Origin of the sequence: Streptomyces sp. NPDC004629 (assembly GCF_042873595.1) — a bacterium.
In the GTDB taxonomy this organism is placed as follows: domain Bacteria; phylum Actinomycetota; class Actinomycetes; order Streptomycetales; family Streptomycetaceae; genus Streptomyces.
Genome location: NZ_JBIALO010000034.1, coordinates 1 through 57,671, shown reverse-complemented (window position 1 = coordinate 57,671; position 57,671 = coordinate 1). Strand labels below are relative to the sequence as shown.

The window sequence follows — 57,671 nt, the reverse complement described above, 5'->3', positions numbered from 1 at the left end:
CATTCTATGAGTACGCGCATAGTGAGTATGCTCAGCATGTGCTGTCGTCCCGATCGTCCCGACGTCGTCCCGTCCTGTCCGTCCCCTCCCTCCGGCTCAGCCAGCGCCTGGTCGTCCCCGTCATGTGTGTCTGTGTGACGTTCCTCGCGATCGTCGACGGAGCCATCACCACCGTGGCGCTTCCCTCGATCGCCCGCCAGTTCGGGCTGACCACCGCCGCCCTGGACGGGGTGGTCGTGGTGTACCCGGTCTGTCTGGCCATGGCCATCCCCGCCTCGGCCTGGCTGGTCGAGCGGTTCGGCGGCAAGCGCGTCCTGCTCACCGCGCTCGTCGGCTTCCTCGGCTCCTCGGTGCTGTGCGGCGCCGCCGCCGGCCTCGGCCCGCTCGTCGTCTGCCGCGCGGTGCAGGGCCTGTCCGCCGGAGTGCTGTTCCCGGCCGCGGCGTCCCTGCTGTTCGTCACCTTCAACTCCTCGGAACAGGTGCGCATATCCCGGTACATGATCATCCCGCAGCAGATCGCGCCGGCCGCCGCGCCCGTCCTCGGCGGAGTGCTGGTGGACCAGTGGTCCTGGCGGTGGGTGTTCTACGTCAATCTGCCGCTGGGCCTGCCGGTCGTGCTGTTCGGCCTGCTGTTCCTCGACCGGCACCGGGGCCACCGGCCGGGCCGCTTCGACCTGCCCGGCCTGCTGCTGAGCGCGGCGGCCCTGGGCGCCCTGATGTTCGGCGTCTGCGAAGGACCCAACCGCGGCTGGTCCTCGGTGACGGTGATCACCGCGCTGGCGCTCGGCGCGGTGCTGCTCGCCGCGGCCGTCGCCTTCGAACTGCGCACCAGCGAACCGCTGTTGAGGCTCCGCCTCTTCGCCGACCGGCTCTTCCGGGACACCAACCTCATCAGCCTGGTGGGCCTGGTGCCCATCATGGGTGCCATGTACCTCGGCCCGCTCTTCCTCCAACAGGGGCAGGGCCGTACCGCGCTGGAGTCCGGCACCAGCACCTTTCCCGAGGCCTTCGGCGTCCTGCTGACCGTTCAGGTCGTCGGGGTCTGGTACGCGCGCGTCGGCCCGCGGATCATCATCGGCTGCGCCATGGCCGGGGTCAGCGCGGTCCTGCTGCTCTTCGCCACCTGCGACCAGGACACCGGTCTGTGGACCTTCCGCGGCTACATGTTCCTCCTCGGCATCGCCATGGGCGGCGTCTTCATGCCGACGACGGTGGCCTCGCTCGCCACCCTCGCCCGAGGTGACCTGGCCCAGGCGTCCACACTGAACACCGTCGTGCGCCAGAGCGCAGGCGCGCTCGCGCCGGCCGTGGTGACCACCGCCCTGGTCCTCGGCACCCCCGCGGCCGCCGCGGCCCAGCCGCCGATCTCCGCCTATCAGCACGCCTATCTGACCCTCGCCGTGATCGCCGCGCTGACCTCGGTGTTCGCCTTCACCCTCCCCGACGGCCCGGCCCGCGCCGCCGCCCGCGGCACCACCGCATCGAGCACCCCGGCCGGGGCGCCGCGCCGCCGGGAGAGCGCCCGTTAGCTCCGCCGGGCGCGTCGTTCCCCGCCGCTGAAAGTACAGGAAAACTGTACAGCCCAGCCTGTATAAATTACGGTCGGCGCATGAGCAACGACCGCAGTCCGCCCGCGGAGTCGGCCGCACGCGCCGCGCAGGACGTCCGAGTGGTCGTGGGACGCCTGCAGGTGGCCTTCGAGGGCTTCGCGGCGATGTTGCTACGGTGACGGCGGCTGTGATGAACGCCTTCATCGCGGCTTCCTTCCCGGATTTGGCCCGGCTTCCCAAAACACGGTGACGTAGTGGTTCGACGTGGTGGTCATGCTTGCTCCTCCTGAGTCCGAACAGCATCGTTGTGCGCCGTTCACGACTCGACACTGAGCCCCCGGGGCGCGTCGGCGGGAGCTAGGGGACTTCGTGGTACAGCGCGTACCACCCAGCGGAGCGGGGCGTGCGGGAGGATGGTGTGCATGGATCAACTCGGTGCCGCGCTGCGGGCGTGGCGGGACCGGCTGGACCCCGCGACGGTGGGCTTCGCACACGGCTCACCCCGTCGGGTCCCCGGTCTGCGACGCGCGGAGCTGGCGACGCTGGCCGGCATCTCGGTGGAGTACGTGGTCCGGCTGGAGCAGGGACGGGTGGCGACACCCTCGGCGCAGGTCTGCTCGGCCCTGGCTCGCGCCCTGCACCTGTCCGACGACGAGCACGCTCACCTTTTGCGCATGGCCGGTCACGCAGCGGACCGGAGCCGGGTTCCACGAATGATCCCAGGGAGCCTGTACCGGATCGTGGACCAGCTCGTCGGCAACCCGCTGGCGATCTACGACGCCACCTGGCAGTTGCTGCACTGGAATCCGCTGTTCGCGGCCACGTTCGGCGATCCCACGGTCCACGGTGTGGGAGACCGCAACGTCTTGGTCTGGCAGTTCCGGGGTGAACTGCCCCGGGTCCGGCAGACGGCGGCCGAGCGGGCGGCGTTCGAGGAGTCCCTCGTCGCCGACCTGCGCGCGACGACGAGCCGATACCCCGACGATCCCGACCTCGCGGCGTTGGTATCGAGGCTGAACCTCAGCCCGCGGTTCTGCGAGTTGTGGTGCCGCCGAGCGGTGGGCGGTCACCAGAGCGCGCACAAACTCGTCCAGCACCCGGATGTCGGAGACATCGCCATGAACTCCGACATCCTCAACACCCAGGACACGAACCTCCGCCTCGTGGTGTACACGCCGCAGCCAGGCACCGACGCCCGCAGCAAACTCGAATTCCTTGCGGCCATTGGGGTCCAGAGGATGTCTCCTCAGGGATGAAGGCCCGCGTTCCGCCTCGTCCGGTGGACCGGGCCGCTGGGTGGTACGCGCGGTACCAGGAAGTCCCGTAGCTCCCCCCAACCCTGCCGGGGACCCAGCATGGAGTGTGTGAACAGCGCACGACCGTGCTGTTCGGACCAGGAGGAGCCAGCATGACCACCACATTCATCACCGGGGCCAACAAGTCCCTCGGTTTTGAAACCGCCCGTCGCCTCGTCGAGGCGGGGCACACCGTCCTCCTCGGCGCCCGCCACCGTGAGCGCGGTCGGGCCGCGGCCGAGTCGCTAGGCGCCCGGTTCGTTCAGATCGACGTGACCGACGACGCCTCGGTCCAGGCCGCGGCCGCGGATGTCGCCTCACATGAGGGAACGATCGACGTCCTGGTCAACAACGCCGGCGTCCTCGGCAAGGTCGGCCCCGTCGAGGAGTACACCGCGGCCGACGTGAGCGCCGTGCTCGACGTGAACGTCGTCGGGATCGTGCGCGTCACGCACGCCTTCCTCCCGCTGCTGCGCAAGTCGCCGAACCCCGTGATCGTCAACGTGTCCAGCGGGATGGGCTCCTTCGGCATGACCCAGGACCCGGCGCGGATCGAGTCGCAGTATGCCCTGCCCCTCTACAGCGCCTCGAAGGCCGCGGTCACGATGCTCACCACGCAGTACGCCAAGGAACTGAAGGACGTGAAGGTCAACGCCGCAGACCCCGGGCAGACCGCGACCGACTTCACCGGCGGCCTCGGACACAGCGTCGCCGACGGCGCAGAGTCCATCGTGACCCTCGCGACGATCGGCCCGGACGGGCCGACGGGACAGTTCATCGACCGATCCGGGAACCTCCCGTGGTGAACCTGCCCTGAACTCAGGGTCGGTCGACCCGCCGCCTGCGCGTACCTCATGCTCGTAATCCCTATGCTCAGTGATCACGAAGGACGGCCGTGCCCGCGCTGCCGGCTTGCCTGCTCGAACCCCCGTGGGACCAGTTCGCCGCGCTCCTCCCCGTCCGGGAGGAGTTCGTCGTCGGCCACCCGCTGGGCTGTCACCGCCGCCGGATCCCCGACCGAACCGTCTTCGAGCACGTCCTGCTCGCGCTGGTCCATGGTTCCGGCCACGAGCGGATCCACGCCCGGATGCTCGTCGGAGAGGACGAGCGAAGACTCGCCAAGTCCGGCGGCCTAGCTGGCTAGGGCCTGTCCGGCGAGGGGATGCCTCCACGTCTCGGCGCGGCGGAACTTACGGTTTGTGGGTCACCCAGAGCAGTTCTGCCGGCCAGCGGTGTGCCCAGTCGGGTGGGTCGGTTTCGTTGTAGCCGTTGGGTGTTCCGAGTTCGGGCCGCGGCTCGATGAGGTCGTCGATGATGAGACCCGCGCCGCGCAGGACCTTGACCCAGTCGCCGTAGGTGAGCTGATAGCTGGTCGCGCCGTCGCCTTCGGCGATGGTGTTCAGCCCGAAGTAGTCCTGCTGCAGCGTCGTGGTGACGCGGCTGGCGGCTTCGTCGTAGCAGGCTTCGAACCATGGGCTGGCGACGTTGAACACCAGGCGCCCGCCTCGGCCCAAGACGCGTGCGGCCTGCGGGACGGCCAGGTGCGGGGGCGCCCAGCTGAGCCCACCGAAGTCGCAGAACACCAGGTCGAAGCTGTCGGCGGCGAAGGGGAGTTGTTCGGCGGCGCCTTGCACTAGCGGGTAGCGGGCCGCTCCCATCGCGCGGGCCGCTGCGGCGAGTTGGGCTTCGGACAGGTCGAGCCCGACCACGGTGGCGCCCTCGGCGGCGAGCGCCCTGGACCACTGGCCGGCGCCGCAGCCGAGTTCGAGGACGCGCTTGCCGGTGACGTCGCCCAGGGCGTGCAGGTGCGCGTCGGGGATGGAGTACATGCCCCACAGCCGGGGTGTGGCGCCGATTTGCGGGTCGTGCTCGTGCTGGTAGGCGCTGCTGATCTGGTTCCAGAGCCGCCGGTTGGCGGAGATGCTGTCCACGTGCCGACTCCAGCACTGCCTGCCGGCGGCGGTCAACACGATTAGGGCACTGGCCGGCCCTCGCCTCGGTCCGGCCCTGGCTCGGCCCATGATCCGCCGGACGAGCCCCAGAGGGCACATCGGTCATGTACGACCCGGTGACGAACAAGGTCGGGGAGTATCAAGACCTGGCCGGCCCGTACGTCATGATGCGTCCGGTGGGCGGGGGTGGTGAGTGGGAGGCGGACCCGGCCCTTCTCCGCCCCGCCACCCCTGCCGAGCGGCTCAGCGCGGGTGTGAAGTGTGCCAACGCCCGCAGTCGGGGCGAAACGCTGTGAGTGCGCCGGTCCGCCGCACGTTCGGTTTCGTCAACTGGCGGTCACGGCCTGACATGGACGACGAGTGCGCGTTGTCTGCGTGAGGTTGACGGGGCGGTGCTGGTGGAGTGGATTGACACCGGAAGCGGACCCGGAATCGAAGTGTGGCGTGCCCGGAACACGTTCGCGGATACATCCCGTAAGGCTGTCGCGTGTGCAGCCCGGTCCACGCGGTCGGGAGAGAGCCGAGCAAGGTCCCGCAAACGCGAGCTCGGCGGCGACGTCGTAGGCCGTGCGGTAGAAGGATGCGAGCGTCAGACATGGACGGCTGGAAGCGGCTCAAGACTCGGGTGCTCGTCCAGGTTCCGAGGACCCCCCTGGCCCGGCCGCCGGTCAGAAACGTGTTGCCGACATCTTGACCTTGCTCGAACCAGCGGCTTACGGTTCCCGCGTCCACCGTGATTGAAACGATTCAACCCCCTGATTCAATCCCGTGGTCGCCATCACCACCAGGAACCAACTCCCTTTGGGGCGCAGTCATGCATGAACACCTCTCGCAGCGTGGCGGGATCTCACGCCGCTCGGTCCTGACCGCGGGACTGGCCGCCGGCACCGCGGCGGCCCTCTGGACCGCGTCCCCCGGCGCGCTCGCGTCTCCCGCCACCGGGAGCGGCCCCGGCGGCGGCTGGTTCGCCGACCCCGCACGGTCGGTGCGCCCCAGATTCCGGTGGTGGTGGCCCGACGGCCTGGTGGACCCCGACGAGATCGCCCGCGAGATCGACCAGATCGCCGACGCCGGCTTCGGCGGGGTCGAGATCGCCGCGGTCCACCACAGCATCAAGGACAAGTCGGTGCTGGACACCGCTCGTCACGGGTGGGGCAGCAGACCGTGGCGGGACGGCGTCGAGGCCGCGCTGCGCCGCGCCGCGCGACGCGGTATCACCGTCGACCTCACCCTCGGCCCGAGCTGGCCCGTCGCCGTGCCCGGCGTCGGTCCCGACGACGCGGCGGCGGCCAAGGAACTCGCCCACGGCCGGGTCGACCTGACCGCGGGAGCCACCTTCCGGGGCCCGGTGCCGCCGCCGCTGCACGAGGCCGCCGCCGGTGTCACCCGGCAGCGGCTCCTCGCCGTGCAGGCCGCCCGGGTGGCGCCCGCGAACTCCACGCGCAAGGAGACCGGGCTCGACCTCGCCAGCGTCCGCGACCTCACCGCCACCGTCACGGACGGCACGCTGACCTGGACGGCACCCGAGGACGGCGACTGGGTGCTGGTCTCGTACTGGCAGCGGGGTTCGGGCCAGCAGCCCGAGTCCGGCCCGCACTCCGATCCGGCCGCGTTCGCCGTGGACCACCTTTCCGCGGACGGCACCGCCGCGGTCACCGAGTACTGGACGCGGCAGGTGCTGACGCCGACGCTGCGGCGGCTGCTGAAGGCGGCGGGCGGGACCTTCTTCGAGGACTCCGTGGAACTGGAGACCGATGGGCTGACCTGGACGCCGCTGCTGCCGGAGGCCTTCGAGAAGCACACCGGCCGCCCGCTGCTGCCGTATCTGCCGGCGCTCGTCCTCGACAAGAGCAACCAGGTCTTCGCCTTCGAGGCCGAAGTGACGCGGCAGATCAGGCACGACTTCTGGGAGACGGTCTCCGGCCTGTTCAACCGCCACCATCTGCGGGCCCTGCGGGACTGGTCGCACTCACTCGGCATGGAGTTGCGCTCCCAGCCGTACGGCCTGCAGACCGACGCCATCGCGTCGGCCGCCATCCTCGACGTCCCCGAGGGCGAGTCGCTCGGCTTCAAGAACCTGGACGACTACCGCTGCCTGGCGGGCGGCCGGGACATGGCGGGGCACACGGTGCTGTCCTGCGAGGCGGGCGCCTACAACGGGTCCGCGTACAGCACGACGTGGGACAGGTTCCTGCGCACCATGGGCGGCGCCTACGCGGCCGGCGTCAACCAGACCGTCGTACACGGCTTCTCCTACGCGACCGCGCCGCAGGTGAGCTGGCCCGGCTTCGCCGCGTTCAGCCCGTACAACGGGACGCCCGGCTACGGCGAGTCCTGGGGGCCGCGGCAGCCCACCTGGCGGCACATCGAGGACGTCTCCGGGTATCTCGCCCGGGTGCACGGGGTCCTGCAGTCCGGCACCGCCCGCGTGGACGTCGCCGTCTTCCGGCAGACCGGCTACACCGCCACCGGCATCGGAGCATCCTGGCTCACCTCGACCGGCGTCCCGCTCGGCTGGACCCACCAGTTCCTCAGCGGCCCGCTGCTGGATCTGCCCTCCGCCACCGTGTCCGGCGGCCGGCTGGCGCCCGACGGACCCGCGTACAAGGCACTGTTCGTCGAGGGCGACTTCTTCTACGGCTCCACCCCCACGCTCGCGGAGCCGCACGCCCGCAAGCTGCTCGAACTGGCCCGGGCCGGCCTCCCGATCGTCCTGCTCGGAGCCTTCGACCAGGCGCTCACCCCGGGTGTGCCGGCCCCCGGAGAGACGGACCGGCTCCGCGGGATCCTGGCCCGGCTGCTCGCCCTGCCCCATGTGCTCCAGGTCGCCGACAAGACGGCGGTCGGCGACGCCCTCGCCCGGCTCGGTGTGACACCCGACGTGCGCCACGCCACCTCGTCCACGCTGCTCAACGCGCACCGGGCCACCCGGGACGCGGACTACTACTACCTGTGCAACGGCAAGCACGCCGAGACGGTCAAGCCGCCCGTGGCGGCCATCGACCACGAGGTGACCCTGCGCGGCACGCGGCGCGGCGCCACCGTGCCGTATCTCCTCGACCCCTGGACCGGCGAGGGCGTGCGACTCGCCCGGTACACCCAGGACGGCGACGACTTCACCGTTCGGGTCACGCTCCAGCCGGGACAGGCGATGATCGTGGCGCTCGGGCGGCCCGGCCTGTTCGGCGACCGCAACGGGGCCCGCCCGCACGCCCTGGCCACGGACGCCGACGCGGTGCTGTTCACCCGGCGCGGGCTGACCGTGCGGGCCACGGCCGCGGGCACGTACACGACCCGGCTGTCCCGGGGGCGTACGGTCACCACGGTCATCCCCTCCGTGCCCGCGCCGATCACCCCGGACCGCTGGCAGTTGGACGTCGAGGACTGGCGTCCCGGAGCCGATGCGACCCGGACGGAACGGGTGCGCCGCACGCTGGCGCTCGACACCCTGCTGCCCTGGTCGCAGATCACCGAACTGGCGGACTCCGCCGGGGTGGGCCGGTACCGCACCACGGTCGTGCTGCCGGCCGACTGGGACGCGTCCCACGGCGCGCTGCTGGAACTCGGGCAGGTCAGCGACACGTTCCGGGTGACCGTCAACGGCACGCGTACGGCACCGGTGGACCGTCTGCACCCGGTCGCCGACGTCGGGGCCCTGCTGCGGCGCGGTGCGAACGTCATCGAGATCGAGGTGGCGACACCGCTCATCAACCGGCTGAGGGTGGTTCAGCCGTCCGTGTTCGGCGGCGTCGCCCGGCAGGCCCACGGTCTCGTGGGGCCCGTCCGTCTCGTGCCCCACGTACAGGCGATCGTGGGCTGACTCCCCCGGGCGCACCCGGACACACCCGGCGGCACACGTCGCCGCCGGGTGCGTTCGCACGTTCCGGCGGGGACACACACGCCCCGTCGCGCCCTCGCTTGGATTGAACGTTTCAACTCCCTTGCGGCCACCACCATGTGAGGGGCTGTCACCGCACCGGCGGCCTCGCGGTCGAGCCTGGAGTGTCCGCCTCACCTGTCTTCTTGGTCTCCTCAATCGCCGAATCGGGCAAGGGACTTCGCCCCCTTCCTGTGAGAAACCTTGACGCCGACGGTGGTCACACCTAGCGTCTCCGGCGAATGAAATAGAACGTTTCAAAACCGCCACCGGACCTGCCCGGGCCGCGTGCCCGTCCGGTGTCCTGTCTGTCCGTCCGAAGGGAATCCGGCACGTGCCCGCACCGCGCGACACCTCCAGCCCGTCCCGCCGCCAGATCCTGTTCGCCGCGTCGGCGGCGGCCGGCGCCACCGCCCTGTCGTCCACCGCCGGGTGGGCTCCTTCGGCCGCGGCCGCAGGCCGGCCGCCGGCCGGGGCGTCCGGCGCCGAACCGGTGCTCGCCCCCTTCGCGCTCGGCGCGGTCCGGCTGCTCGACAGCCCGTTCCTGGACAACATGCGCCGGACCTGCGCCTATCTGCTCTTCGTCGACATCGACCGGCTGCTGCACACCTTCCGGCTGAACGTGGGACTGCCGTCTGCGGCCCAGCCGTGCGGAGGGTGGGAGGCCCCGGACGTCCAACTGCGCGGTCACACCACCGGCCATCTGCTCAGCGCCCTGGCGCAGGCCCATGCCAGCACCGGTGACCGGGCCTACGCCGACAAGGCGGACGGCCTGGTGCGCGCGCTGGCCGAGTGCCAGGAGGCCGCCGAGTCCGCCGGATTCCACCGCGGCTACCTCTCCGCCTTCCCCGAGTCGGTCTTCGATCAGCTGGAGGCGGGCGGCAAGCCCTGGGCGCCGTACTACACCCTCCACAAGATCATGGCCGGGCTGCTCGACCAGTACCTGCTCAGCGGCAACCGGCAGGCGCTGACGGTCCTGCTGGAGATGGCGGCCTGGGTGGACGCGCGCACCGCACCCCTGTCCCACGAGCGGATGCAGACCGTGCTCAAGGTGGAGTTCGGCGGCATGAACGACATCCTCGACCGGCTGCACCTGCTCACCGGCGACCCGGCACATCTGCGCACCGCACGGCGCTTCGACCACGAGGAGCTGTACGCTCCGCTCGCGGCTGGCCGCGACGAACTCGCCGGGCGCCACGCCAACACCGAGATAGCCAAGGTGGTCGGCGCGGTGCCGGCCTTCGAGGCCACGGGGGACCGCCGCTACCTGGACATCGCCGACACCTTCTGGACGGTGGTCGTACGGGACCATTCGTACGCGATCGGCGGCAACTCCAACCAGGAACTCTTCGGCCCGCCCGGCGAGATCGTCAGCCGGCTGTCGGAGGTGACCTGCGAGAACTGCAACAGCTACAACATGCTCAAGCTGGGCCGGCAGCTTTTCTGGCACCGGCCCTCGCGCGCCGCCTACATGGACCACCACGAGTGGACGCTCTACAACCAGCTGCTCGGCGAGCAGGACCCCGACTCCGAACACGGCTTCGTGACCTACTACACCGGGCTGTGGGCCGGTTCGCGGCGGCAGCCCAAGGGCGGGCTCGGCGCGGCTCCCGGCAGCTACAGCGGTGACTACGACAACTTCTCCTGCGACCACGGAACCGGCCTGGAGACACACACCAAGTTCGCCGACAGCATCTACTTCCGCTCCCGTGACACCCGCGCCGCGGAGCTGTACGTCAACCTGTTCATCCCCTCCGAAGTACGCTGGCCCGAAACAGGGGTGACACTTCGTCAGGAGACCGCCCATCCGGACTCGGACCGCGTCCGGATCACCGTCACCAGGGGAGCGGCGCGCTTCGCGCTGAAGATCCGCATCCCCGCCTGGGTGGCGGACGGCGGCAGACCCGCCCAGCTCAAGGTGAACGACCGGCACGTCGGCGCAGCGCCGCGGCCGGGGACGTACGCGACCATCCGGCGTCACTGGCGCAGCGGAGACACCGTCGAACTCGTGCTGCCCCGCACCCCCGTCTGGCGCCCGGCCCCCGACAACCCGCAGGTGAAATCGGTGTCGTACGGGCCGCTCGTGCTGGCGGGCGAGTACGGCGACACCCCGCTCGCCGTGCCGCCCACCATCCGCCCGGACACGCTGCGCCGTGTGCGCGGCGAGTCCACCGCGTTCACCGCCGTCGCCGACGGCCGGCCGGTGTCCCTGCGGCCGTTCCACGAGGTGCACCACCAGCGGTACAACGTGTACTGGTCGGTGACACCGAGGCAGGGCCGCGAACGGGACGTGGCGCGCTACCCGTTGGACGAGGGGACGGGCGCCTCGGCCGCCGACCGTACCGGCATGTTCGCCGATGCCCTGCTCGTCGCAGGCGCCTCCTGGATCCGGGACGGCGCCGCCGACGCCGTGGCGCTGGACGGGGTGAACGGCCATGTCGCCCTGCCCAAGGGCCTGCTGACGGGCCTGACGGAGCTGACGGTCAGCGTGCGCGTACGCGTCGACGCGCTCGCCGCCTCCGCCCGCGTCTTCGACTTCGGATTCCACAAGGAGACCTATCTGTTCCTCGCCGCGACCACCGGCGCCGGACGTGCCCGCGCCGCGCTGAAGATCGCCGGCATGGCCGCGGAGGACGTCGTCGACGCGGCGGGCCCGTTCCCGGTCGGCCGCTGGACCCATGTGGCCCTCACGCTCGGCGGCGGCACCGGCGTCCTCTACCTCGACGGCGGCGAATCCGGCCGCAACCCGGCCATGGCCGCCGGCCCGCTGCTGCTCGGCGCGACCAGCCGCAACTTCCTCGGCCGTTCGCAGAACACCATCCACCCCTACCTCCGGGGTGCGGTGCGCGACCTCCGGTTGCACAACCGGGCCCTTACCGCCGCCGAGGTGGCGCAACTCGCCGCCGGCTGACCGGCCTTCAGTTCCGTAACCCGCCCCGCCACCGGCACGTTCGCCGTGCCCGGACGTACCCCGCAGGAGTTCACGCATGCCCGAACACGACCTGTCCAGACGCCGATTCGTCGCCGCCGCCTCGGCCGGTACCGCGCTCGCCGCGGGGCTGCCCGGCCTCGCCCATGGCGCCGACGCCGGGCAGCCCCGGGACGGCGGCGGCCCCTCCGGGTACCCGGCACGGCACTTCGCCGATCCCCCCAAGGACAGCCGCCCCACCGTCTACTGGTACTGGAACGGGCCCGTCACCCCCGACCTGGTCGACCGCCAACTCGCCGACCTGCGGTCCAAAGGCATGTACGAAGTCATCCTGTTCTCCTTCGACAACGCCGAGATGCAGCCCGCGTTCTTCACCGAGGAATGGTTCGACATCGTCGGACACGTGCTGCGCACGGCGGAGCGCACCGGCATGCGGGTGTGGCTGTTCAACGACGACCACTTCCCGTCCGGCCGGGCCGGCGAATACGTCGTCAAGGGCGGAACGGTCGGCTCCCGCACCTATGAGCCCCGCCCCGACCTGCGGTTGAAGGCACTGTGGCGGTCGACCACCGTCGTGACCGGACCGGCCCGCGTCGATCTGCGCCGCACGACGGGCGTGGGCGTGGAGGCCGGCCGGCTGGTCGCCGACGCCGCTCTCCTCGACGGCGCAGCCGTCCTCCGCGACAGCGAACGCTGGGGCGACTACACCCTCACCGCGGACGGCAAGGCCGACCACACGGCCGCCGGGGTCGTGGTGCGGGCCGCACAGGACGGCCTCGACGGCTACGCGGTCACCTTCGACCAGAGCGGTGTCGTCACCGTGCTGCGGCTCGCCCGCGGCGCCGAACCCGTCGAACTGCTGCGCAGCAGCCGGACCGACGGCTTCAACAAGACCAAGTTCCACACCCTCGCCGTCACCGTCCGCGGATCGCGCCTGTCCGTCACCCTGGATGGCAAGGACAAGGGCGGCGTCGAGGACGCCGGCCACCCCACCGGAGGCGCGGGTGTGCGGGCGGTCGGCGACCAGCGCGGCCTGTGGGACACCTTCGCCGTCACGGCGGACGACGGCAGCACGCTGTACCGGTCGGCCTTCGACGACCCGGCCGCCGCCGGGGACTTCCCCGAGCGTGCCTCGCTTGCCGCGCGGGCCGTCGCCGCCGCGGCCCGGCCCGCCGGGTCCGCGGACGCCGCCGAGGCCGTCGACCTGACGGCGCGGCTCGCCGACGGCCACACCTGGCAGGTGCCCGCGGGCCGTTGGCAGATCGACCTGTTCGGCGGGGTGCCCCTCGTCGACGACTCGCAGGGCTACAGCCGCAGCTACCTCGACCTGCTCGACGACGAACCCGTCGACCTCTTCCTGGACATCGTGCCGGGCGAGTACCACCGGCGCTTCGCCCGCTACTTCGGCACCGTCGTCCCCGGCTTCTGGGACGACGAGCCGTTCTTCGGCTCCGCCGAGGCCCACTTCAAACGGCTGCCGTGGTCACCCACCCTGGACAAGGCGCTGCGCGCCGTGGGCGCCGCACCCGGCACGGCCTACGCCAGCGCCTTCGACGACCTGGGACGTGCGGGACGGATCGCCCGAGGCCGCTACTGGCAGGCCGTCTCCAACCGCTTCGCCCAGTACTTTCGCAAGCAGGCACAGTGGTACGAGCGGCGCGGCGTCGCCCTCATCACCAACCCGCTGTACGACGAGACGGCCCCCGCCAAGCGCATCCCCTCCACCGGCGACCTGCACAAGGTCAACCAGTGGGCGCACGTGCCCGGCGGTGACATCATCACCGCCGAATACGTCGCGGGACAGCCCACCATGATTCCCCGCAACCCGGCCTCCGCCGCCCACCAGACGGGCCGCGAACGGGCGTTGCTGGAAATGTTCGGCAACATGGGCTGGCAGGTCACGCCCGGCTTCGTGCACGCGACCGTCGGAGCCCAGGCCGCCCGCGGCATCAACCTGACCGTGCTGCACGCCCTGTGGACCGACGAGAGCCGGGTGTACTTCCCGCCGCCGTTCGGCCCCCGCGCCCCCTGGTGGTGGAGCATGCGCCCGCTCGCCGAGTGGATCGGCCGGGTCATGGAGGCCGGGCGCGGCACGTCCGGCGCCCGTACCGCCCTGCTGCAACCCCAGCGCGCCGCCGAGCAGTGGACCGGCACGGCCCGGCAGGGCGAGGTCGACGGCTCGTTCACGGACGCCGCCTACGCGCTGGAGCGAGCCCAGGTCGACTTCGACCTGCTGCACGAGGGCGCCCTCGCCGACGATCCGGACCTGCGCCACCGGGCCGACGTCCGCGGCGGCCGGCTCGCCGTGGGCGCGGCCCGCTACGACCTGGTGGTCCTCCCGCAGGCCCCGACCCTGGACGCGGCCGGTGTGCGCACCCTCAGGGAGTTCGTGCGCTCCGGTGGCACCGTCGTCGCCGTGGGCCCGTTCCCCGAGGACGACGCGGACGGCAACGACCGCACCCTCACCCGCGCCCTGTCCGACCTGTTCGGGGACGCGCTGCCGGGCACCCGTGCCCTGGGTGCCGGGCGCGCCGTACGCGTGGCCGACGTCTCCGGTCTGCGCGCCGCCGCCCACCGGGCCCAGACGGCGGCGGCCGTGCTCGACCCCCCGCGCGACGCGATCCGGGTGCTGCGCGTGCACCGCGGCACGGACACCGCGTTCCTCCTCAACAACGAGAGCGGTGAGCCCGTCGAGACCGTGGCGACCCTCCCGGTCGCCGGAGTGCCCGAACTGTGGGACCCGGCGACGGGTGACACCGGGCCCGCACCGGTGTACCGGAGCACCGGGCGCGGTCTGCGCATACCGCTCGGCTTCGAGCCGTACCAGACCCGGATCGTCGTGGTCCGCCGCACCGGCCCCACCCCGCCGCACCTGACGCAGGCCACGCTGCCCGTGCTCGACGTCGAGACCGACGGCCACACCCTGCGGGTGACGGCGGAGGCCGCCGCGCCCGGCGTCCACCGACTCACCGGCACCGACGGCGGCCACACCTACCACGGCACGGTACGCGTCGACGACCCGCTCACACCGGTCACCCTGGACGACGACTGGACCCTCACCCTGGAACGCGACGGCGCCACTCCCGTCACCGGCCCCCTCGGCAGCTGGACCGACGTCGACCGGCTGTTCTCCGGCAGCGGCACCTACCGCACCACCGTCGACGTGACGCCCTCGCTGCTCGCCGGGCGGCGGGTGCTGCTCGACCTCGGAGACGTACGCGACGTGGCGGCCGTGACCGTCAACGGCACGGAACTCGGGCCGCTGCTGTGGGCGCCCTTCGTCGTCGACGTCACCGGCCTGCTCACCCCGGGACGCAACCGGCTCGACGTGCGGGTCTCCAACACGCTGTCCAACGAGCGCAACAAACCCCTGCCGTCCGGGCTGCTCGGCCCGGTCACGCTGCGCTTCAGGCGCCGCGTCACCGCCCGGCTCACCCGCGTCTGACCCGTCCGGCCCCCGACGCCACCCGTAGGAGCACCATGCACAGATCCCGCGTCCCCGGCGCCCGCCGGCGCCGCCTCCCCCTGCTGACCGCCGCGCTCACCGCCTTCGCGACCGTGCTGGCGGGCGCCGTGAGCGCCGACGCCACCACGACCACCGGCGCGCTCACCGCGAGCCGGCTGCGCACCCAGCACCTCGATCGGGCCCTCGGCATCGACGACACCACCCCCTCGCTCAGCTGGCGGACCACCGCCCGCACCGCGAACGTCCTCCAGTCCGCCTACCGGGTCCAGGCCGCCACCAGCCCGGAACGGCTGCGCGCGGGCCGTCCCGACCTGTGGGACTCCGGAAAGGTCCGCTCGGCCACCCCGGGGACCACCTACGCCGGCCGGGCACTCGGCTCCCGCACCCGCGTGTACTGGCGGGTCATGCTGTGGTCGCAGCACGGGTCCCGGGGATCCGCCTGGAGCGCCCCCGCCGTCTTCGAGACCGGACTGACCCGGCAGTCCGACTGGAACGCCGACTGGATCACCCACCCGGACTGGCAGCTGAGCAAGCGCACCGTCCAGCCGGTCGTGGTCAGCGTGCCGCGCACCACCGCCCGTTACCTGCGCCTGGACGTCACCCGGCTCGGCCTGCCGCTCGCGGAGGACTTCCCCGGCCGCGCCTGGCGCCTGCAACTCGGCGAGATCGACGTCCGCGACTCCGTCACCTCCGCCACGGGCCTCGCCAAGGGCGCCGCGGTCACCGCGTCGGAGAGCAACACCGTCCGCAAGACCTGGGAACCCGCCCTGGCCGTCGACGGGCTGCCCAACAGCGCACTGCAGACCGCGGCCGGATACTCCAGCGCCGCACACCCCGGCCCCGACATCGCCGACACCCCCGTCATCCTCACCCTTGACCTGAAGGCGGCGAAGACCTTCGACCAGGTGGCGCTCTACCCGCGCGCCGACGTCCTCACCGACGACGGCCGCGTCCCCGGCTTCCCCGCCGACTACGCGCTCGCCGGCGCGGACGATCCGTCCGGACCGTTCACCCCGCTCGCCCGGGTCACCGGCCAGCGCCCGCCCGAGCCCTACCTGCCGTCCGGACTGCCGCTGCTAGCCGACGACTTCGCCCTCCCGCGCGCGGTGCGCAGCGCCCGCCTCTACATCGCGGGACTCGGCGTGTACGACGCCACGATCAACGGCGAACCGGTCGGCGACGCCGTCCTGGAACCCGCCAACACCGACTACGCCGACCGCGTCCAGTACGCCACCTACGACGTCACCGACCGGTTGCGGACCGGCGCCAACACCATCGGTGTGGCCCTCGGCAACGGCATGTCCAACGTCGTCAGCACCGCCGACCGCTACCGCAAGCTGTACGGCAACCTCAGCGACCCCAAGCTGATCGCCCGGCTCGAAGTGACCCTGGCCGACGGCAGCGTGCGCACCGTCACCAGCGGCGACGACTGGCGCACCACGCTCGGACCCACCACCTCGTCCAACTGGTACGGAGGCGAGGACTACGACGCGCGCCGGGAGATCCCGCACTGGGACGAGCCGCGCGGCGACCGGCACGACTGGCGCCGCGCCGTGACCGTGCCGGGGCCCGGCGGCGCGGAGCGGCCGGCCCGGCTCAGCGCCCGGGAGACCGAGCCGATCCGGGTTGTGGAGACCCTCAAGGGCAAGGAGGTCGACGGCGCGGACGGCAGCCGCGTCTTCGACCTCGGGCGTAACATCGCCGGCTGGCCGGAGATCACCGTCACCGCACCCGCCGGTAGCGAGATCCGCGTCTACCCCGCCGAGAGCCTCAAGGCCGGCCACGCCTTCCAGTCCATCAGCAACGTCGGCGCCCCGCTGTGGGACGGCTACACCGCACGCGGCAGCCGCGCCGAGACCTGGCATCCGCGGTTCAGCTACCACGGCTTCCGCTACCTGGAACTCAAGGGCGTTCCCCAGGGCGCCACGGTCAGCGTACGGGGCAAGGTGCTGCGCACCGACAACGCGTCCGCCGGCACCTTCACCACCTCCGACCCGCTGGTCAACGACATCCACGGGCTGATCCGGCGGGCGATCGAGGGCAACATGATGAGCGTCCTCACCGACTGCCCCAGCCGGGAGAAACTCGGCTGGCTGGAACAGGATCAGCTGGTCTTCCCCGCGCTCGCCGGGAACTACGACATGCAGGCTCACCTCCGCAAGATCGTCCGGGACATGGCCGACGCGCAGACCGCGGACGGGCTGGTGCCCAGCACCGTGCCGGAGTACACGAACCTGCCCGGCGCCTACCGCAACGACGCCAACTGGGGCGGCGCCTTCGTGCTCGTGCCCTGGCAGCTGTACACCGCCTACGGCGACCGGGCCACACTGAGCACCTACTACCCGCGCATGCGGCAGTACGCGGCCTTCCTGGAGAACCAGGTCTCGGGCGGCATCCTGGACTACGGCCTCGGTGACTGGTTCACCCCCGACCGCACCTTCCCGCGCGCGGTGGCCGGTACCTACGGCTACTGGCGGGTCGTGGACGCCCTCGGCCGGATCGCCACCGTCCTCGGCGACCGGGCCGCGGCCGAGGAGTACCGGGCGAAGGCCGACGCGAGCGCCAAGGCGCTCGCCGCCAAGTACTACGACACCGCCACCGGCACCTTCGGGGGCGGCGGGCAGGGCGCCGAGGCCCTGGCACTCGACATGGGCGCCTACCCGGCGGGGGAGCGGGACCGCCTGCTCGGCCACTTCACGACATCCGTGCAGAACGCGGGACACCATCTGGTGCTCGGCGAGATCTCGCTGCCGGCCGCCTTCCGCGTGCTGTCCGCGGCGGGCCGGGACGACATCGTGCTGCGGATCGCCACGCAGACGACCAGCCCCAGCTACGGGTACCAGGTCCTCGCCGGGAACACGACGCTGGGCGAATCCTGGGACGGCGGCCCCGGCCAGTCGCAGAACCACTTCATGCTCGGCGCCATCGACGGATGGTTCATCGGCCGGGTCGCGGGCATCGCGCAGACGGCCGACTCGGTCGGCTACGCGAAGCTGCTCATCGACCCCGCGGTCGAGGGCGACATGACGTCCGCCTCCGGCTCCTACACCACCCCGTACGGCGTGGCACGCACCGACTGGCGGCGGGACTCCGGCCGCTTCCGGCTGACCGTGGACGTGCCCGCGGGCAGCACGGCGGAGATCCACGTCCCGGCGGACGCGGGCCACGCCGACGCTCCCGGCGGCGCACGCCTGCTGCGCACCGAGGGCTCGGAGGCGGTGTACGAGGTGGGGTCGGGCCGCTGGACCTTCCACTCGACGCTGACCCGGGCGTGACCCTTCGTCACGGCGGGCGCCCGCCCGGCCGCCACACGGGACACGAGTCGCCGAGCGCAGCGCGTGGACCTAGCGTGTGAGGCGTACGGACGCTCTCCCATGACCGGGAAGCCCGCCGGCCTCGCGGGCCGCGGCGGCGCCGGCCCCAGGAGGAGGAGAACCATGGCCAAGGGCGACGACATCAACATGGAGAAGACGGTCCAGGAGTGGACGGACCGCCTGGTCAGCGAACAGGGCACGGCGATGGACCGGGAGCACGCCCGCCAGTTCGTCAGCGGCGTCTACCACTCGGCCCAGGAGGACCTGCTCAACCGCAATGCCCAGGCGGAGTACGAACGGGAGGAGTGACTCCCGGGCCTTCGCCGGGGCGGTTCCGGGTGCCTTCGGGCGCCCGGGGCCGCCTCTGCCCGGCTCCCGGTCGATGGCGCGTGCGGTTTACGCCGGGGGCCGCTCAGTCCAGCGGGATCTCGGTCGTCCGGGAGGGCACGGCGTCGAGGGCGGCGAGCGTCGCGTCGTCCAGCCGCATCGTGCCCGCCGCGATGTTCTCCTCCAGGTGGCCGGTGTCCGCGGTGCCGGGGATGAGGAGGACGTTCTCGGCGTGCCGCAGCAGCCAGGCCAGGCCCACCTGGGACGCAGTGCGGCCCAGGGACCGCGCGGCGTCGCGCACGGCCGGCTCGTCGGTCACCTTCGGCATGCCGGGGAACCCGCCGCCGAGCGGGAAGAACGGAACCCAGGCGATGCCCTCGGCGGCGCACAGCCGGAGCATGTCCTCATCGACGCGGCTGATCAGGCTGTAGGCGTTCTGCACACAGACGATGCCAGCCGGGAGAGCCCGGCGCAGCACGTCGTACGTGACGCCGCTCAGGCCGATCGCGCCGATCTTGCCCTCGTCGCGCAGCCCGGTCAGCACCGCGAGCTGGTCGTCCGGGTCGACCGCCTGGTCGCCCTCGGCCCGCAGTCCCGGGCCGGTGTCCAGGCGCCGCAGGTTCACGACCGGGATCCGGTCGAGGCCGAGGGCGGTGAGGTTGGCCTCCACGCTCGCCCGCAGCTGCTCGGGCCGCTGCGCGGGCCGCAGCGGCAGGGGGCCGTCCGGGTCGGGGTCGGCGCCGACCTTGCTGACGACGACGACCTCGTCCTGCGGGCGGATCGCCTCGCGGATCAGGTCGTTGACGAATCCGTTGCCGTAGAACTGGGCGGTGTCGATGTGGTCGACGCCCAGCTCGACCGCGCGGCGCAGCAGCGCGACGCCGGCCTTGCGGTCACCGTGCAGGCGCTCCAGCTGCATGGCCCCGTACCCGATGCGGGAGACGGTGCGGCCGGCCAGCGGGCCGGGGCTGCCGGGACGTGGGGCGCCGCCGGTCGTGACGTCGGTGGAAGGGGTGTCGGCAGAGGTCATGGGAGAACCGTCCCCGTGCGATGATGGATGAAGCGGAGGAGCCTCCGCTTGTCCGACCGTAACACAACCGGAGGTTCCTCCGCTTTGACAGCTTCGACTCCGCGGGAACCGGCGCCCACGGGCGCCCGAGCCGATCTGCCGGCCGGTGCCGGCCGCCCCGTCCGCGCCGACGCGCGCCGCAACCGCGACAAGCTCATCGACGCCGCCCGGGCCGCCTTCGCGGCCAGCGACGACCCCGTCGCGCTGGAGGCGATCGCGCGTGCGGCCGGCGTCGGCATCGGCACGCTGTACCGCAACTTCCCCACCCGCGAGGCACTGGTCGAAGCCGTCTACGCCGCCGAACTCGACGACGTGGTCACGAGCGCACCCGCTCTGCTCGACGCGTTCCCGCCCGAAGTCGCCCTGCGTGCCTGGCTGGACCGCTATGCGGCGTTCGTCGCCACGAAGCGCGGCATGCTCGACACGCTCCGCGCGGGCTTTTCCTCGGGACGCATCGCGACCGCCGCCACGAGGGAGCGCTTCACCGGCGCCCTCGGCACCCTCCTGACGGCCGGTGCGCGCACGGGCGCGCTCCGCGCGGACGTGGCCCCCGAGGACGCCACCCTGATGCTCCTCGGCGTATTCCTGGCCACAGCGGACGACGCCACCCCCGACCAGACCACCCGCCTACTCGACCTATTGGCCGACGCCCTGAGCACCGCCCCAAAGGGGCACGAGCCCGCATAGAAGCGACCGACGAGGCCTCGCGCCCCAAAGGGGCGCGGGGAACTGCGCGATCAGCCACGACGGCGCAGCAGGTGACTGACGGCCTGTCACGGGCTTCGCGCGGAGCGCCGCCGCACCCAGCCACGGCGGCGCCGCAGGTGACCGACGGCGTATCGCGCCCCCAAAGGGGTGCGGGGAACTGCGCGATCAGCCACGACGGCGCAGCAGGTGACTGACGGCCTGTCACGGGCTTCGCGCGGAGCGCCGCCGCACCCAGCCACGGCGGCGCCGCAGGTGACCGACGGCGTATCGCGCCCCCAAAGGGGCGCGGGGAACTGCGCGATCAGCCACGACGGCGCAGCAGTTGACCGACGGCCTGTCACGGCCTTCGCGCGGAGCGCCCCGGCACCTGGATGCCATAGTGGGCGATCTTGCGGTACACGGTGGCGCGGCTCATGCCGAGACGTTCGGCCGCCTGGGCCACGGTGATCGTGGGATCGGTCAGGCAGCGCACGATCTCGTCCCGTTCCAGACGTTCCAGACGGCCGAGCCGGCGGCCCGGGTCGGTGAACACCTCGGCGGGCAGATGCTGGACGTCGATGGTGTCCGTGCGCGACGCGGCCTCGCGCACCACGCGCCCCAACTGCCGTGCGTTCTCCGGCCACTGATGGGCCGTCAGCGCCCGTCCCGCGGCGGCCGTGAACGCGATGGTCCGGCCGCGGTGGCGGCGCGCGAACAGATACGCAAGCGGCAGGATGTCATCCGGACGCACGCGCAGCGCCGGCACCTCCACCACGGCGCCCACCAGGGGCCGCAGCGCCCCGGGGATCAGGTCGTACGCCTCGGCGGTGAACACGAACGGCTGCGGCCGGGGCAGCGGCGCCGCGACGGCCGGGCGACGGGCGGCCCGTATGCGCGGTACTGAACAGCTCTCATGGCCCGGGACCGTAATGGAACACCCCGTCCGGATGGCTAGAGTGAGAGCGGTGAGCGGACAAGTGAACCGGAAACTGCGCTCCGACGCCCGGGACAACCGGGAACGCATCCTCACCGTGGCCCGTGAGGCCTTCGCGACCGAGGGCCTCGATGTGTCGATGCGGGAGATCGCCCGGCGGGCGCAGGTCGGCGCGGCGACCCTCTACCGGCGGTTCCCGACGAAGGAGGCGCTGGTCATCGCGGCCTTCGCCGAACAGATGGCCGGGTGTACGGCGATCGTCGACGAGGGGCTGGCCGTGGCCGACGCCTGGGCGGGTTTCTGCCTGGTGATCGAGAAGCTGCTGGCGATGCACGCCGTCGACCGCGGTTTCACCACGGCCTTCATGTCGGAGTTCCCCCGCGCGTTCACGTTCGGCGCCGAGCGCGACCGGGTGCTGCGCTCGCTCCTGGAGCTGATCCGGCGCGCGAAGGAGTCGGGTGAGCTGCGGCCGGACTTCGTCCTGGACGACTTCGTCCTGGCGGTGATGGCCAACGGAGGCATCAACGCCGGTTCCCCCGCCGCCACGGTGGCGGCCTCCCGTCGCTTCGCGGCGCTGATGATCCAGTCCTTCCGGGCCCGGCCCGAGGCGGTGGCGCCGCTCCCGCCGGCCGTCCGGCTGCCCCTCCGGGTCCGCGGACAGACACCGGCCGTGCCGTCCCGGCGGCCAGACGCCGAACCACGTCAACGCACTGTTCCCCGCTGACGGTTCGATCCGGGAGCGCCGTGCGGCCGACGGCTGGACGATCGGTGCGCCACGACATCCTGCGCAGCCAGGCCGACAGGAACGGCTGGGTGCCGGAGACCGCGGACAGGTCCCAGTACGCCGACCTCGACGCATGCGCGAACGCCCTTGCCGCAACAGCGGCGCCCGCCCCGCGGCAGTGCGGGGCGGGCGCCTCGGGCCGGGGCGGGTCGGTCAGCGGGTGGTCAGGGTGACGTCGAAGATGTGCATCACCCCCCGGTCCGTGCCCTGCGGGAGGACGACGGAGGCGACACGTTTGGCCGGGTCGAGCGCCGTCGGCACGGTGGCGAACACCTTCGCCTGGGCGCTGTCCGAGCCACCGGACACATTGTTGCGCCCGTTGGTGGTGATCAGCGGGGTGTTGCCGAACTGGTAGGCGGTGCCCGGGGTCCAGTCGGTGAACTGGACCGGCACCTGCCGGCTGCTGCCGTCGGTGTACTCGACGACCGCGGTGCCCTGCGACGGGCCGTTGGTGGCCAGGCCAAGGAAGCTGATGGCGGTCGCCGGGGCGTTGTGCAGGTCGATCCGCTGGCCGTGCGGGATCCAGTTGTCGGGCTCGCCCGGCGCGGCGTCCGGCCAGGTGAAGACGGCGCCGGTGTCGCCCAGGGGCAGGCGCGCACCCGGGGTGGCACCGGCCGCCGCGAGCTGCTCGCGCGAGAGCGAGTTGTCGCTCAGGTCCAGCGAGCCGAGGTTGCCCCGGCCCGCCGGAGTGGTCCCGATGTTGTTGCGGTCGTCACTGCCGTCGGTGTACGACGGCGGCACGTCGCCCGCGCCGGTACCCCAGCTGCCGGGGGTCCTTGTCATGGTGAACTTCAGGGTGCCGCCCTTGCGGGCGAAGTCCTCGCCCACCCAGGAGCGGCTGGTCCGGTGCCCGTTCACCTTGAGGCCGTCGACGTACGGGCGGCCGTGGGCGACGCCGTCCGCGGCGATGGTGATGGTGCGTCCCGTGCCGGCGCTCTTCACCTTGATGTGCTCGAACATCGGGGCGGAGATCACCAGGTTGGCGGTGCCGTAGATCGAGGGGTAGACACCCAGGTTCGCCCACACGTACCAGGCGCTCAGCGAGCCGAGGTCGTCGTTGCCCGGCAGTCCGGACGGCGAGGTGTCGTACATCTCGGTGGTCGCGCGGCGCAGCACGTCGGCCGTCCTGTCGGGCCGTCCCAGCCAGTTGTAGACGTACGGCATGGAGAAGCTGGGCTGGTTGCTGAGGTAGGCGCCGGTGACGTTGTACACGCCGGCGTCCAGGTTCTTGGTGTGCTCGTCCAGTTCGGCGGTGGTCTTCGCGACCCCACCGCGCTTCTCGATCAGCGTGCCGACGTTCTGCGGCACCAGCCAGCCGTACTGGTAGCCGGTGGCCTGGTCGAACTGGTCGCCCCGCTCACCGAGGTTGAAGCCCTGGTCGAAGCCGGTGCGGCCGCGGGGCCGGATCTGCCGGGTCTGGCTGTCGAAGACGTTCTGCCAGTTCTGCGCCCGCGCCATGAACGTCCGGTAGGCGTCCCGGTCACCGAGCCGCCCGGCGAGCTGGGCGATCCCGAAGTCGTCGATCGCGTACTCCAGCGTCGTGGAGGTCGCCGAGTTGCCCCTGCGGTTCTCGATGAACCCGGTGCTGAAGTACTGGTAGCCGGCTGCCCGCTTGGTGGCGGTGGCGGGCAGCGACTGGGTGGCGACCATAGAGGCCAGCGCGGCGGCCCGGTCGTAGTGAGTGCTGCCGAAGGCGTCCACCGAGGCGAGCAGCGACTGAAGGGAGTCGCCGCTCATCTTCTGCTGCGACTGGTTCAGGTGCGGCCAGTTGGGCCAGCTGCCGGTCTGCCGCACCATGTCCACGATGGACTGGTTGATGTCGTCGCCGACCTTGGGGAACAGCAGCGCGACCAGCTGGGCCTGACCGCGGTAGGTGTCCCAGCCCGAGAAGGTGACGTATTGGTGGTGCCCCCGGGCCACTCGGTGGATCTCACCGTCGTAGCCGGTCCACCGGCCGTCGACGTCCTCGAAGACGTTGGGGTGCAGCAGCGCGTGGTACAGCGCGGTGTAGAACTTCACCCGCTCCTCCCTGCCACCGCCGTCCACCGTCACGGTCTTCAGCGCGTTGCGCCAGGTCTTGGCCGCCTGACCGCGGACCTTGTCGAAGCCGGACGAGCCGACCTCGGTGTCCCGGTTCAGTGCGGCGCCGGCGACGCTGACATAGCTCAGCCCGCTCTTCGCGGTCACCTTGGCGCCCTTGTCGAAGACCAGGTAGGCGCCGACCCCGTGCTTGGTGTCGGTGCCCTGCGCGGTGGCCGACCCCGGGGTGACGGTGCCGCCCTGCCAGGTGCCGAAGGAGCGGATCGGCTTGTCGAAGGTGGTCGAGAAGTACGCGCGGTAGTGGCCGCCCACGTCGCATATGGAGGCGGCGTCGACCCACCCGCTGACCGTGTTGCCCTCGATGGTGACGTGGCTGTCGAAGATGCGGTTGTTGGAGCCCGCGACGTCGATCAGCAGGGTGGAACCGGCCCTGCCGGGGAAGTCGTAGCGGCTGACCGCGGCCCGGGTGCTGGCCGTCAGCTCGGTCTTGACATCGTTATCAGTGCGCACCGAGTAGTAGCCGGGTTCGGCCTTCTCGGCGGTGTGGCTGAACGGCAGGTAGTAGTCGGTGATGCGCGTCGCCGGGCTCGTGGGCAGCGCGCCGCCGGGCAGATCGCCGGTGTACGGAAGGACGGGGAAGTCGAACGCGCCGAACCGGCCCTCGCAGCCGGTGCCGGACAGCCGGGTCATGCCGAAGCCGCGGATCCGGTCGGCGGTGTACTCGTACCCGCCCTTCTGGTCGCCGTCGCTCGTCCGGTAGGTGGTGGGGCTGGACTGCACCATGCCGAACGGCACGGTGGCGCCGGGATAGGTGTCGCCGTAGGCGCTGTTGCCCTTGTTCTGGCTGGTGTCCAGTCGGGTGCCGATGAACTGGTCGACCGCGTCGAAGGGGTCGATGGTGCTGTTGGACGCCGCTGCCGTGCCGGGCAGCAGGCCCGACAGGACGGTGCCCAGCGCGAGGGCGCCGGCCAGGAGCCGGCGCCGACCGGCGCCGGGCCGCGGCGCACGCCGCGAAACGGATCTCCACATGGGTGTTCTGGTCCTCCACAGCCACTGACAGGGACCCGCGAGCCGGGGGCTCGCGGGTCAGGGGGCTACATGGGTATCAACCAGACCACATATAGACACCGGACAAGGCCAGTTCGTGAACACCGCGGGAACCGCCCCGTACACGGTCGGGGCGGACCCAGCCAGCGCCACCGGCGCTCACCACAAGGCACCGCCGCCCGGCGCGGCACCGGCGGCCGGACCGGGGCTCGGCGACCCGTCGCATGAGGGGTGTGCGCCCCTGCGCCGCACCGACGTTGTCGGCCGTCGCCCCGCGTCGCGCCGCGCCGTACACCCGGCCGGCCCGGCGCGCGGCGGCCGGCCCGGCGCGCGGCGGCCGGCCCGGCGCGCCCCCGGGCGGCGCGGTGCGCTGCTGGGTGGCCACCGCGTCGGGCAGACCGGTCCGCGTGGGCCCGCCGGTGGGCGCCCTCCACGCGCTCATCGGACACCGCGCGGGCGTCGATCCGGAACGGCGAGAGCCCGACCGTACGCACGGGCCCCTCACCGCCGGCCGGGGACCCCTCGGCGTCCTCCTCCGTTCGTCGGTGCGCAGCACCCGCCACCGTCGGACCGCCCCACCGGACCCGGCCTCTCAGGCCGAGGCCGACCACTCGGGTACGTAGTCCTCCGGCGGCGGTCCCTGAGGCTCGGGGTCGGGAGGGTCGGGGGGCGGGGGGAAGAGGAGGTCCTCCAGGGCTTGCATGGCGAAGATCAGGAGCAGCAGTGCTACGGGGATGAGCAGGGCGAGCAGGATCACGTGGCCTCCCAGAGGAGTAGTGATCAGGCCTGTGGTGTGTCCGTGGCACGAACGGTTTCAGCCTGCGTCCGGTTGGGTGACCGCGCACTCAGTGCGGACGAACCCTGAGCCGTTCGGGTGAAAGACGGCTGTCCGGGTGCGTCCTGAGGTGCCGTGGGCGACCCTGCCGCCCTTGGAACGGCCGGGCCGTCACCCGGATGCGCGGGCTAGCGCCGACACGCCGGGCCGACGACCGGAATGCACACCACGCCGCTCGACGATCGCAACCTCGCCGGTGGGCATAGGGGCCGGGTACGGCAGGCGCCGGATCCGACGGCCCGGCCTGTCGCCCGCATGGTGCTCGCCGATGTCGAGGCGGCCCTGCGCCGCATGGACCGGCAGCGCTACGGCGACTGCCGCCTGTGCCTGCGTCCGATCGCTCGGGAACGGCTGATGATCGTGCCGCAGGCCCGTTACTGCGTGCTGCCGGCTTCAGCCGCGATCCTCGGGGCCCCGCTGGTTGCCCAGCCGGGGGGCGGGGCCTGCGGGGCGGGGCACCCGGTCGCGGACCCAGGCCCGCAGCAGGGGCGAGTGCAGGGCCGGCACCCACAGGTCGGCCCGCTGGGCGTCCGCTTCGCTCGGCCGGGGCCCCACCCCGAGCACCCGCAGCCCGGCCCGCCACGCGGACTCGATCCCCGTCAAAGAGTCCTCGACCGCCAGCGCGTCGTGCGGCCGGGTGCCGCACAGCCGTGCCGCCGTCGCGTACACGTCGGGCCAGGGCTTGGGCCGCACGACCCCCGGCGTGCCGGCCGCCGGGTCGGCGCCGGGCATGTCCGGAGGCATGCCGGACGGTACGACGATGTGCCGGAAGTGGCGGCGCAGCCGCGCTCGGGAGAGGCATTCCTCCACGACCTCCAGGGGGCAGTTGCTGGCCACCGCGAGCGGCAGCCGGCCGGACAGCGACCGCACGAACTCGGCGGCACCCGGCATGGTCATGGGATCGCGGGCGACGAGTTCCAGGAAGTTCGCCAGCAGCGCCTGCGTCAGGTCGTCGGTCAGCTCGGGCTTGTGCGCCTCCTCGGCCATCAGACGGCCGCAGTCGGTGTAGTGCACGCCCTTGGCCCGCTCCGCGAACCCTGGCGACGGCCGCAGGCCGAAGGCGCGCAAGGCCCTCATCCGGGCGTCCTGCCAGTGGCGTTCGGTGTTCATCAGGGTGCCGTCGCAGTCGAAGACGACGGCTTCGGGGGACCAGTCGAGAAGGGAAGGTGCCTGGGTGGTCACGGTGGCTCCTGCGGGAGGGGCGGCCATGCTCGTGGCGGACCGCGGTTCGGGCGAGTGCTGCGGTTCCCCGTGCCGGACGCGCGCAGAGCGGGCGCCTCCATCGGTGTCGTCGTACGGATGAAACGGCCCGGACTCAGGTCATTCCGTCGCAAAGGGGAAACATCGCGGTCGCTACGCTATTTTCGGCTCGGAGCGTGACGCAATCACTACTTCGAGCGCTCGACAGTGGTCGGAGCGGAGGTGTAAGCGGGATCGCGTGCACGGCACTCGGCCGCCGTTCTCGCGGCCCGTCAACGCTGCATAAATGCTGCCGAGTTGAGGCATATGCAGGAGGCAATGCGGAATAGCTGCGACGGGGCGGGAAAAAGTCGTGTCACCGCCAGGAGCCGCGCCGAATCGGGCCCGAAATCACCCGCAAGCGTTCACCTTCGAAAGAATTGAGCATTTACCGCGCAGGGTGGGCGAGAATTGCCCCCGGCGTGCGCGGGCGCACTACATTCTCCGTCGTCAGGGGCAATGCTGAGGGAAAGTGGACAGCACGTTGCAGGAACGGGCCAGGGCAACCCGCAGATCACTTCTGGAGGCAGCGGCCTGCCTCTTCGCCGAACAGGGGTATGCCGGTACCAGCGTCAACGACATAAGTGCCAGGTCCGGGCGGACCAGCGGCTCCGTCTATTTCCATTACGCCAGCAAGGAGGGGATCGCCCTCGCCGTCGTCCAGGACCGGTTCGCCACCTGGCCGGGTCTCGCCGCGCGGTACACGGACCGCGCCGTACCGCCCCTGGAACGCCTCGTCACCCTCAGCTACGAGATCGCCCGTGCCCTCGCCGAGGACACCCTCACGCGCGCGGGCGCACGCCTGTGGGCCGAGCGCGACACCATCGACGCCCCACTGCCCGACCCCTTCGCCCTGTGGACCGCCGCCGCCACGCGCCTCCTCGCCCAGGCCCGGGCCGCCGGCCACCTCGCGCACGACGTACGCCCCGCCGCCACCGCGCGCACCCTGGTCCGGGCCTTCTTCGGCCTGTGCACCCTCACCGAGGCCCTGGAGGGCCCGCACACGGTCACCGACCGCCTCACCGAGTGGTGGCATCTGACCCTGCTCTCCCTCCAACGGGACTCGGATCCGGCGCAAGTGGTCGGAAGGGCGCGCGCGGCGGCGACGCGCCAGGCGGCGCGGAAGCCGGCGGGTTCCGTGCGTCTTGCGGGTTCCGTGGGATCGGCGGAGTTGCAGGCGTCACGGGAGTAGAAGGTCGCAAACCGCTGGTCCGGCGGTCGCCGCGGCCCGTCGGCGCGGCCGTGCCCGGTCACCGGGGCGCGGGCGTCGAGTGGCTCGCCCGTCACGGAGCGCGGAGCATGGGAGTGAAGCGGAGCATGGGAGTGAAAGTGAAAAGGAGGCGCTCCGGTGCCGCACACCGCAGAGCGCCGGATGCGCCCGGCCGCAGCGCGGCCCCGGCAGAAGGAGGCGTGCGAGCGCATGGCGGACAAGCCGGTCGGGGCCGATGTGCCGCTCAGCTCGGCGACCACCGTCGACATGCCGAGCCGCCGCAGACTCCAGGCGCTGGAACTGCTGCTGACCGAGCAGCGGTTCAGGATCGCGCGCTACGTGGAGGCGTATGCCGCTCCCGGTGCCAAGCCGCGGCTGTGCTCCCGCGGGATGCCGCGGCCCACCCCCGGCATCGACTCACCGGTGCGGGAGCTGCTGGACGCCCTTCCCGTGCCCACCACGCTCGTCCTTCCGGTGCCCGACGAGCGGGGCGGGCCGCCGGAGTTCTACTACGTGGGGCAGAACCAGGCCGGACGCGCGTACATGACCGGCCGGCTGCCGCCCGGGTTCCTTCCGTCGTGGACCGGGCCGGTGCCGCTGTTCGACCGCTTCCCCACCCTCAACGACACGGCCGTGCCGCGCCTGCTCACCGAGGCCCACCGCAGCGGACGGGTGCAGGGCCCCGAGCCCGCCGAGTGGCCGCTGCCCGGACCCGACTCCCTGGTGATCCGGGTGAGCAGCGAGGTGCGGGTGATCCCTTGCGCGGATCTGCTGCTGCTCACCTGGGATCGCGGGCACGAGTCCCTGACGGCGCAGGAGGCCCAGCGCCTGGTGCGGGTCGGATGGGCCGAGTGGAATCTCGGCGACGGCAGCGCGGACGCGTCGTCGGGGCTGCCCGGCGTCCTGGGCCTGCCCGCCGGGCAGCCGCTTCCCGGCCTCGTCGAACTGGGCCGCATGGTGACACCGGACGGCCTGGAGGCGCTGTACCGGTCCGTCCACGACATCCTGCTGTGCTCGCAGATCGCGGACTGCGATCTGCCCCTGTCCGCTCCGGGCGAGAGGATCGTCCGCTTCGTCGCGGAGCCGGTACGCCTGGCGGATGGCCCGGTGTGGGCCGTGCGCGCGGTGCTGCACGACGTGACCGACGACCGCACCAGCCGGGCCCTGGCCGCGCAGGCGAGCCGGGAGGCCCGCACCCAGCGGGAGCGGGCGGACGCGGTCGCCGAGGTGGCCGAGCGCCTGCGGGACGCCGTACTGCCGGGCTTCCCGGCGGAACTGGCCCGGCACGGGATCGAGGCGGCCGCCGTCTACCGTCCCGAGGCGCGCGCGGCGCGGGTGGGCGGCGACTGGTACAAGACCCGCATCCTGCCGAACGGGAAGGTGCTGATCGCGCTCGGTGACGCCCGCGGCCATGGCCTCGACGCCGTCACCCTGATGGCGAAACTGCGCTACGCGCTGGGCGGCCTCGCCTACACCGGCGAACTGGTGGAGCGGCTGACCGGCTGGCTGAACGCGGTCGCCTGTGACGACGGGGCGGAGTCCACGGCCACCGCGGTCATCGCCCTGTACCACCCCGACCTCGGACTGCTGCGCTGGACGTGCGCGGGGCATCCGCTGCCGGTCCTGGTACGTGGCCGGCGGGCCTGCCTGCTCGATCCTCCGCCGGGCGGTCCCGGCCTGCCGCTGGGCGTGCTGCCCGCCGAGGTCTACGCGGCGGCCGGGACCTTGCTGCGGCCCGGTGACGTGGTGCTGCTGTATTCGGACGGTCTGATCGAGCGCCGCGGCTCCGACCTCGACCGGGACTGCTCCCGGCTGCTCGGGGTGGCGGAGGAGTGCGCAGGCGACGGCATCCCGCCCGGCGACGAGGCGCTGGACGCCTTCGTCCGTGAACTGGTCGGGGTGCTGACCGGGCCGCACACGGCGGACGACGCCACGGTGCTCGCCTTCCGTCTCGTACCCGACCGCCGGCTGACGCCCGACCGCACCGACTGACGCCCGGCCGTCACCAGCCGCCGATACCAGCCGCCGATACCGGCGGCCGTCACCGGCCGTCACCGGCCGGCGCCCGCCGGTGCGATGTCGACGGCGCCCCGCGCCACTTGACGGGCCGTCATACCGGATCCGCCGCTCGCGGGTCGTCCGCCCGCCGAGTGGTGATCGGGTGTGGATGTCACCGAGGGTTCCCCGGCAGGTCCCTGACGCCTCACGCCACCGTCCCCCCGCGGTATTGGGATGGTGGCCGAGCGCGGTGACGGCATGCCGTCCGGCACCGCAGGAGCCGTACGTCAGGAGAGGCATGTCCGTCACAGCCGAGACGCCGAGACGCGGGGCGCGCCGCGGAAAGCAGGGAGTCGGACGGGGCATCGCGCTCGGGACCGCACTGGCCCTGATCGCCTTCGTCCCGCCGGCCGCCGCGAGCGCGCGGGCCGCCGCCCCGGCCACCAGCACGATCACCTGGACCACAGAGCACGTGGCGCCCGGTGTCCAGGTCCGCAGCGGGGTGCTGCGCAACCCCGACGCCGCCGGCGTGTGGACGGTCACCGTCCAGGCACCGGCCGTCAACCGCCTCACCGGGGCCGCCACCTGGGCTCCGCTCGGGGACCGCGACTGGGCCGACGCCACCGACGCACGGCTGCGGGCGGCCGGATTCGAACCGCGGCTGGAACGGGTGGTGTGGGACCCGTACTCCGACACCCCGCGCGGCACGATGGGCTGGCAGGTCAGGATCGGCCGGTATGCCACCCAGGCCGCGGCGGGCACCCTCAACTCCTCGGTGACGGCGGCCGGTTTCCGCACCTCCGTCGAGTGGACGGGATACGACGGACGGCAGAGCGCCGACGCGGAACGCATCCACGTCGCCGTCGTCGACCCGGACCGGCTGCGGGGCACGATCGAGGTCAGCGACGGCGGTGATGTCGCCGACCGCGAGAAGACCTCCGCGGTGGCCGCCCGGCTCGGCTCCCTGGTCGGCGTCAACGGCGGGTTCTTCATCACCTCGGACGCGGACGGCGTCCAGGGCACGATGGCCGGGCTGTCCGCCGTACACGGCAGACTGGAGTCGATGGCCGTCGGCTCGCGCGCGGCACTGATCCTCGGCGACGGCGGACGGCGCCCGCGCGTCGCGGACCTGTCCACCACCGTCACCGTGCGCGCCGGCGCCGCCACCCACGCGGTGCAGGGCATCAACCGGGTCCCGGGCAAGCTGCGCAACTGCGGCCGTCCCGGCGCCGTGCCCACCGAGCTGCCCCGGCACGACACCACCTGCACGCTCGCGGACGACCTGGTGAAGTTCACCCCCGCGTTCCGGGCCCCGCTGCCCACGGGCACCGGCGTACAGGTGGTGCTGGACGAGCGCGGAGTCGTCGTCCTGCGCGGTGACCGCGGCGGCGCCGTGCCCGCAAAGGGCTCCGTCCTGCAAGGCACCGGGGCGGCGGCCGCCTGGCTCGCCGAGCACGCCGACGTCGGCCGGCGTCTGACGCTGCGCGAGGTCGTCCGGGACGCCTCGGGACGCCAGGTCAGGCTCGGGCCCGACGACAGCGTCGTCAGCGCGGCGCCCACCCTGGTCGAGGACGGCCGTGTGCACATCGACGCCGCCACCGAGGGCACCCTGGACCCGCGCGACCTCTCCTTCGGGTTCGCCTGGTCGAACGTGCGCCAGCCCCGCACCCTGGCCGGCGTCGACCGCCGCGGCCGTCTCCTGCTGGTGACCGTGGACGGCCGTCAGCCCGGTGTCAGCGAGGGCTTCACGCTCGCCGAGGCCGCCGGCTTCATGCGCTCCCTCGGGGCCGTGCAGGCCCTCAACCTGGACGGCGGCGGCTCCACGGCGATGGCGGTCGACGGCGCCCTCGTCAACACCACGTCCGACGCGAGCGGTGAGCGCGCCGTCGGTGACACGATCCACGTCCTGCCGCGCACGGGCCGGGGCTGACCCCGGCCGACCCGGGGCGGCACTTCGCCGGCGGCCGCAACCGAGCCGCCGGCGGGGTGCCGCCCCGCCGTTCTGTCACCGGAGCCTGTCACAGGCGTGTGCTTGGATGCCCGGCATGATCCACTCACCAGACTCACCCAGCATATGGATCACCGCAGTTCCGCCGTTCGGCCCGGAGGAGACCGGAGTGCTCCTCTCCGTCGACGTGACGTCCGAGGATCCCGGGGAGCGCATGGTCTCCGTGCTCCTGAACCGGGGGCACGAGGGTGAGGAGGGCGTCTTCTATCTGCTGCCGTTCGATCTGTCGGCACGCTACGAACGCAGCGGTGACCGGCTGTCGGTCAGTATCCGGGCCTCCCGGCAGGTGCTCGCCGCCGATCTGGCCGACCGCACCGACGGTCTGCACGAGCACCTGGCCGCCCTCGCTGCGGACCCGGCGGACGACGACTGGGTCATCCTGCTGCGCCGCGCGCTCGTCACCGACTTCGTACCCCCCGAACGGGACGGCGTGAAACAGCCGGTGCTCCTCATCGACCACACCGGCCCGGCCACCCTCGCGGAACTGTTCGCCCAATTCCACGAGGGCGAGGCCGGCTTCGCGGTCCTGAACGCCGACTGACGCCGGCTGACGGCGACCGGCCGGTGGCTGTGTCAGGCCCTGGCCAGGGCGGACGCCTCGGCCGCTATCAGAGCGGCGCGGTCGCCGGACAGCCCGGCCCGGCCGGCGTGCCGCTCGGCCCACTTGGCGAGCTGCTTGTAGTCGGCGCGGCCGAGCATGCCGGTCAGCGTGGCCACGGCATGGTTCTTGGCGCCCGAGGTCAGGATCAGGTGGGCAAGACCGGTCCGGGACGCCTCGACGGTGAAGACCGACGTGGCCGTGGCGGTGCCGCCGGGACCGGTGGCCTCGGCGCGCAGGGTGTGCTCACCGGCGGCGAGCCCGGAGAGGTCGAGGGGCTTGCCGGCGCCGACGGGGCCGCCGTCCAGGGTGAGGGTGACCTTGTCGGCGCCGGTGGACTGCACCGCGACGACCGGTGCCTGCGCGCGGTCGAGCCGGGCGCCGCCGGCCGGCGAGGTGACGCTCAGGGCCGGCGCGTCCGGGGTCTCGTTCTTGCGCTGCAACCAGGCGGCGTTCCAACCGGCCAGCTCCGCCGGACGGTTGGTGATGATGCCGTCCACTCCGGCGGCCTCAAGCGCCTGCCAGCGGGCCGCGCTGTCCACCGTCCAGACGTTCACCGCGACCCCGGCCGCGTGCAGGTCCCGCACCACGCCGGGCTTCTTGGACAGGGCGCCGTCCGACGGGTTGTAGGCCGAGAGGTGCAGTTCCTTCGCGACGGCCACCGGGTCGGCGTCCAGGGAGTCCCGCAGCAGACCCAGCGGCAGTTCGGGCGCCAGCTCGTGGGTGTACCGCAACGCGCTGACGTCGAAGCTCTGCACGAACACCCGGCCGGTCATGCCGTGGTCGCGGATGGTCCCGACGATCGTGGCGACCTCGTCCCGGGTGTGGGCGCCCTTGATCTCCAGCAGCAGGTCGCCGCCGCGGCTCTTCAGGTCCGCCAACTGGGCCGCCAGCGTGGGGATACGCGTGCCCTTGTAGACGGGTGCGAACCACGAACCGGCGTCCAGCGCGTCCAGTTGAGCGGACGTCAGGCTCCGGATGAGGCCGATGCCGTCGGTGGTCCGGTCCACCGTGCCGTCGTGCAGCACGTACGGGACGCCGTCCTTGCTCGGCTGTACGTCGTTCTCGATGTACTCGGCTCCGCCGCGCCGGGCGATCTCGTCGGAGACCAGGGTGTTCTCCGGGGCGGCCGAGGAGGCGCCGCGGTGCGCGATCACGGTCAGCGGGGAGCCCGCGGGACGGAGGTGGCTCTCGGCGGGCAGTTCCGTCACCTTCAGGTCGTCGAAGGAGACGGTGGCGCCGTTGACGACCAGGGCCTCCACGCCGCGCGCCGAACGGGCCAGCCTGCTGGTCCGCATGGCCTCGGTGCCGTTGAAGTACCAGCGCGCCTTGGCGCCGTGCACCTCGACGGCGATCCGTACGTCGCGGCCGGTGCCGGCGGCCGAAGGCGCGGCGTTGGTGTCGGTGACGTTCCAGGCGCCCGCGGTGGTGCGCTGGGCGAACTCCAGGCCGTTGGTGGCGGTCGTGCCGCTGCGCATGGTGGCGATCTGCCAGGGCACGGCGCCGTCGGCGGGGACGTCGAGGCCCATCGCGGTCCAACGGGCGGAGTCGTTCACGGACTCGAACCGTGCGGTGACCTCGATGCGGAAGTCGTTGAGGTGTTCGCCGAACGTGATGCGGCTCTGCTGGTTGGCGTTGGCCGAAGTGCCGTACAACCGGCCGTCCTTGACCTGCCAGGTGCCCTCCACCGCGGTGAACCCCGCGGGCAGGGCGGTGCCGGAGAAGTCCTCGGCCACCACGGGCCGGTTCTCCGGTGCGGCGGCGCCGGACGCGGTCGGGTCGGCGCCCGCCGGGGTGACGACGACCCCGAGGACGAGTGCGGCGGAGCTGAGCGTCGCCGCCGAGAAGGTGCTGAGCGATCTGTTCGACATGAGCGGAACGTACGGTTCGTTGCTCAACTCCTGCTGACGTACAGAGGAACTCCGTTCAGCGGCCGGGTAGATGATCGTCGCGACTTCACGCCGTCGAGGTGCGGGGGCGGCGGTGTTGCGGGAGCATGACATTGGGGAGGCATTGCGTCCCGCGGCAGGGTGGCGCGTCCGTGCCTTCGGGCGGGGGAGCAGGAGCCGTACCGGCGACCCGAGCGGAACACAGGTGCGATGGTGAAGCGCGGTACCGACTTGACCCAGAAGTCCATGGAACCGGCGGTGCGATCCCCTACGGCGTCCCGGCTGTGCGCCGGCGACTGGGGACTGCTGCTGATCAGACTGACCTTCGGAGTGCTGCTGGCCGGCCACGGCGCGCAGAAGCTGTTCGGGCTCTTCGGCGGGCCGGGCCTGACGGCCACCGGCAAGACCTTCGACGCCGCCGGCTACCACCCGGGCAAGGTCTTCGCCGTGATCGGCGGACTCTCCGAACTCGTCGGCGGCCTCGGCCTGGCCGTCGGGCTGTGCACTCCGCTCGCCGCCGCCGCCGCAGTCGTCGGCGTGATGATCAACGCCATGGTGACCGTCAGCGGTGCCCATGGCTTGTGGGACCAGGACGGCGGCGTCGAGTACAACATCAGCATCGCCGTCGTCGCCATCGCCATCGCCGCCATCGGTCCGGGACGGCTGGCCCTCGACCGGTACTTCCCCTGGCGCGACGGAGGCTGGCCCGAAGCCGCCGTCGCCCTCGGGCTCGGGGGTGTCGGGGCCGCGGTCGCGCTGAGTGTCTGAGCCGTCCCCGCGCGTCGTCGCACGCGGTGCAGTCGACGCGCCGTCTCACACCCCGGCGTTGCGGTACACCTCCTCGGTGTTCGGGCGCGGTGCGGGCCGGTGTCGTGCGGCCGGGCCCTGGGCGAAGCCACGCAGAAGGTTCTCCGTGGTACGCGTGACGAAGTCGCGGGTGCGGGCGTCCATGCCGTGGTCGCGGCCACCGTCGGGGGTACCTGCCATCAGCCCCTCCACCCAGCGCATGGTGCCCGTGGCGAAGACGCCCGCGCCGCCGGCGGCCGTGTAGTAGGCGGAATCGCTGTGGCTGGGGCGGCCGTTGCACACGAGCGGGGAGTGGGCCGTGATCTCCAGGGGCGCCGGGACCGAAGGCCCGGGTGTGACCCGGTCGTACTCGACGCCGACGAGGTGCGCGAACGCGTCGCCGGGACGCACGCCGGTCCCGTCGTACAGCCAGTGGTCGGCGGCGTGCACGACGTACGGCGCGTCGGTGGGGTAGCCCTCGTACAGCACCCCGGTCAGGGACGACTCGGGGTCGGCCGCCGGGGCGAGGCGGAAGTCGGTCGTCGCCAGGGCGGGCTCGGTCGTGTAGTACGGGTCGCTGCGGACGGAGGACTTGTAGCAGACCACGATGCGGTCGGCCGCGGTGTCGCCCTGTTCGAGCCGTACGCGCCGGAAGCAGGTGTTGGCACCGAGGAAGGCGATGTTGGTGCCGGAGTCCCGGGCCCGGGTGAGATGGGCGCGCTGCTGCGGGGTCCAGTACTCGTCGTGGCCCAGCGTGATCACCGTCGTCGCGCCGTGCAGAACCGCCGGGTCGTGGTGCACATCGGTGCCGGTGGTGTAGGCGAGCGGGATGCCGAGCCGTTCGGCCAGCACCACCGCCGCCCGCTCGTACACGAGGAACTTCTCCGCGCCGTCGCCGTCGTAGGGACGGTCGAAGCTGACGGCCAGGGAACGGGTGGCGTACGCGCCCGAGGCGCCGTTGTAGAGGCTGTAGCCGCCCCACCGGTTGTAGGCCTGCCAGGTGGCCGGGGCGTGCATGAGGACGGTGCGGCCGGTGCCCTCGGTGGAGCGGACGACCAGCGGGATGTAGTGCTGGTGGCCGGTGTCCGCGTCGAGCCGCAGCAGGTACGCGCCTTCCGGCCAGTCGGCCGTGTCGCAGGTGAGGGTGCGGGGCCAGGCGGCGCGCACCGTGCGGGTGCCGGACAGGAAGCGGGGTCCGGGACGGGCGCGGCCCGGCACGCGCCCGGACGACCAGACGAGCCGGGCCTCGGCACCGCCGTACCAGCCGATCCGGAAGGCCGAGACACGGAAGGCCCCGGCGGTCGTCGACACGTGCAGTCCGCACTCCTCACCGGGCGTCACGCTGGACCGGTCCGCGTACCCGGCGATGGCGGTGTCGGGGCCCCGGGACCGGATGCGCCAATCGGGTGTGCCCGGACGGTCCCGCTCCGCTTCGGCCCGGTGCGCGGCGGGTGTGGGGCGCGGCGCGGGAGCGGAGGGCGTGCATGCGGCGGCCGTCATGGAGGACAGCCCGATCCCCGCGCACACACCGAGGAAGCGTCTGCGGTCGGGGCCGGCCGCGGGAGGTGTCCGCGCGTCCGCGCCGGTCGTGCCGTGCCCGCGGTCTTCGCCGTGCCTGAGGTGTCTGCCGTGCCTGCGGTCCTTGCCGTGTCCGTCGCGCCTGTCGTGTCTGTCGGAGTGCACAGCTCCTCCCGTGGGTCGGCTCGCGCTGCCACGCCTCGTGGCCAGGCTGACACGGGACGCCGGCGCGCGCGTCCCGTAACGGCACCGGCGACACGTTGCCGGCCTACGAGCGGGCACGGGGGAGCGGCCGGTGGTGCCGACGGGCGCGGGGGCCGGTGCCCGCCGACCGCCACCCCGGGCGCGACCCGGAGTGGCGGTCGGCAGCGGCCGATGGGTCAGCGGCGGCTGCCGGAGGGCACCGTGAACGTCGGGCGTCCCGCGGGCAGTTCCACCGTGTACTGGCGCAGATAGGTGTCCAGGAACGGGGACCGGTCGCCGCCGGTGGCGATGTCGTCGGCCGGGTCGTCCAGGGCCAGCCTCAGGTGCGCGCCCTTGACCGAGATCGTCTCGCCCGAGGGCGTGTCGCGCCACGAGCCGGTCTGGATGGAGCCGATCTCCACGGCCAGGACGTGCCCGGCCGCGAGGGTCCAGTCGGTCGCCTTGAGATCGACGCTCAGCCGGCCCGAGTCCAGCAGGGAGACCTGCTCGTCGAACATGACGGCCGTGCCGTCCGGGGCGACGTCGTACAGCTTGAGCATGATGTTGCCCGTGCCCTTGGCGGTCAGGGAGATCCGCGGGGTGCCGGTGACGCGTACGGCCTTGCGGACCGGCTCGGACCACACGAAGAAGCTCGATGTGACCGCGCCGGACTTCTGGAGCTTCGCCGTGGCGTCGGGCAGGGCCTGCAAGCCGGCCGGCTCGATCGCGGGCGCGTTCTCCATGTCCCAGGTGCCCGACGGCTGGGCGAGCGCCTTCGGCGCCGGACCGCCGGCCGCGGCCAGGGACGTACGGGCCGAGGCGCCGCCGTCGTCCACGTACGCGCCGCCGCCCAGCGGCAGGGTGGCGGACCGCTCCACGACCGGCCAGGTGTGCCGGCCGCGCCAGGCGCCGGTGGAGTCCTCGATGGCGTAGGCCGGGTAGCGGACCTTCGGCTTGATGCCCTTGAGGTACCGGTCGTAGAAGGACAGCGTCTCGTCGTACCATCCCTCGCGGCCCATCGCGAGGCGCCCGTCGGCGGTGCGGTCGCCGCCGCGCACATGGTCCCACTGGCCGAGCCAACCGCGCTCCGGGCCCACGTGGTTGTCGAGGTACTGCTGCATCTCCTCGGGCTTGGTGTTGTTCTCGATGAAGCCCTGGGTCACGAAGAGCGGGGTGTCGGAGCCCTTGGCCGTCTTCGCCAGATCGCGGGAGGTCCAGTGCTCGTCCCACTGGTCGGCGATCCGGTACCCGGCCGAGTTCTGCGTCAGGCACTCGGGGTGGGCGTCCTCCCATCGGGCGTTGGCCTGGTACCGGGGGTCGTCGTCCGCCAACGGAGCGGTCGTGGCGATGGAGTTGTAGGCGTTCGCGGTGCCGGTCACGTTCGGGCGGGGCACACCGTTGGAGTAGATGTACTGGTACATGTCCCACACGGGCTCCTGGGCGACGACGGCCTTGAGCGCCTTCTGGTCCAGGTTGTTGCCGATCAGACCGGTGACGGCGTCGTAGGACTTGCCGTACATGCCCACCGCTCCGGTGGACCACGGCTGGCGCGCGGCCCAGTCGACGGCGGCCTTGACGTCGGCCTGCTCGCCGGGACCGCCCCAGTCGAGGCAGCCGGTGGAGCCGCCGAAGCCACGCAGGTCCACCATGACGAAGGCGTAGCCGCGGGCGAACAGGTCGGTGCCCTCGATGAAGTCCTGGAACCGGGCGGAGGGTCCGGTGTGCGTCCAGCCCTCGGGACCGGTCTGCCCGAAGTGCCCGAAGTACGGGCCGACCGACACGATGACGGGCACCTTCGCGCCCTTGCGCAGCCCCTCGGGCAGCAGGACATCGGCGTGCAGTTCGGTGCCGGAGCGGTCCGAGGACGGGAAGTAGTGCTGCGTCCAGACCGAGCCCTTTGGGACGCGGTCGTTCTCCGCGTGGGTGACGGGGTCGGTCGCGGTGGCGACCGCCGTCCGGGTCCGCGCCGTGGCGTCGGGCGCCGCGGTGGCGGGGTGGGTGAGCGCGGCGGTCAGCGCGAGGGTGGTGACGAGTGTGGAGGCGGCCCAGGCGGCCGCGCGACGTCTCTTCACATGCTCCTCCGGAGTACTGGCTTCGGGATGGTGCAGGTGGTGCGGGTCGAGCGGCGCCCGCCGGCCCGCCGCACGAGGGGCGGCGACGGACGGCCGTACGCACGCGGCGAGTTGGTGCGTGGGCGCCGGCCGGGCCGGTGGCGATGGCCGGGAAGCCTATGATCATCACGGGAAGGCGTCAACGCCCTTGTGTGTCCGGTGTGTTACCGCTTCGACCGGTCGGCGGCCGGGGCGGCGCGGGCCAACGCGCCGAGCCGCGCGGTGAGTCGGCCGATCGTGCGGCACGGAGACTCCGATCGCGAGGGCCGCCGCCCGGACGCCGACCGCCGAAGCGGCGGGCAGCCCCTTCGGGGCGGACGCATCGGAGCCCGCTCCCTCATCCGCCGAGAGGGCGCCGGCCCCGCGCCCAGCCGCCCGGGCGGCACCGGAGACTGACGGGCCGTGGCCGTGGATCACCGCCGGGGCGGTGGCGGCCGATTGGGGTAAGGTGCATCACGTTCGGTTTGGTTTTCACCAAAGGAGCGGTCCCATGGCACGGCAGGAGCGTGCAGTTCGGACCCGCCGTGCTGTTATCGAGGCCGCCGCCTCGGTCTTCGCCGAGCGTGGCTACGCCGCGGCGACCATCGCGGAGATCCTGGAGCGGGCCGGGGTGACCAAGGGCGCCCTGTACTTCCACTTCGGCTCCAAGGAAGCACTGGCGCGCGGTGTGATCGAGGCGCGGATCACCCGCGACCACCGCGTGCCGCGCGAACTGAAGTTGCAGGAGTGGGTGGACACCGGCATGACGCTGGCGCACCAGGTTCCCCGGGACGTCATCCTGCGGGCGGGCATCCGGCTCTCCGGCGACCTGCAAGGACGCACTCTGTTCGGCAGTACCTGGCCGGCCTGGATCGAGCAGTCGACCGCGCTGCTGACGGAGGCCCGGGAGCGGGGCGAGGTGCTGCCGCACGTCGAGCCCGCGCAGACCGCCGAGTGCTTCTTCGGGGCCTGGCTGGGCACGCAGGCGTTCTCCGAGGCCGCCTCCCGCTGGAGCGACCTCGGCGAGCGGGTCTCCGTCCTGTACAACCACATGCTGCCGGCCGTCGCCACACCCGCGGCGCTGGTCAGGCTGGACACCGCGCCCGACCGCGGCGCCCGCGTCGTACGCGAGGCAGAGGCGGAACATGCGCGCCGGGCCGCCCTGGCGACCGCCGAGGTCTGAGCCCCGGCAGGGCGCTCCCGCCGTTCTCCATGCCGTTTGGCATACCGCACGTGCTGTTTCTTACTCGACGCAAAGCGCCCTGCCCGGCGCCCGGTTGTGGACCTGGGCGGCCATCAACCGGGGATGCCCGCGGCGCGCGTCACCGTGGCAGCGCCTCGGTCGTGCCCGGGGTCTCCGGTGTCTCCTGTGCGTGCGGTGTCCCGGCCATGTGGGGTGTTCCGGCCGCCGCCGGGGTGCGGCCCGTCGTCAGGGTGCGGATCTGACGGCTGCACACGGCCGCCGCCGTGACGGCGGCCACCAGGGCGGCCCCTGCCAGGAGCGTGGTGCCGGTGCCCAGGCGGTGGGCCAGCGGTCCTGCGGTCATCTCGCCCAGGGGCAGCGCCACGAAGGAGCCCAGCGCGTCGTACGCGTACACGCGGGCCAGCCGGTCGTGCGGGATGTTCTCCTGCAACGAGACGTCCCACGCCACCCCGAACTGTTCCAGGGCCAGCCCGCTGGCGAACATCGCGACGCCCAGCAGCAGGGCGTGCGGTGCCTCGGCCAGGATCACCAGCGGCACCGCCTCCACCGCCGTCAGCGCCACGCCAAGCAGCAGCGCGTGCCGGACCCGGGACCGGGCGGCGAAGATGCCGCCGACCAGCGCCCCCGCCATCTGGGCGGCCAGAACCGCGCCCCACAGCCCGCGGCCGAAGGTGTCGTCCGCGATGCCGGGGCCGAGCACCTGCACACCACCTGCGATCACCGCGTTGACCACCATGAACTGCAGGACGACGAGCCATACCCAGCGGCGGGCGGTGAACTCCCGCCAGCCCTCGCGCAGTTCGCGCAGGGGACGGGCCCGTTCGCCCGGCGCGGCCTTCCCGGTGGCCCCGGGCACCGTCACGCCCAGGAAGCACACGGCCGCGCCGCCGAACGCCACCGCGTTGCCGGCCAGGCCCCAGCCGGGACCGAGGACGGCCGCCACCACGCCGGCCAGCGAAGCGCCTGCGATGGCACCCAGGTTGATGCCCATCCGCATCACGGCGTTGGCCGGGCGGATCAGCTCGGACGGCACGGTCTGCGGGGTGAGCGCCGCGGACGCCGGCAACGACATGGCGGCGAGCGCGCCGTTGAGGACGCTGAGCAGCATCAGCAGCGGAACCGACGCCGTCTCCAGCAGCACGCTCACGGCGATGGCCGCCTGCACCGCGGACGCGGCCAGCGCAGAGCCCTGGAGCACCAGTGTGCGCCGCACCCGGTCGGCGACCACCCCGCCGACCAGCAGCAGCGCCACGTTGGCGAGCGAACGCGCGCCGACCACCAGGCCCAGGTCGGTCGCCGAGCCGGTCGTGTCGAGCACGGCGAAGGCGAGGGCGACCGGGGCCATCGCATTGGCGAAGTACACCAGCAGCCGCCCCGCCGCCAGACGGCGGAAGGGCCGGTGCGCCAACGGCGCCCACGGACCGCTTCCCGCCCGCCCGGTGTCCTGCCCGTCCTGTTCCCCCGTGCCCGCCATGCCCCCGCCCGCTCCCTTCCCCGGCACCCCCCACCGGGTGGAGCGTACCGGCGGCGAGCGGGCGGGGGCCGGGCCGGGGCCTGGCGGGTTGCTTCCGCCCGCCTGTCTCCGCCCGGCTTCCGTCGCCCGACTGTCTCCGCCCGGCCGTCTCCGCCCGGCCGTCTCCGCCCGGCGGCCTCCGCCCGGCCTCCGTCGCCCGCCTGTCTCCGTCCGGCTCCCGTCGCCCGGCCGTCTCCGTGCGGTTACCTCCGTGCGGCGAGGAACGGCAGCACCACGTCGGCGACCTCGTCGGGCACCTCCTCGGCCAGGTCGTGGCCCGCCGCGAAGACATGACCGGTGACGTCGTGGGCCATGAGCCGCATCTGGGCCTCATTGCGCTCGCCGATGAACTCCGCTCCGCCCAGCGCCAGGACCGGGACGTCCAGCTTCTTCCGCGCCGTCTGCCGGTTCTGTTCGGCGTCGACGAGCATGGCCCGGTACACGGCGAGCATCGAGCGGATGCCGCCGGGCATGGAATAGCAGCGCACGTACTCGTCGACCGCGTCCGGTGTGGCGGTGTCGGGGTGGCTGCGTTCCGTCTTCAGCATGTACGTGATGAGTTCGCGTTCATGCCCCGCGATCAGCATCTCCGGTACGTCCGGCTGGAAGTAGAAGCCCAGGTGCCACAGGTGCATGCCGCCCGTGACGTTCTCGGGGGTGAGGGCGGTGTGGTCCTCGAAGCCGAAGCCGGGCAACAGCGCCTCGGCGAACACCAGGGCGTCGACGCGGTCACGGTGCCGGGCGGCGAGCTGGTAGCCGATCACCGCTCCCCAGTCCTCGCCCATCACGCCGTAGGTCTCGTGGCCGAGAGCGGCCATCAGCGCGGCGATGTCGTCGCTCATGGTCACGGAGTCGAATCCGTCCGCGGGACGGGCGGAGTCACCGAGGCCGCGCAGGTCCGGGACGACGACGGTGTGTTCCGGCGTCAGCTTCGGCACGAGGTGCCGCCAGTGGTAGCCGGTCTTGGGCACGCCGTGCAGCAGCACGACCGCCGGGCCCGACCCGGCGGTCCGGTAGTGCAGTTGTGTGCCGTTGACCGCGGCACGGCCCGTGCGGACGGGCTCTTGGCGGTGGTCGAACATCATGGCCTTGCTGGTCCTTCCGGATGTGTGGGCGGAGCCGTTCGGTTCGGGGGTGATCAGCGGACGGCCGGCGTCGGGCCGTCCGGACGGCCGCCGCTGTCCTGGCCCCGTGCTTCGATGAGCAGGCCGCCCGGCCCGCCGGGGTCGCCGTCGCGGCCGGGGGAGCGCAGGACGACGTGGTCCGGGTAGAGCCTGCCGAGCAGGGCGAGCACGATGAGGTCGGCCTGGCCGGTGGCGTCCACGGTGATACCGCCTGCCTCGGCCGACACCAGTCCGGGCGCCCGCAGCACGGCCCACGGATCGAGGGTGCCGACGCCGTCGGCGGCCGGGGCGTCGGCGGCGGCGCGGCGCCGGGCGAAGCGGTGCCCGCGCAGGGCCTGACCGAGGTCGACGCGGGCGGTGGCGCCGTCGTGGGTGACCTCGATGCGGGCGGTACGGGTCCCGTCCGCGGCCCGGTCGGCGACGACACGGGCGGTGAGGGGCCCAGCAGCCGCGGTGGCGGGCGGCAGCTGTCCGGCCGGGGTGCGCGGCGCGGCGTAGTAGTCCCGTGGCTCGGCGACGTAAGTGGCGATGCCCGCGGCGGCGGGGTCGCGGCGCCAGGTCAGCAGGTAACCCGGGGCGGTGCGGGGCGCTCCGTCCACGACGGTGGGCCAGACGGTGCCGCCGTCGGCGTCGAACCCGTAGCCGGCGGGTCCCGAGGCGCCGGTGACGACGTGGCGGGCGAAGTCCACGATGCTGGAGTGCCGGATCCGGCGCACCAGGAGTTCGGTGAGGAAGCGGTCGCGGGCCTGCTCGGTGTGGAGCAGCCCGGTCGCGGTGACCAGCAGTGGCACCTCCCGCCAGTTGGCGAAGGGCAGCAGGGCGTCGCGCAGCAGGACGATCTGGTGCAGCCACTCGTTGTAGAGCTGCATCGCGACCGAGTCGCCGGCGCTGCCCAGCAGCAGCTCGGCCGCGGGGCGGGTGAGCAGATGGCCGTAGCAGTGGCTGCGTACGACCAGCGGGCCCGCGGGCGGCGGTGTGCGGTGGCCGCGCAGCCGGGCCAGGGCGGCCACCGTCCAGGACGCCAGCTCGCGGCCGATGGACTCGGCCTGCGCGCCCAGTTCACGGGCCGCGCGGGCGCTGCCTGGGCCGATGGCCAGCGGCAGGGAGGTCTCCCGGGTGCCGAGGCCGAGCGTCGCGTGGATCTGCGCGCGCAGCACGTCGAAGTCGGGGCTCGGGAGGGCGTCGATGGTGCCTTGCAGCAGAGGTTCGGCGCCGGTGAAGAACTCGCGGGCGGTCATGCTGCTCGCCGCCGGGAAGGTGTGCCACCGGCTGCCGCCGAGGGCGGGTGTGGTGGGGGTGGATGAGGGGGGCATCGTGTCCTCCGAATTATCTGGATCGTACGTTACAGATTTCGGGCATGAAAAGACGGCGGATGGCGAGAAGTCGACCATGGGGTCGATCGTGGGCGTGGAAATGTCAGTCGAGGGCCGCCAGTGCGACCTCTACGAGGGGTTCCAGGGAGCGGGCGTCCGGAGTGATCTTCGAGGAGACCAGCAGGCCGTTGAGGAAGGTGACGAGGTAGGCCGCGAGGGTGTACGGGTCGTGCCGCGGCGCGAGTTCGCCCCGCTCGGCCGCCGCGCGCAGCGCGTCGGTGAGCGCTTCCTGGCTTGCGCTCAGCACGTCACGCACGAGGCGGCCGGTCGCCGGGTCGCCCGGCAGGCGTTCACAGGCGGCGTTGACCAGAAGGCAGCCCCGGCCGCCGTGGTCGACGGCGATCCGGATCCGCTCGACCAGCATCGTGCGGATCGCCGACCGGGTGTCGGCCCCCTCGTCGAGGCTGCGCAGGGCCGCCGCCGCGAGCGTGGCCCGGTAGTGCTCAAGCGTGGCCCGGTACAGGCCGTCCTTGTCGCCGAACGCGGCGTACAGCGACCCCTGTCCGATGCCCAGGTGGGCCGTCAGGTCGCGCACCGACGTCGCCTCGTAGCCGCGCGTCCAGAACAGTTCCATCGCGCGGCTCACCGCCGCCTCGGTGTCGAATTCCCGGGTCCGTGCCATGCGCCCACCGTAACCGATCTGGATCGCTCGCTCAAGAATTGCCGAGGTGTCCCATCGGCCCGCAGAGGTGACGCTCGGCGCACCGCCAGGCGCGTAGGGAGTCACACAGGCCGGACGATCGACCGATCCGCCACGGGGCGACAACGACGCCGGCCGGGGTGGGTTCGACGGCGACGCCCCGGGCAGCCTGGCCGGCATGAAGACGCTGGTCGACCAGGCCCGCACCGCCGAGCCCGACCTCAAGTTCGCCCTGGCCGACCTTCCGCGTGGGGGCGCCGTGGCCATCTGGAACGCGGCCGGCCCGTCGTCCGCGGCGTGGGTGCCGCGTCGGCGCCCGCCGGTCCCAAGGTGATGTCCCACCGGTGCGACGGCCGTCCGGCTGAGCCGGACCTGCTACGACGCGGCGACGGGCTGCCGGGGCCGGGCCCGCACCGCCGACGACGGTTGCCGGTCGCTTCAGGCGGGTTGTGGTGATCCGGCGGGGGTGCCGCGGCGCTCGGTGAGCCAGTACAGCAGGGCCAGCAGCGGCAGGGCCGCGCCGAAGGCGCTCACCGCGCCCCAGCCGGCTGCGCGGTAGGCGAAGGAGCCGAGCTGGGAGCCGAGGGCACCGCCGAGGAAGAACATGGCGATGAAGGCCGAGTTGAGGCGGGCTCGGGCATGCGCGTCGAGCTGGTAGACGGTGTGCTGGCCGAGGATCAGGCTCGTCTGCACGGCCATGTCGACAACGACGGCGGCCAGGGCGACGAACACGATGCTGTGCTGCCCGAACCCCGCGACGGCGAAGGCCACCACGGCTGCGGCGAACGCGCCGCCGGTCATGGGCCGGACGAGCCCCCGGTCCGCCCAGCGCCCGGCGAGCGGCGCGATGGCCGCCCCGGCCGCCCCGACCAGCGCGAAGATGCCGACGCCGACGGCGGAGTAGTGGAAGCGCGGGCCGGTCAGGAGGTAGGACACGGTGGTCCAGAAGGCGCTGAAGGCACCGAACATCGCCGCCTGGTACAGGCCGCGGCGCCGCAGCACCGGGTGGGCGCGCAGCAGGGCGGCGGTGGAGCGCAGCACATGGTGGTACGGCACGGAGATGGTGGGCGCCTGCTGCGGCAGTGCCATCCACAGGGCCACCGCCAGCACCGCCATCAGGGCCGCGGAACCGAGGTAGACGACGCGCCAGCCGGCCACGTCGGAGACCAGGCTGCTCAGCGTCCGGGACAGCAGGATGCCGGTGAGCAGGCCGCTCATCACCCGGCCCACGATCCGGCCGCGCGTGTGGTCCGGGGCCAGACTCGCGGCGAACGGCACCAGTATCTGGGCGACGACGGACGTCGCGCCGCTGACCAGGGAGGCGGCCAGCAGCATGGGGAACCCGGTCGCGAGGCCCGCCGCCAGCAGGGCGGCGGTGGTCACCGCGAGCAGCACGGTGACCAGGCTGCGCTTCTCCAGCCGGTCGCCGAGCGGGACCAGGAAGAGCATGCCGATGACGTAGCCGATCTGGGTGAGCGTGATCAGCAGACCGGCGGCGGCCTCGCTCACCTGGAACACGTCGCGCAGCTCCGCGAGCAGCGGCTGGGCGTAGTACAGGTTGGCGGCGGTCATACCGGTGGCGACGGCCAGCAGGGCGACCAGCCAGCCCGGGACGCCGGCGGAGCCGGGGGCGGCGGCAGCGGAGGTGCGGCGCTGCTCGGTCAGATCCGGTGAGTGGGACACGATGCCTTCTTCGCGGGGACGGGCCGGGGTGGCAAGGGCGGACGGTCTGGCAGCGTCGTCGGTGCCCTCGGGTTGACCAGCACTCGGCGGCCCGCATTGCTTCCCCGTAGACGGCGATGAATCCCGATGACGGTCATCTCATCCGGAGATGGCCGCGGCGAGACGGCCCCTCCGCACCCGCACAGGTCGGACCACCCGCACCCGCACGGCGCCGAGGCCCCACACCTAACGGGCCCTCCGGGGTGCCGGTGGGCGACCGCCGGACGGAGCCGACGGCGGCGGACCCGGGGCCGTGCCGCCGCTCTGCGCGGCCAGCGCCGCGAGCAGCCAGTCGTGCGCGGACCCGGGCGTCGGTGCCGGCTGCCGGCCCGGCGGGGTCAGTACCACGGCCGTCAGCTCCCAGTACCGGTCGATCCGCGGATCGGCGGCGAGCTGCCCGGCCAGCAGACGGCGGAACGCGGGGGTGTCCCGGGTGCCGTACGCGCTCGTGTAGGCGGCCACGAAACCGTCCAGCGCCTCGCCCGGGTGCGGCGGCCGGCCCCGGCGCAGCTGCACGCCCGCCAGCTCGTACGCCTCGGCCAGGCCCGCGTACAGCACGGCCGACCCCTCGGCACCCGCGGCCCGGTGCGCCGCGGGCTGGGTCGGTCCGGTGCCGGTGCACGGGCCGCTCGTCAGGGCGTGCAGCCGGGCGAAGGCCAGCGTCTGCTCCGGGGTGGGGTCGTCGGGCGGGGACGGGACCGCCACGTCCAGGAACGCGGCCACCGCCGGGGCCGGCATCCGGGCCGGCAGCCAGGCGCGCCAGAACCGGGCCATGGCAGCGGTGCTCGGCGGCACGGCCAGCGCACCGATCAGCCGCAGCCGCTCGGCCCGCAGACCGGGCGGCGACTCCTGCACCAGCCGCAGCGCCGCCTCCCGCCAGCGCAGGGCCGCCAGCTGGGAGCCGAGGGCGCGCAGCCGCTCCGCGACGGCGCCTTCGAGCGCGCTGCCCCCGTCGTTGTCCCCTTGGTCCTGATCATCTTCCTGGTCGAGGATGCGGCGGACCTGGGGGAGCGGCAGGTCGAGGGCGCGCAGGGCACGGATCAGCCGCAGCCGGTCCAGCGCCTCCGGGCCGTAGCGGCGGTGGCCGCCGGCGCTGCGGGAGGTCTCCGGCAGCAGGCCGCGGTCGGAGTAGAAACGGACGGTCTTGACGGTGACGCCCGCCTGCTCGGCGAGTTCGCCGATGCTCCACAGGCCGTCGTACGACATGGACAGTTGAATCTCCCTCCGGGGGAGTTCCTACGGTACCGGCGAGCGCGGGCCGGGCGACGGGGCCGGCCCGCGACGACCGCGTGCCAAGGAGAGGGCCATGACCGTGTTCATCATGGTGCCGGACGTGTTCACCGGCGCACACGTGTGGGAGGAGACGGCCGCGCGGCTGGCCGCGGCGGGCGCCGAGGCGCACGCTCTCGCCCTCACCGGGCCGGGCGCGGCCGACGACGGAGCGGGGTGCCGGGTCGATCTGGACACCCATGTCGCGGACGTGGTCGCCGCGATCGACGCGGTGGACCGGTCGGCGGACGGCGAGATCGTGCTGGTCGGCCACGGCTACGGCATCCATCCGGCGCTGGGCGCCGCCGACCGGCTTGCGGAGCGCATCGCCCGGATCGTGTGCGTGGACGGGGCGCTGCCACAGGACGGCCGGCCGGCCCTGGCTGCCGTACCCGACCAGGAACTGCGGGCGCGGCTCGCCGCACGCGCCGCGACAGCGGGCGCGGGCGACGTGCTGGAGCCACCGTCCGGTGACCGGTGGCAGCGCTGGGGCAGCACCGCGGGAATCCCCGACGCGGCGCTCGACCGGCTCACGGCCCGCGCCGTGCCGCAGCCGCTGCACACCCTGCTCCAGCCGCTGCGGCTGACCGGCGCCGCGGCCTCGGTGCCCACCACCGGCGTGCTGTGCACCGGCAACGGCAGTGGCATCGAACTGGTCCAGAAACTGGTGGACTTCGGCGATCCCGCACTGGCGGCCCTGGTCGACGAGCGGGTGACCTTCTTCGAACTGCCCACCGGACACTGGCCGATGCTGTCCTGCCCCGCCGAACTGGCCGAGGTCCTGCTGCGGGCCGCGGCCGGCGGGGGGCACCGCCTGCAGCCGGCCGGCACCGCACAACCGCCCGCGCACCTGCGGCCGTTCCTCCTGGACGTGCCCGAACGACCGCGTGAGCGCCGGGAGAACGTCGACCTCCATCTGCCCGACGCCCCAGGACCGCGGCCGGCCGTGGTGTTCGTGCACGGCGGCCCGCTGCCCGCGGGGGCCCGTCCGACGCCGCGGGACTGGCCGAGCCTCGTCGGATACGCCCGGTACGCGGCCGGGCAGGGCGTGGTGGGCGCGACCGTCGACCACCGGCTGCACGACGTGACCGACTACGCGCGCGCCGCCGCGGACGTGGCCGCCGCGGTGGAACGCGTACGGGCCGATCCGCGGGTGGCCGCCGACCGGGTCGCGCTGTGGTTCTTCTCCGGCGGCGGACTGCTTCTGGCGGACTGGCTGCGGACGCCCCCGGCGTGGCTGCGCTGCGTGGCGGCCAGCTACCCGGTGCTGGCGCCACTGCCCAACTGGGGGCTGGCCGGCGGCCGGTTCCGCCCGGCCGACGCGGTGACGGACGCGGGTGCCCTGCCCCTCGTCCTCACCCGGGCGGGCCGGGAGACACCGGAGATCGCCGCCACCGTCGAGGAGTTCCTGACCGCGGCCGGACGGTGCGGCGCGGACGTCGAGGTGGTCGACGTGCCGCACGGCCGGCACGGCTTCGAGACCCTTGACCCGACCGAGGAGGCGCGTGCGGCCGTCCGGCGCGCGATGCGCTCGGTGCTCGCCCGGCTGACGGCCTGAGCCGCCCGCCCCGGCAGCGGCCGGGGCCGGGTGCCGCCGCGCACTCGGCGGCACCCGGTCACGCCTCCTCGGCGCGCGCGGTCAGCTGCCGTGCAGGGCCCGGTGGAGTGCCTGGACGGCCAGGTGGCGGGCGACGCGCGTGGCGTGGGTGTCGCGCAGGCTGTCCAGCATCATGAAGTCGTGGACCATGCCGGCCACGCGGACCGCGGTGACGTCCACACCCGCCTCGCGCAGCCGGTTGGCGTACTGCTCGCCCTCGTCCCGCAGGACGTCCGCCTCATCGGTGACGACCAGCGTGGTGGGCAGGCCCCTGAGCTGATCGAGGCCCGCCTGGAGGGGCGCGGCATACGCCTCGGTCCGCTGGGCGGGTTCGGAGTACTGGTCCCAGAACCAGATCATGGCGTCGCGGGTGAGGTAGTAGCCCTCGGCGAACTGCCGGTAGGACGGCGTGTCGAAGCCGGCGTCGGTGACGGGGTACAGCAGGACCTGCGCCTTGAGGTCGAGGCCGCCGCGTTCCTTGTTCATCAGCGCGAACACGGTCGACATGCAGCCGCCGACCGAGTCGCCGGCCACGGCCACCCGGCCCGGGTCGAGGCCGTGCTCGGCCCCGTGCTCGGCGAGCCACCGGCCGACCGCGTAGTTCTGCTCGACCTGGGTCGGGTACGTCGCCTCGGGGGCGCGGTCGTACACCGGGAAGACGCCGGCGGCATCCGCACCGACGGTGAGTTCGCGAAAGAGCCGGTCGTGTGTCTGGTCGTCGCCGAACACCCAGCCGGCGCCGTGGATGTAGAAGACCACGGGCAGCGTACCGGTGGCCTTGCTGGGCCGGATGATCCTGGTGCGCACCCGTCCCCACTTCCCGGCGTCGACGGTCACCCACTCCTCGTCGACCTCCGGCCGCCGGACCCCCTCGCCGCTCTGCAGCCCGCTGAGGATGTCGCGGCCCTGCTCCGGCGGCACCTCGTAGATACGGGGGTGCGCGTCGGTGGCCTCGGCCAGCTCCCTGGCGGCGGGTTCGAGGTACGGCGTGATGGGCGGGGGGATGTCGGACATGATGCCTCCGGTTCGGGCCGCTCCCGGCTGGTACGTGTGCGAGCCGCTGGTACCTGTGCTGCCGCTGGCACGTGTGTGCCGCTGCTACGTGTGCGTGGCGCGCCCGTCGCCCCGAGCGCGCTGGCTCCACTCAAGGCGCACCCGCCCCACCCGGCAACCGGGCACCGCACCCGCCCGCCGCCCGCCTTGGGCACATGTCCGCCATCCGGGTGGTCGAGCGGGCGGCCCGAGGACCCGGCAGCCGGCCGGGCGGCAGGCCGGGCGCCCAGGTGGGAGGGCCGGCGGGCCCGGTCCGCCGCCGCTGTCCGGTGCGGGGCGGAGCGTCCTCGACTACGCCACGGCCGGCCGGTCCGTCCTAGATTGGGAGCCGACGCCCCGCCGGCGCTCGGCACCCTGACCGAAGGTCACGGGGGCGGGAAGGAGACCGGCCCATGGCTGCCGACAGTCTGGTTCTCATCGCCCACGCCGGTGACGTGGGCCGCAGGGCACTGGAGCGGCTGCGCGCCCTGGACGTGCCGGTACGTGCGCTGGTCCGCCATGACGACGGGCGTGCGGCCCGGCTGCGCGCGCTCGGCGCGGAGGTGGTCACCGGCGATCTGACCCGGCCCGAGACCGTCGCGGCGGCCCTGGACGGGGTCGCGCGGATGTACTTCGCGATGCCCGTGTCACCGGACCATCTGCTGGCGGCGACCGTGGTGGCGACGGTGGCGCGCGCGTACGGCGGACTGGACGGCCTGGTCGGCATGTCGCAGATGACGGTGTCCCAGATGACCGCCACCAGCGTCGGCGAGTCGCGGCAGCAGCGGCTGCACTGGCTGGCGGAGCAGGTGCTGAACTGGTCGGGCCTGCCGGTGGCGCACATCAGGCCGACCGCGTTCCTCGACAATCCGCTGTTCACGACGCTGGCGGCACGGTCGATCCGGGCGCGCGGCACGATCGAGCTGCCCTTCGGCACCGGGCGCACCTCACCGGTCGCCGCGGCCGATGTGGCCCGGGTGGTCGCGACCGTGCTGCGCGACCCGGCCCCGCACGTCGGACACGTCTACGAGCTGACCGGGCCGCGCACACTCGACATGACGCAGATCGCCGAGGAGTACTCCCGGGCGCTGGGCCGCCCGGTCTCGTATGTGGACGTGCCGCTCGACCGGTGGCGGGCGGAGGTGCTGGCGCGTGCGGGTCTGCCGCCGCACACCGAACAGCACATCGCGACCATGGCCCGGCTGCACCGGGAGGGCCGCTACGACCGCGCGTCCGACGACATCGCGCGCGTCACCGGCGTACCCGCCGAGACCGTGGAGACGTTCGTGGCCGCCCGGAGGGACTCCTACCTGGGCGTGCGCCCCGCCGACCGGGACACACGGTCGTAGCGCTGCGCCGGATGACCGGCCACCGGCCGGCGGCGGGCGCGGAACACCACAGGTCCCGTCCCCGGTATGCCGGGGACGGGACCTGGTTCGAGCGCCGGGCAGGCCTTGCACCTGCATCTCCCCGCAGGAAGCGGGACGTCTTTCCTTGGACCACCAACGCACCACACGCGAACCGGTGTTGACCGCCGCGCTCAAGATCGACCTTACCCCACCGCGCACCCGCGGGCCACTCGGGCCGGGCGGACCCGGGAACCGGAACCTGAACACGCCTCGTGATACACACTGTTCTCCGAGACGGTGGGGGTGGGCATGGCAGGCCGGGCGGATCTGCGCCGACGGGCCGAGAGCAGGCGGCAGTTGGCCGAGCGACAGGGATGGACGTACGAGGCACGCTGGACGGCCGGCGTGATCGACGGCACCCCGTCCGTCCTGGGCGGCCTGGTCCTCGTGGGCGACAGCCACGGCGGCGCCTACGCCTGCCGGGCCGACTCCGGCGCCCCGGTGTGGCAACTGCCGAGCGCCTACGGTGCCTCGTCCGTCGCGATCAGCGGCGCCTCGGCCTGGCTCGTCACCACCAAGGCGGGGCGCAAACTGTTCAAGGTCGCGCGGGCGGACGGCACGGTCCGGTGGCGGCACGCGCTGGACGGCTCCGGGACGCCCCCGGTGCTCGCCGAGGGCATCGTCTACGTCGGCACCGACAAGGGCACCGTGCCGGCCCTGAACGCGGACACCGGCCGCGGCCCCCGCCGCGGGCAACGGCGCCGACCCGTGTGACGGACCGTCATACCCTCATCGGGAGAACCAGGCTGGACAAGGGAGTTACGAGTGGTGGCAAACGAACCGGCGTGGGCGGACCCGGCGTTCTGGGCCGGAGCGGCGCCGGACGAGGTGCTGCGCGCACTGCCCCCGGCCGGCGCGGACGCACACAAGCGGCGGACCGCGGCGGTCTACCGTTCCGTGATGCACCTGCTGCGGCACGCGGACCCCGGCGAACGCGCCCGGCTGCTGGCCCTGGAGGCGGCCCGCTTCGGCCGTCCGGACCTGGCCGCCGCCTTCACCGCCCTCCCGACGTCCGCGGACGCGGCGTACCGGCAGCCGTCGGCAGCGTGGCGGGTGGCCTGGGCCACCGGCCGGCAGGCGGACGAACGGCTGCTCGCCGTGCTGGACCGCGACGGACTCCAGCCGGTCCTCGGCGAACTGGACGGACGTGTCGTGGCCGTGGACACCGACAGCTACGGCGGCGTCCGCGCACGGGACGTGCTCAGCGGCGAGCGCGTGGCCGGGTTCGCGGCCGGTCACGGCGCCCGGGTGGTGGCGGTGCTCGACGCGGTCGGCGCACCGCTGGTCCTCACCGGTCATGAGCGGCACGGCCCGGACGGCCTGCCCGACGCCGGCCGGTACGGCGACACCGTGCGGGCCTGGCACCTGCGCACCGGCGAACGGGCCGGCGCCCCCCTGGTCGTCGACCGGGGCCGGATCACCACGGCGGCGAGCGCCGAGGTGGACGGCCGCACGGTCGTGGTGACCGGTGGCTGGGACGGCCTGGTGCGCTCCTGGGACCTGGCCGCCGGCCGGGAACTCGCCGAGGCGGCGGGCGGGCACAGCGGCTGGGTGGTCTGCGTGGCGACCGCCGTGGTGCGGGGCCGCCCGCTCGCCGTGACCGCCGGCCGGGACGACTGCGACGTACTGGTCCGCGACCTGCTCACCACCCGCCCCGTGGGCGCACCGCTCGCCGGCCATAGGGCCCCGGTCACGGCGGTGGCCACGGTGACCGAGGACGACGGCCGGGTGCTGGCGGTCACCGCGAGCGAGGACACCACCGCGCGGGTGTGGGACCTGGCCACCGGCCGACGACTCGGCGGGCCCCTCGCCGGGCACGGCGGCCGGGTCGACGCGGTGACGGCGGCGCGCTGGGGCGGCCGGACGCTGGTGGTCACCGGCGGCCGGGACCGCACGGTCCGGGCGTGGGATCCGGTCACCGGACGGCAGCTGGCCGACCCGTTCACCGGCCACCACCAGCCGGTGGAGCAGGTGATTTTGGCAGCGGATGCCGGGCGGCCGGTCCTGGTGGCACGGGCTTTCGACGGCCTGGTCCGCGGCTGGGAGCCGGCCGCCCGGCGTCGGGACGGGGAGGCGCCGGCCGACCACGACGGGACGGTGACGGCACTGGCCCCGGCCTGCCTCGACGGACGCCGGCTGGCCGTCGCCGGTCTGCTCGACGGGACCGTACGCGGCTGGGAAGCGGCCGACGGGCCGCGGGCCGCCCGCACACTGACGCGTCACCGTGGCGCGGTCCATGCGGTGACCACCGCGGTCGTGGCCGGCCGCACCCTCGTCCTCTCGGCGGGCGAGGACGACGTGATCCGGATCAGCGATCTCGCGACGGGCGGGGAGACCGCGGCGCCGCTGGACTGCCCTGAGGCGTGGCCCGGGGCGCTCGCCACGGCCGCGGTGGCGGACGGCGTGCGCGTGCTCATGGGCGGCCGGGACGGGACCGTGCGGGTGTGGGACCTGGCGTCCGGGGAAGCCGACGGCCCGCCGTTCACGATGGGTGGGCGAAGTGTGCAGGTGATCACGAGCGCCCTGGTGGACGGGCGTACGGTCCTGGTCACCGGGCACGCGGACCACACCGTCCGCCGCTGGGACCTGACGGACCGCAGCCCGCTCGGCCCGGCCATGGCCGGCCACCGGCGCGGCGTGGACGGTGCGGTGACGGCCGTCGTCGAGGGCCGGCCGGTCGCCGTCACCAGCGCAGGGCACGACCGTTCGCTCCGCGTCTGGGATCTCACGACCGGCCGGCCGATCGGCGACGCCCTGCGCGGCCACCGCCGCCGCGTCTCGGCCCTCGCGGTCACCTCCCGCGCTGGGCGCGCCCTGGCCGTCAGCGGCGGCGAGGGCTCCGTACGTGTCTGGGATCTCGCCGCGCTGTGCGAGGCCGCCCCACCCATGCCCGTCCCCTACGGGGTACGCACCCTCGCCGCGTTCCCGGACGGCAACCTGCTCCTGGGCTTCGGCGACGAACTGGCCCTACTCACACCCACCACCCCCTGAACCAACCCACAAACCCCCGACACCCATGCGCTCACGCACCCGCCGCACCCACCCAGGGCCGCGAGGAACCGCGCGCTCGCCCACAACGCACCTGGAACCCCAACGGCGCACGGCCTCCACCATCCCCGGTACCTGTGCGCTCACGCGCCCGCTGCACCCACCCAGGGGCGCGAGGAACTGCGCGCTCGGCCACAACGCACCCGCACCGAAGAAACCCACCCGCAGCGCCGCAGGTTTTCGGTGTCCGTCGTGCATGTTTCTCGCGCGGGGGGATACCCCGGACAGGGTGTGGCACACACGTGCCGTGCGGCACGTCCCGATGCAAGGAGCCGAACATGACCGACGAACTCCGCGGCCACAAGGTCGCCTTCCTCGCCACCGACGGGGTCGAGCGCGTCGAACTGGAACAGCCGCGCGGCGCCCTGCACGGCGTCGGGGCCGACACCGAACTGCTCTCCCTCCACGACGGCGAGATCAGCGCACGTCAGATGGACATCGATGCCGCGGGCACATTCTCGGTCGACCGGAAGGTCGCCGACGCCTCCGTCGGCGACTACGACGCGCTGGTCCTCCCGGGCGGCACCATGAACCCCGATCAGCTGCGCATGGACCCGGACGCGGTGGCCTTCGTCAAGGCGTTCATGGAGACCGGCAAACCGGTCGCCACGATCTGCCACGGCCCCTGGACGCTCGCCGAGGCGGACGTGCTGCGGGGCCGGCGCGTCACGTCCTGGCCCAGCATCCGCACCGACCTGCGCAACGCGGGCGCCGATGTCCTCGACGAGGAGGTCGTCGTCGACGGGCAGCTCATCTCCAGCCGTAGCCCCAAGGACCTGCCCGCGTTCTGCAACACGGTCATCGACGAATTCGCCAAGGCCATGCGGCCGGCCTGGGACCCGACCGTGGAACGCTGACGCCCACGCGGTCGTCGCCGCACCCGGCGTGCCGGTTCAGGGGGCCGAGGTCTCCTGCTCGCGCAGCGCCTGCTCGACGGCGTCCCGCACCCGGGCGTCCTCGCGCTGCCTGCGCCGGGCGCGGGAGCGGCGCGCGAGCACCAGCCAGGCGGCGACGGCCGCGGCGAGCACGACGACGATCAGCAGCAGCGTCCAGGGCACGGCCCAGCCGCCCGCGCCGGCCTCGACCCGCTTGAGCGCGGTGGTGGAGCCGGACGCGTCGGTGAGCAGCGGCGTGAGGGTGGCCGTCGCGGTCAGCCTGAACGCCGGGGTCACACCGTGCACGGGCACCGTCACCTTCCAGCTCTCGCCCGGCAGCAGCTCGGGCGGCGCGGCGACGGCGTCCGCGTCGGCGCGCAGCCGGCCGAACGGCCCGGCCAGCGAGGCCGTCTGGCGGGCCGAGAGAATCGCGTTTCCGGTGTTGTGGATCGTGTAGCCGACGGTGGCGTCGCCCTTGCCGAACGGGTTGAGGGTGCCGTCGTAGCTCACCTTGAGGTCCTCGATCTCCAGGCGCGGCTTGAGTTCGCCGCTGACGCGCAGCTTGACCCGGATCCCCAGGCGGCGGTCCACGTTGATGCCCGCGGCGTCGTCGGACTGCTTCAGGGAGGTGAGGATGCCGCCCACGTAGTCGCCGGGTGTGGCGTTGTCCGGGACGGACACGGTGAAGGGGACGCGGACGGTCCTGCCGGGCCGGACCACGACGCTGTCGCGGCCCGCGTGCACCCAGGCGCCGACGCCGACGGACTTCTTGTCCCTGGTGAGCAGGTCCAGCCGGCCCGTTTCGGTGGTGAAGCCGTCGGCGGCGTAGACGGCCAGGGTGAGCGGGTCCTTGCCGCGGTTGGCGACGACCATGGCGTCCTCGATCCGGCCGCCCGGGTTGATGCCGTAGCCGAAGCTGGACCGGTCGGAGCCGTAACTGTTCGGGGCCGTGCGGACCGTCCAGGTGACGTCGCCGTCGGCGGCCTGGGCGGGGGCGGTGAGCGGCCCGGCGATCGCGAGGGCCGCGAGCAGGGCCAGGACGACGGTACGGAGGGCGGCGACGGTGGTCTTCCGGCGCTGGGTGGGCGCGTGCATCTGGGGTCCTCGGACGGTCTGGGCAGGCGGGGGTGGGGGGGGGGGGGGGGCCGGCCCCCCCCCCCCCCCCCGGGACGCGGGGGGGGCCGCGCCCCCCCCCCGCAGGTGTGTCGGGGGGGGGGGGCGGGCCCGGAGGGACAGCCCC

Annotated in this window: 39 protein-coding genes and 2 pseudogenes; 24 read left to right on the top strand and 17 right to left on the bottom strand. The window is 73.2% G+C overall.

The window, feature by feature from the left end:
* Nucleotides 1–122: 122 nt before the first annotated feature.
* From ACFYTE_RS35560 to ACFYTE_RS35545, 4 genes and pseudogenes are all read left to right on the top strand, one after another.
* Nucleotides 123–1,529, top strand: a complete 1,407-nt coding sequence (locus ACFYTE_RS35560; protein WP_388719599.1) for a DHA2 family efflux MFS transporter permease subunit — start codon at nucleotides 123–125, stop codon at nucleotides 1,527–1,529.
* A gap of 443 nt (nucleotides 1,530–1,972) precedes the next feature.
* On the top strand, nucleotides 1,973–2,806 hold the full coding sequence (locus ACFYTE_RS35555) for a helix-turn-helix domain-containing protein (RefSeq protein ID WP_388719540.1): 834 nt from the start codon (nucleotides 1,973–1,975) through the stop codon (nucleotides 2,804–2,806).
* Nucleotides 2,807–2,958: 152 nt separating this feature from the next.
* The gene (locus ACFYTE_RS35550) at nucleotides 2,959–3,651 is read left to right on the top strand and encodes an SDR family NAD(P)-dependent oxidoreductase (RefSeq protein ID WP_388719538.1); all 693 of its coding nucleotides are present in this window, start codon (nucleotides 2,959–2,961) and stop codon (nucleotides 3,649–3,651) included.
* 89 nt (nucleotides 3,652–3,740) lie between these two features.
* A pseudogene (locus ACFYTE_RS35545) lies at nucleotides 3,741–3,939 on the top strand (IS5/IS1182 family transposase); the annotation flags it as partial.
* A gap of 96 nt (nucleotides 3,940–4,035) precedes the next feature.
* Here the strand turns inward: ACFYTE_RS35545 and ACFYTE_RS35540 are convergent.
* Complete coding sequence (locus ACFYTE_RS35540) at nucleotides 4,036–4,776, bottom strand: class I SAM-dependent methyltransferase (protein ID WP_388719536.1); 741 nt, start codon at nucleotides 4,774–4,776, stop codon at nucleotides 4,036–4,038.
* Nucleotides 4,777–5,611: 835 nt separating this feature from the next.
* Here ACFYTE_RS35540 and ACFYTE_RS35535 point away from each other — a divergent pair.
* The 5 genes from ACFYTE_RS35535 to ACFYTE_RS35515 all read left to right on the top strand — a co-directional run bounded on the left by ACFYTE_RS35535 (nucleotide 5,612) and on the right by ACFYTE_RS35515 (nucleotide 18,692).
* Nucleotides 5,612–8,617 (top strand): glycosyl hydrolase, encoded by a 3,006-nt coding sequence (locus ACFYTE_RS35535; protein ID WP_388719534.1) that lies wholly within the window; start codon nucleotides 5,612–5,614, stop codon nucleotides 8,615–8,617.
* Nucleotides 8,618–9,008: 391 nt separating this feature from the next.
* A complete protein-coding gene (locus ACFYTE_RS35530) occupies nucleotides 9,009–11,585 on the top strand; it encodes a beta-L-arabinofuranosidase domain-containing protein (RefSeq protein WP_388719532.1) in 2,577 nt (858 codons plus the stop codon).
* Nucleotides 11,586–11,661: 76 nt separating this feature from the next.
* The gene (locus ACFYTE_RS35525; RefSeq protein WP_388719531.1) at nucleotides 11,662–15,048 is read left to right on the top strand and encodes a glycosyl hydrolase; all 3,387 of its coding nucleotides are present in this window, start codon (nucleotides 11,662–11,664) and stop codon (nucleotides 15,046–15,048) included.
* A gap of 35 nt (nucleotides 15,049–15,083) precedes the next feature.
* Nucleotides 15,084–18,344 carry a family 78 glycoside hydrolase catalytic domain gene (locus ACFYTE_RS35520; protein ID WP_388719529.1) on the top strand — a complete coding sequence of 1,087 codons (3,261 nt, stop codon included), beginning with the start codon at nucleotides 15,084–15,086 and terminating at the stop codon, nucleotides 18,342–18,344.
* A gap of 162 nt (nucleotides 18,345–18,506) precedes the next feature.
* Nucleotides 18,507–18,692, top strand: coding sequence for a hypothetical protein (locus ACFYTE_RS35515; RefSeq protein WP_351736550.1), 186 nt, complete (start codon nucleotides 18,507–18,509; stop codon nucleotides 18,690–18,692).
* Nucleotides 18,693–18,795: 103 nt separating this feature from the next.
* Here the strand turns inward: ACFYTE_RS35515 and ACFYTE_RS35510 are convergent, their stop codons facing one another.
* On the bottom strand, nucleotides 18,796–19,740 hold the full coding sequence (locus ACFYTE_RS35510) for an aldo/keto reductase (RefSeq protein WP_388719527.1): 945 nt from the start codon (nucleotides 19,738–19,740) through the stop codon (nucleotides 18,796–18,798).
* Nucleotides 19,741–19,824: 84 nt separating this feature from the next.
* On the opposite strand from ACFYTE_RS35510, the gene ACFYTE_RS35505 reads away from it, so the two are divergent.
* Nucleotides 19,825–20,466: a TetR/AcrR family transcriptional regulator gene (locus tag ACFYTE_RS35505; RefSeq protein WP_388719525.1), complete on the top strand. Its 642-nt coding sequence runs from the start codon at nucleotides 19,825–19,827 to the stop codon at nucleotides 20,464–20,466.
* Between the two features lie 358 nt (nucleotides 20,467–20,824).
* Here ACFYTE_RS35505 and ACFYTE_RS35500 read toward each other — a convergent pair whose 3' ends face one another.
* A complete protein-coding gene (locus tag ACFYTE_RS35500) occupies nucleotides 20,825–21,301 on the bottom strand; it encodes a helix-turn-helix domain-containing protein (protein ID WP_388719523.1) in 477 nt (158 codons plus the stop codon).
* 130 nt (nucleotides 21,302–21,431) lie between these two features.
* Here ACFYTE_RS35500 and ACFYTE_RS35495 point away from each other — a divergent pair, with 130 nt between their 5' ends.
* On the top strand, nucleotides 21,432–22,124 hold the full coding sequence (locus ACFYTE_RS35495) for a TetR/AcrR family transcriptional regulator (RefSeq protein WP_388719521.1): 693 nt from the start codon (nucleotides 21,432–21,434) through the stop codon (nucleotides 22,122–22,124).
* 213 nt (nucleotides 22,125–22,337) lie between these two features.
* Here the strand turns inward: ACFYTE_RS35495 and ACFYTE_RS35490 are convergent, their stop codons facing one another.
* Nucleotides 22,338–25,253, bottom strand: coding sequence for a GH92 family glycosyl hydrolase (locus ACFYTE_RS35490; protein ID WP_388719519.1), 2,916 nt, complete (start codon nucleotides 25,251–25,253; stop codon nucleotides 22,338–22,340).
* Between the two features lie 610 nt (nucleotides 25,254–25,863).
* Nucleotides 25,864–26,028: a hypothetical protein gene (locus ACFYTE_RS35485; protein WP_388719517.1), complete on the bottom strand. Its 165-nt coding sequence runs from the start codon at nucleotides 26,026–26,028 to the stop codon at nucleotides 25,864–25,866.
* Nucleotides 26,029–26,355: 327 nt separating this feature from the next.
* Between ACFYTE_RS35485 and ACFYTE_RS35480 the strand changes: the two are divergent.
* Nucleotides 26,356–26,487, top strand: a pseudogene (locus ACFYTE_RS35480) (TraR/DksA family transcriptional regulator); the annotation flags it as partial.
* A 12-nt stretch (nucleotides 26,488–26,499) separates the two neighbouring features.
* Here the strand turns inward: ACFYTE_RS35480 and ACFYTE_RS35475 are convergent.
* Nucleotides 26,500–27,288 (bottom strand): HAD family hydrolase, encoded by a 789-nt coding sequence (locus tag ACFYTE_RS35475; RefSeq protein ID WP_388719515.1) that lies wholly within the window; start codon nucleotides 27,286–27,288, stop codon nucleotides 26,500–26,502.
* Nucleotides 27,289–27,817: 529 nt separating this feature from the next.
* Between ACFYTE_RS35475 and ACFYTE_RS35470 the strand changes: the two genes are divergently transcribed.
* The 4 genes from ACFYTE_RS35470 to ACFYTE_RS35455 all read left to right on the top strand — a co-directional run bounded on the left by ACFYTE_RS35470 (nucleotide 27,818) and on the right by ACFYTE_RS35455 (nucleotide 33,102).
* A complete protein-coding gene (locus tag ACFYTE_RS35470; protein ID WP_388719513.1) occupies nucleotides 27,818–28,537 on the top strand; it encodes a ScbR family autoregulator-binding transcription factor in 720 nt (239 codons plus the stop codon).
* A 156-nt stretch (nucleotides 28,538–28,693) separates the two neighbouring features.
* On the top strand, nucleotides 28,694–30,547 hold the full coding sequence (locus tag ACFYTE_RS35465; RefSeq protein WP_388719511.1) for a PP2C family protein-serine/threonine phosphatase: 1,854 nt from the start codon (nucleotides 28,694–28,696) through the stop codon (nucleotides 30,545–30,547).
* A 304-nt stretch (nucleotides 30,548–30,851) separates the two neighbouring features.
* A complete protein-coding gene (locus ACFYTE_RS35460; RefSeq protein WP_388719509.1) occupies nucleotides 30,852–32,483 on the top strand; it encodes a phosphodiester glycosidase family protein in 1,632 nt (543 codons plus the stop codon).
* 115 nt (nucleotides 32,484–32,598) lie between these two features.
* Nucleotides 32,599–33,102 (top strand): hypothetical protein, encoded by a 504-nt coding sequence (locus tag ACFYTE_RS35455; RefSeq protein WP_388719507.1) that lies wholly within the window; start codon nucleotides 32,599–32,601, stop codon nucleotides 33,100–33,102.
* A 32-nt stretch (nucleotides 33,103–33,134) separates the two neighbouring features.
* Here ACFYTE_RS35455 and ACFYTE_RS35450 read toward each other — a convergent pair whose 3' ends face one another.
* On the bottom strand, nucleotides 33,135–35,030 hold the full coding sequence (locus ACFYTE_RS35450) for a glycerophosphodiester phosphodiesterase (protein ID WP_388719505.1): 1,896 nt from the start codon (nucleotides 35,028–35,030) through the stop codon (nucleotides 33,135–33,137).
* A gap of 264 nt (nucleotides 35,031–35,294) precedes the next feature.
* Here ACFYTE_RS35450 and ACFYTE_RS35445 point away from each other — a divergent pair, with 264 nt between their 5' ends.
* Nucleotides 35,295–35,816: a DoxX family protein gene (locus ACFYTE_RS35445; protein WP_388719597.1), complete on the top strand. Its 522-nt coding sequence runs from the start codon at nucleotides 35,295–35,297 to the stop codon at nucleotides 35,814–35,816.
* 45 nt (nucleotides 35,817–35,861) lie between these two features.
* Here ACFYTE_RS35445 and ACFYTE_RS35440 read toward each other — a convergent pair whose 3' ends face one another.
* Together ACFYTE_RS35440 and ACFYTE_RS35435 are read right to left on the bottom strand one after the other, a co-directional pair.
* Nucleotides 35,862–37,334 (bottom strand): N,N-dimethylformamidase beta subunit family domain-containing protein, encoded by a 1,473-nt coding sequence (locus ACFYTE_RS35440; protein WP_388719595.1) that lies wholly within the window; start codon nucleotides 37,332–37,334, stop codon nucleotides 35,862–35,864.
* A 398-nt stretch (nucleotides 37,335–37,732) separates the two neighbouring features.
* A complete protein-coding gene (locus tag ACFYTE_RS35435) occupies nucleotides 37,733–39,607 on the bottom strand; it encodes a CocE/NonD family hydrolase (protein ID WP_388719503.1) in 1,875 nt (624 codons plus the stop codon).
* Between the two features lie 529 nt (nucleotides 39,608–40,136).
* On the opposite strand from ACFYTE_RS35435, the gene ACFYTE_RS35430 reads away from it, so the two are divergent.
* On the top strand, nucleotides 40,137–40,808 hold the full coding sequence (locus ACFYTE_RS35430) for a ScbR family autoregulator-binding transcription factor (RefSeq protein WP_388719501.1): 672 nt from the start codon (nucleotides 40,137–40,139) through the stop codon (nucleotides 40,806–40,808).
* Nucleotides 40,809–40,947: 139 nt separating this feature from the next.
* Here the strand turns inward: ACFYTE_RS35430 and ACFYTE_RS35425 are convergent, their stop codons facing one another.
* The 4 genes from ACFYTE_RS35425 to ACFYTE_RS35410 all read right to left on the bottom strand — a co-directional run bounded on the left by ACFYTE_RS35425 (nucleotide 40,948) and on the right by ACFYTE_RS35410 (nucleotide 45,461).
* Complete coding sequence (locus tag ACFYTE_RS35425; RefSeq protein ID WP_388719499.1) at nucleotides 40,948–42,303, bottom strand: MFS transporter; 1,356 nt, start codon at nucleotides 42,301–42,303, stop codon at nucleotides 40,948–40,950.
* A 242-nt stretch (nucleotides 42,304–42,545) separates the two neighbouring features.
* Nucleotides 42,546–43,427: an alpha/beta fold hydrolase gene (locus ACFYTE_RS35420; protein ID WP_388719497.1), complete on the bottom strand. Its 882-nt coding sequence runs from the start codon at nucleotides 43,425–43,427 to the stop codon at nucleotides 42,546–42,548.
* Between the two features lie 53 nt (nucleotides 43,428–43,480).
* A complete protein-coding gene (locus tag ACFYTE_RS35415; protein ID WP_388719495.1) occupies nucleotides 43,481–44,779 on the bottom strand; it encodes a hypothetical protein in 1,299 nt (432 codons plus the stop codon).
* A gap of 103 nt (nucleotides 44,780–44,882) precedes the next feature.
* Nucleotides 44,883–45,461: a TetR/AcrR family transcriptional regulator gene (locus tag ACFYTE_RS35410; protein ID WP_388719493.1), complete on the bottom strand. Its 579-nt coding sequence runs from the start codon at nucleotides 45,459–45,461 to the stop codon at nucleotides 44,883–44,885.
* 196 nt (nucleotides 45,462–45,657) lie between these two features.
* Here ACFYTE_RS35410 and ACFYTE_RS35405 point away from each other — a divergent pair, with 196 nt between their 5' ends.
* Entirely contained in the window at nucleotides 45,658–45,813 is a 156-nt protein-coding gene (locus ACFYTE_RS35405) for a hypothetical protein (RefSeq protein ID WP_388719491.1), read from the top strand.
* Between the two features lie 104 nt (nucleotides 45,814–45,917).
* Here the strand turns inward: ACFYTE_RS35405 and ACFYTE_RS35400 are convergent, their stop codons facing one another.
* Both ACFYTE_RS35400 and ACFYTE_RS35395 read right to left on the bottom strand, forming a co-directional pair.
* Nucleotides 45,918–47,162 carry an MFS transporter gene (locus tag ACFYTE_RS35400; protein ID WP_388719489.1) on the bottom strand — a complete coding sequence of 415 codons (1,245 nt, stop codon included), beginning with the start codon at nucleotides 47,160–47,162 and terminating at the stop codon, nucleotides 45,918–45,920.
* 225 nt (nucleotides 47,163–47,387) lie between these two features.
* Entirely contained in the window at nucleotides 47,388–48,413 is a 1,026-nt protein-coding gene (locus tag ACFYTE_RS35395; RefSeq protein ID WP_388719593.1) for a MerR family transcriptional regulator, read from the bottom strand.
* A 94-nt stretch (nucleotides 48,414–48,507) separates the two neighbouring features.
* Here ACFYTE_RS35395 and ACFYTE_RS35390 point away from each other — a divergent pair, with 94 nt between their 5' ends.
* The gene (locus ACFYTE_RS35390) at nucleotides 48,508–50,028 is read left to right on the top strand and encodes an alpha/beta hydrolase (RefSeq protein WP_388719487.1); all 1,521 of its coding nucleotides are present in this window, start codon (nucleotides 48,508–48,510) and stop codon (nucleotides 50,026–50,028) included.
* An 81-nt stretch (nucleotides 50,029–50,109) separates the two neighbouring features.
* Here ACFYTE_RS35390 and ACFYTE_RS35385 read toward each other — a convergent pair whose 3' ends face one another.
* The gene (locus ACFYTE_RS35385) at nucleotides 50,110–51,081 is read right to left on the bottom strand and encodes an alpha/beta hydrolase (protein ID WP_388719485.1); all 972 of its coding nucleotides are present in this window, start codon (nucleotides 51,079–51,081) and stop codon (nucleotides 50,110–50,112) included.
* 431 nt (nucleotides 51,082–51,512) lie between these two features.
* Here ACFYTE_RS35385 and ACFYTE_RS35380 point away from each other — a divergent pair, with 431 nt between their 5' ends.
* The 4 genes from ACFYTE_RS35380 (at nucleotide 51,513) to ACFYTE_RS35365 (ending at nucleotide 56,413) form a co-directional block, all read left to right on the top strand.
* Nucleotides 51,513–52,448 (top strand): NAD(P)H-binding protein, encoded by a 936-nt coding sequence (locus tag ACFYTE_RS35380; protein ID WP_388719483.1) that lies wholly within the window; start codon nucleotides 51,513–51,515, stop codon nucleotides 52,446–52,448.
* Nucleotides 52,449–52,757: 309 nt separating this feature from the next.
* A complete protein-coding gene (locus ACFYTE_RS35375) occupies nucleotides 52,758–53,222 on the top strand; it encodes a PQQ-binding-like beta-propeller repeat protein (protein WP_388719481.1) in 465 nt (154 codons plus the stop codon).
* A 54-nt stretch (nucleotides 53,223–53,276) separates the two neighbouring features.
* Complete coding sequence (locus tag ACFYTE_RS35370) at nucleotides 53,277–55,499, top strand: WD40 repeat domain-containing protein (protein ID WP_388719479.1); 2,223 nt, start codon at nucleotides 53,277–53,279, stop codon at nucleotides 55,497–55,499.
* A gap of 335 nt (nucleotides 55,500–55,834) precedes the next feature.
* Nucleotides 55,835–56,413: a type 1 glutamine amidotransferase domain-containing protein gene (locus ACFYTE_RS35365; RefSeq protein ID WP_388719477.1), complete on the top strand. Its 579-nt coding sequence runs from the start codon at nucleotides 55,835–55,837 to the stop codon at nucleotides 56,411–56,413.
* Between the two features lie 36 nt (nucleotides 56,414–56,449).
* On the opposite strand, the gene ACFYTE_RS35360 is transcribed toward ACFYTE_RS35365, so the two are convergent.
* Complete coding sequence (locus ACFYTE_RS35360) at nucleotides 56,450–57,526, bottom strand: WxL protein peptidoglycan domain-containing protein (RefSeq protein ID WP_388719475.1); 1,077 nt, start codon at nucleotides 57,524–57,526, stop codon at nucleotides 56,450–56,452.
* Nucleotides 57,527–57,671 lie beyond the last annotated feature (145 nt).

What these genes read in the sequence shown, in the direction of transcription:
- ACFYTE_RS35560 (WP_388719599.1), top strand. Translation starts at nt 123, where the DNA reads ATGTGTGTCTGTGTGACGTTCCTCGCGATCGTCGACGGAGCCATCACC.
- ACFYTE_RS35555 (WP_388719540.1), top strand. Translation starts at nt 1,973, where the DNA reads ATGGATCAACTCGGTGCCGCGCTGCGGGCGTGGCGGGACCGGCTGGAC.
- ACFYTE_RS35550 (WP_388719538.1), top strand. Translation starts at nt 2,959, where the DNA reads ATGACCACCACATTCATCACCGGGGCCAACAAGTCCCTCGGTTTTGAA.
- ACFYTE_RS35535 (WP_388719534.1), top strand. Translation starts at nt 5,612, where the DNA reads ATGCATGAACACCTCTCGCAGCGTGGCGGGATCTCACGCCGCTCGGTC.
- ACFYTE_RS35525 (WP_388719531.1), top strand. Translation starts at nt 11,662, where the DNA reads ATGCCCGAACACGACCTGTCCAGACGCCGATTCGTCGCCGCCGCCTCG.
- ACFYTE_RS35520 (WP_388719529.1), top strand. Translation starts at nt 15,084, where the DNA reads ATGCACAGATCCCGCGTCCCCGGCGCCCGCCGGCGCCGCCTCCCCCTG.
- ACFYTE_RS35515 (WP_351736550.1), top strand. Translation starts at nt 18,507, where the DNA reads ATGGCCAAGGGCGACGACATCAACATGGAGAAGACGGTCCAGGAGTGG.
- ACFYTE_RS35510 (WP_388719527.1), bottom strand. Translation starts at nt 19,740, where the DNA reads ATGACCTCTGCCGACACCCCTTCCACCGACGTCACGACCGGCGGCGCC.
- ACFYTE_RS35490 (WP_388719519.1), bottom strand. Translation starts at nt 25,253, where the DNA reads ATGTGGAGATCCGTTTCGCGGCGTGCGCCGCGGCCCGGCGCCGGTCGG.
- ACFYTE_RS35460 (WP_388719509.1), top strand. Translation starts at nt 30,852, where the DNA reads ATGTCCGTCACAGCCGAGACGCCGAGACGCGGGGCGCGCCGCGGAAAG.
- ACFYTE_RS35455 (WP_388719507.1), top strand. Translation starts at nt 32,599, where the DNA reads ATGATCCACTCACCAGACTCACCCAGCATATGGATCACCGCAGTTCCG.
- ACFYTE_RS35450 (WP_388719505.1), bottom strand. Translation starts at nt 35,030, where the DNA reads ATGTCGAACAGATCGCTCAGCACCTTCTCGGCGGCGACGCTCAGCTCC.
- ACFYTE_RS35445 (WP_388719597.1), top strand. Translation starts at nt 35,295, where the DNA reads ATGGAACCGGCGGTGCGATCCCCTACGGCGTCCCGGCTGTGCGCCGGC.
- ACFYTE_RS35440 (WP_388719595.1), bottom strand. Translation starts at nt 37,334, where the DNA reads ATGACGGCCGCCGCATGCACGCCCTCCGCTCCCGCGCCGCGCCCCACA.
- ACFYTE_RS35430 (WP_388719501.1), top strand. Translation starts at nt 40,137, where the DNA reads ATGGCACGGCAGGAGCGTGCAGTTCGGACCCGCCGTGCTGTTATCGAG.
- ACFYTE_RS35425 (WP_388719499.1), bottom strand. Translation starts at nt 42,303, where the DNA reads ATGGCGGGCACGGGGGAACAGGACGGGCAGGACACCGGGCGGGCGGGA.
- ACFYTE_RS35420 (WP_388719497.1), bottom strand. Translation starts at nt 43,427, where the DNA reads ATGATGTTCGACCACCGCCAAGAGCCCGTCCGCACGGGCCGTGCCGCG.
- ACFYTE_RS35415 (WP_388719495.1), bottom strand. Translation starts at nt 44,779, where the DNA reads ATGCCCCCCTCATCCACCCCCACCACACCCGCCCTCGGCGGCAGCCGG.
- ACFYTE_RS35410 (WP_388719493.1), bottom strand. Translation starts at nt 45,461, where the DNA reads ATGGCACGGACCCGGGAATTCGACACCGAGGCGGCGGTGAGCCGCGCG.
- ACFYTE_RS35405 (WP_388719491.1), top strand. Translation starts at nt 45,658, where the DNA reads ATGAAGACGCTGGTCGACCAGGCCCGCACCGCCGAGCCCGACCTCAAG.
- ACFYTE_RS35390 (WP_388719487.1), top strand. Translation starts at nt 48,508, where the DNA reads ATGACCGTGTTCATCATGGTGCCGGACGTGTTCACCGGCGCACACGTG.
- ACFYTE_RS35385 (WP_388719485.1), bottom strand. Translation starts at nt 51,081, where the DNA reads ATGTCCGACATCCCCCCGCCCATCACGCCGTACCTCGAACCCGCCGCC.
- ACFYTE_RS35380 (WP_388719483.1), top strand. Translation starts at nt 51,513, where the DNA reads ATGGCTGCCGACAGTCTGGTTCTCATCGCCCACGCCGGTGACGTGGGC.
- ACFYTE_RS35375 (WP_388719481.1), top strand. Translation starts at nt 52,758, where the DNA reads ATGGCAGGCCGGGCGGATCTGCGCCGACGGGCCGAGAGCAGGCGGCAG.
- ACFYTE_RS35365 (WP_388719477.1), top strand. Translation starts at nt 55,835, where the DNA reads ATGACCGACGAACTCCGCGGCCACAAGGTCGCCTTCCTCGCCACCGAC.
- ACFYTE_RS35360 (WP_388719475.1), bottom strand. Translation starts at nt 57,526, where the DNA reads ATGCACGCGCCCACCCAGCGCCGGAAGACCACCGTCGCCGCCCTCCGT.